The organism is Anabaena sp. FACHB-1391 (genome assembly GCF_014696755.1).
In the GTDB taxonomy this organism is placed as follows: domain Bacteria; phylum Cyanobacteriota; class Cyanobacteriia; order Cyanobacteriales; family Nostocaceae; genus Dolichospermum; species Dolichospermum planctonicum.
On sequence record NZ_JACJQS010000036.1, the window covers coordinates 1 to 49779 of the forward strand.

The following is a 49779-nucleotide window of genomic DNA, read 5'->3' on the forward strand; positions in this document are numbered from 1 at the left end:
TAATATCTAATTGCCATTCTGGAAGTTCTTGAAGGCGATAATCTAAATAATGTTGAGAAAATAAGGGTTTATTTGTGTTTTTTGTATTTGTCATGATTGGAAATCGAAAAAATCTATAGATTCACGGGAAACCCATCTAATTTGTTGTGACAAAATATCACTTATATGAATTATGAATAAGGAAATATCAAGAGTTTAATATCAGCCTAATAGGTGGATATCAAGAATATTTGATGGTAAATATATATTTTTATTATATATTTTTATTCATCATCAAACTTAATCAGACCTTTTTGTACACCCTCATCCATTAAATTCATTGTTTAACCTGATCAAATATTGTTATGAGATTAATATTATCACATTACAGTTACATAAAATTAGCTGATTAAATATTAAGATTTATTAATAAACATGATCAGAATCAGGATGTCCAGGATGAAAGGATAAACAGGATAAAAAAGATATTTTATCACCAATTACCTATTATTCATCACCAAATTACCAGCCTCAACCAGATGAATGACAACTTGAGTTATTATAAATTAGAGATTTTTTGAAAATCCTGAATTTCTACATTTAAGAACCATTACTTTTATGAATTTTCGTGATGAGTTTAAATTGTTACTTCGCGCTCGGTATCCATTGATTTATATTCCCACCTATGAAGAAGAACGGGTAGAAGCTACGATTCGAGAAGAAGCCATCAATCAAGGTAATCGTCCGGTGTATACTTGGGATTTTGTAGACGGTTATCAGGGAAGTCCTAATGATGTGGGATTTGGCAAACGTAACCCGTTACAGGCCTTAGAGTTTGTAGAAAAATTGACTCCTGCTGCCCCTGCGGTGTTGATTTTGCGAGATTATCATCGTTTTTTAGATGATGTGGCCATTTCTCGTAAACTCCGTAATTTAGCCCGACTATTGAAGTCGCAACCGAAAAATATTGTTTTATTATCCCCCCGCGTCGTTATTCCTGATGATTTAACAGAAGTGCTAACGGTGGTGGAATTTCCCCTACCTAACGCAGGGGAGATCAAAACAGAGGTAGAAAGGTTATTACAAACCACGGACAACCCTCCTGGTGGTAAGTTTTTGGATGATTTAGTGCGTTCTTGTCAAGGGTTGTCTATGGAAAGAATCCGTCGGGTGTTAGTACGGGCGATCGCATCCCATGGACAATTACAACCAGAAGATGTAGATTTAGTCTTAGCAGAAAAGCGCCAAACTATCCGCCAAACTCAAATTCTCGATTTTTATCCCGCAACTGAGGAAATTACTGATATTGGGGGACTAGATAATTTGAAAGATTGGTTAATTCGTCGCGGTGGTTCTTTTAGTGAAAAAGCTCGACAATATGGTTTACCCCACCCCCGTGGGTTAATGTTAGTAGGAATTCAGGGAACTGGTAAATCCTTGACCGCTAAAGCGATCGCCCACCATTGGCACTTACCACTGTTACGCTTAGATGTAGGGCGGTTATTTGGCGGTTTGGTGGGTGAGTCCGAATCTCGCACCCGGCAAATGATTCAAGTGGCAGAAGCGCTCGCCCCCTGTATACTATGGATTGATGAAGTTGATAAGGCTTTTTCTGGCTTGGGTAGCAAAGGTGATGCAGGTACTACTAGCCGGGTATTTGGGACTTTTATCAATTGGTTAGCCGAAAAAACCTCCCCTGTGTTTGTTGTGGCTACCGCTAACGATATTCAAGCCTTACCACCAGAAATGTTAAGAAAAGGGCGATTTGATGAAATTTTCTTTGTTGGTTTACCTAGTCAGGAGGAACGAAAAGCAATTTTTTATGTCCATTTATCCCGATTACGTCCCTATAATTTGAACAGCTATGAGATTGATAGGTTGGCCTACGAAACTCCCGATTTTTCCGGTGCAGAAATTGAGCAAACGCTAATCGAAGCCATGCACATTGGCTTTAGTCAAAACCGTGATTTCACAACTGATGATATTTTAGAAGCTGCTAGTCAAATTATCCCCTTAGCGCGAACCGCTGTCGAGCAAATTCAAAAACTCCAAGAATGGGCCGCAGCTGGTAGGGCCCGTCTAGCTTCAAAATATACCCCTTTAAATCAACGTATTCAACGTCAAGAAAAGAATTAAAAATTAAAAATCTTGTACCTATTGCCTATTCCCCACTATATGTTTAAAAACTTACTTAAATTTATACTCGGTCAACTTTTAGCGATCGCGGTTCTATTAGGTACTGGCTTGATAGTTGCCCTCTATTTTGTCAACCGTACTGCCGTAAATCCACCCAAGCCGATGTTTGCTAACGATAATCCTACAAACCAAATCACAAAGCCTAAAGCCATTGCCAAACCTAAACCTGAGAAAAAAGTTACTTCTAGCCCAGTACCTACACCTACTCCCACAAAGTCACCCAATTCATTACCACCAGGTGCTTATCCAGGAATTGTTACTTGGCCAGAAGGGTTAAGTATGAGAGCAGAACCAGATATAAATTCTCCCAGTACAGGAGGAGTTGGCGGTAATAAAAAAGTTATTATGTTAGAGGAAAGTACGGATAAAAAATGGCAAAAAATTCGCATTGCTGATACTAATCAAGAAGGTTGGGTAAAAGCAGGTAATATTCAACGTTCTCAGTAAATGAATTTTAGATTTTAGATTTTAGATTTTAGATTTTGAATACTCAATTAAAAATGTATTAATTGCTAACAAAACCGCGTTTAATTTGTTCGCGTTCAATGGCTTGAAATAAAGCCATAAAGTTACCTTCTCCAAAACCTTGGGCTAAAAGACGACGTTCAATAAATTCAAAGAAAAAAGTTGGTTGTGAGAAAATTGGTTGGCTGAAAATTTGCAATAATAGTTGCCCTTCCCTCGCATCTTCATGCCAGTCTACCAAAATTTCCTGCTGGGCGATCGCTTTTAATTCTTGAGGTGATAGGGAAAATTTATCTCGTTTTTGTAACTGGGAATAGTAATTTTGAGAAACGGAAAGAAAGGATAAACCAGCAGCGCGAAAACAAGCAATTGCATTAACAAGATTTGGTATCAGTAAAGCAATATGTTGAATACCTGCCCCTTTATTCACCTCTATAAATTCCTGAATTTGCGAACTAGGTGACGCTGGTTCATTAATTGGTAATTGGATATTTCCATGGGGAGAAATCATGACCCGACTATGCAAACCAGAACGATCAGTTTTAATTTTAAAACTTTGTTGAGGGTGGAAATCAAAAATGTTTTGATACCAATTAACAGCGGTTTCTAACTCACCAACTCCCACATTCAAAACTAGATGATCAATTGCGGTAATAGCATCATGTACTTGCTCCCTCTTACCTGTTACCTCTTGCCTGATTTCGTCCTTATTTCTGGTAATTAATGTATGATTCAAACTACCCCACGCAGCAATTTTAGCATACTTACAAAATCCAGTATGAACAACCGGTTGGAGAACTTTTGCACCATTGCTGATGGCCTTTGCTGTCAATGCTTCCACATCATCAACAACAAAGGCTATATCAGCCACACCAGGAGGATGTTGACGCAAAAATTCAGCCACAGGGCTAGTAGGTAAAATCGGGGAAGAAAGTAAAAAGCATACAGAGCCACTTTTTACTACTTTTGTACAAGTATGCAAGGATTTTTGATGGTGAGAAAGACCTGGAAAAATGCCCTCATTTACTGCTTGAAAACCAAGACAATATACAAACCAATCTCTCCACCTTACTGCATCTTCAACATAGAAGTGAACATGATCAACCAGCATAACTTATTCAAAATCAAGTATTCAAAATCAAGTCTTCAAAATCAAGTATTTATGATCAGCTTTCATCTGTTAGATACTAGAAAAATAAATGGCTCTCAGGTTGAATATTAATTTCCATTGGTATAGCCTGGGGTTCAACCGATAAGGCATAGAAAATGGCATTGGCAGCAGTTTCACAACTGAGCATTTTATTCCGATCTACTTTTAAATTTACCTGATCCCAAAAAGGAGAATCTATTCCCCCAAAGTAAAACAGCGTTATCTTCACTCCAAAGCGTTTCAGTTCTTCTGCTATGGATTTACTAAAACCCACTACACCAAATTTAGAAGCAGAATAAGCCGCAGCCATGGGCATAGAATGTTTACCCAGAATACCGACAACGTTACAAATATGACCAGATTTACGTTTTTGCATCTCTTTCGCTGCCGCCTGAGTGGTGTAAAAACAGCCTTTTAAATTCAAATTTAGCATTTTCTCTAAATCTGCTGGTTCAATGGTGTTGTAGGCTTTAAGAATGCCCGCTCCGGCTGCATTTACTAAGACATCAATTTGTCCAAACTGGCTTATTGTCCTTTGGATTAATGTATCTACTTGTTGAGGTTGAGTAATATCAGTGGGAACTATAAGTACATTTCCAGGTGATCCCGGTAACTCAGTTGCTAATGTTGCTAAATTTTCCGCGTTTCTAGCTGCGAGTACCAACCTCACCCCTGTGGGTGCTAGTTGACGAGTCAGGGTTGCACCAATACCACCAGTAGCACCGACAATGACAATAACTTTATCTTGTAGCATCACACTATTTACATTTCTTTACAGACTATATTTATCATATACAGGACTTAGGCAAAATAGAACGAAAGTAGGGGTTTTCTTCAGAAAAAAAACGCCAAAACTAGTTAATGTCCGGTTTGTCCACATTTATCCGATTTGCGGATGATTTTGATAGTCCCTTACCTAAAGATATTTTCAATGAAAAAATTAGATGCTCCCCAATTAGTGCTGAAGGTTTTATCAACATGGACAGAAAATCATTTCCCAGTCGTGAAGAAAGTAGACATTAAAGATAGAAAAATTTTGATTCAGAGAGGTAAGTATTCAGCTATAGCAATTGTTCATGTCCAAATCCCCGACTTCAACAGACAAATTTATCATTTATGGATATAATAAATCAAATGAGTCGGGGATATTATCGCCTCACATGAATTATTATCCAGACAGATTTAATAGGAGCAATCATAGCTCATGAGTTAGTAGAATTGCAACTACAGAAAACCAATCTAGTTTTAAGTTATAGAGTATTTTATATCTGTTTAAATTTTCGGTTTGTTCCTTTACTTCTTTGCGTCTTTGCGGAATATAAAAATATTCATCTTAGACTGGTGATTTGTGTTTGTATTTTACAGCTAAAAGTGCTACAACCTAGTTAATCATCTGCTCATTTAAGATTCAAAAACCCTATGTTAGCAGGCACAATTTTACAGAATGGAAAATATACCATCCTCCAGGAAATAGGGCGGGGCGGATTTGGTGTTACCTTTAAAGCTATGCACCACTATTTAGGTCAAGAAGTGGTAATGAAGACTATCCATGAACACTTGCGACAACATCCCGATTTTCCCAAATTCCAGCGCCAATTTCAAGAGGAAGCCAAAAGATTAGCTACTTGTGTTCATCCTCACATTGTCCGGGTAAGTGACTTTTTTCAGGAAGACAGTCTACCTTATATGGTAATGGAATACATTCCCGGAGAGACTTTAGGTACAGCATTTGTATTACCAGGAATACCCCTACCAGAAGCCACAGCTATTCATTATATCCGCCAAATAGGCGCGGCTTTACAGGTAGTACATCATAACGGTTTATTACATAGAGATGTTAAACCAGATAATATTATTTTGCGTCAAGGAACTCAGGAAGTAGTATTAATTGATTTTGGTATTGCTAGAGAATTTAATGACGGGGCAAAACAGACACACACAAGTTTGGTCAGCGAGGGTTATGCACCTATTGAACAATATTTAACTCAAGCACCACGCACAGCGGCCACAGATGTTTATGGGTTAGCGGCGACCTTATATGCACTATTAACAGCACAAGTTCCCATACCTGCATTATTGCGCGATCGCCAGAAAATGCCATCTCCCAATGAGCTACAGCCCAATCTCAGCGCGGCTGTGAATGAAGCAGTGATGCGGGGAATGGCTATAGAACCCCAATTTCGGCCTACTACAGTCGCAGAATGGCTACAAATGCTGCCAGTAAATGGGTTAAATGTCATATCACCAATTTTACCTACTCAAGCAGTACCTACTATTAATTTATCGGGTTTAAAATCAAAAGATTTACATAAAAAAGTTACTCCTCTTCCCATTTCTACACCATCAATCATCAAGAAAGTCCCTGCTATTAAACAAAAAGCCAGTGTACCCAAGGGAGTTATTGGTATTAGTATCGCTTTACTTGCAGCTACAGCGGGATTTAGCATGATTCGGACATCATCAAAATCTGATTTAGAATCATCACCTAAACCGCTTGTTGAACAAACTACTTACGAATCTAACACACCCAAACCCCTTGTCGAAATATCACCATCACCTGAAAGTAAAAATGAAAGTCAAAATGACAGTCAAAATGAAAGTCAAAAGACTCAAACCTCATATTCTAGGGAATCTATACCAGTGCGTAGTTTGAGAAGAAGAAGGAAAAATGTGATTGTTTCTCCAGAACCAACTCCTACTAGTAATAGTAGTAATAGCAGTTATGAAGAAAAAGCACCTCAAGATAACTCTCAACCCACTCCAACTCCTGATACAACAATAGAGAAATCAACACCAGTTGTTACTTCTTCACCATCTTTAGTGGACACTTTGCGTGAGGCTAAAGAATCGCAGAAAACCCCTCCTCCAGTCCCAAAAAATACCGTACCAGAATCCAATCAAAATCAGGTATTACCCTCATCTTCACCAGAATCTCGTCCCGTAGTTATCCCCCAGAAGGAATCTCAACCAGCAAATTCTTCTTCTGTGGAAGTCCCAACCCAAGAAACAAACCAAAATCAAGCACCGGAAAATCAACCGCAAAAGGTAGAAAAATTGCCACAAAAGGTAGAAAATCAACCGCAAAAGGCAGAAAAACCACCACAAAAGGTAGAAAAACCACCACAAGATGCAGAAAAACCACCACAAGATGCAGAAAAACCACCACAAGATGCAGAAAAACCGCCGCAATAAGCGGTAAATTCAACGGAGAGGGGGGGATTCGAACCCCCGTTGAGTTTCCCCAAAACGCATTTCGAGTGCGTCACCATCAACCACTCGGACACCTCTCCAAGAAATTATGATTAATTGCGATTATAGCACAACAAGAAAGAAAATTTCTGTGTGTGTTTTAGGTCAATCTGCCATAACGTGCTGTCATTGCACTTTCAGGATGAGATTGATTATATAACCAAGCCCACATTTGATCACCAAAGGAAAAATGCCACCATTCTCTAGGATTACGTTGAAATCCAGCTTTTAACATGACATTATGTAATAATTGACGGCGAGTATGGTAGGTTTGATGACTATTAATATAATAATCGGGATGCGATCGCTCGGACATTTCATCAATGGGTGAACCCATATCCACAATTTCCCCGGTATCATTGACTAAGGTAATATCCACCGCAGCACCCGTACTATGGGGAGGAGGGGTATTCATATCCAAACTCGGTACAGCCCAAATTTCATAAACTGCTTCCCAGAGTTCTTCGAGTTGCTGGGGTGACAATTCTGCTGCTGTTAAACCCCGATTTCGCAACGCTTCCCTAAAACTATAATCTACCATAAATTGTTGGATAGCTACGGGACGATAAGCATCGAATATTTGAATGTACCAATGGGGATTTGTAAATTGTAAATAATTTTGCGCCTGAATCAAATTGGAAATTACACTTTCGCGTAAATAATAAGGTGAATGTTCCCCATAATTAGCACCTAACTTTTGATAAGGGTGAGGAGATTCTACCGCAAATAATTCTAGAGGAATTTTAACTAAAGGTTCACCACATTCAATAATGGGGATTTGGTGGTATGGACGCATTTTAATTGCTAATTTGATCTAAGATTTCGGAGTTTGTAACAGTTTGTATAATGCCAGTATAAATATGTTTCGCGCAAAGTTTGAGATTTTGAATTTTTCGTTACAAGTGTTCATGTTCACAACAAGATTTTTCCTTCACATCTGGAACAGGATCATAACCTCCTGGATGAAAAGGATGACAGCGTAAAATCCGCATAATAGCCATCCAACTACCCCGAAACACCCCAAACCGTTCAATTGCTTGAATCGCATACATAGAACAAGTCGGTTGAAAGCGACAAGTGGGGGGAAACAGAGGAGAAATAAATAAACGATAACCCTGAATGAGCCAAATCAATAACATTTTCATACCCAAACCTTATAAAGTAGGATTAAAGTGAAAAATACCCCTATTTGACATTGTTTAACACATTTCTCGGCTTGGAAACCATTTCTCCATTATCGCTGCAAATTGCCCCCGCTGCGGTTTGGGTGGGATTAATTATCTGCATTGCTTGGGTAGTATATCGTTTTACTGATAGTGAAACGGAAATCATTCGTAAAATCGTGCATATTGGCATGGGTAACGTGATTTTAATTGCTTGGTGGTTAGATATTCCTGCTTATGTAGGAATTACAGCTTCAGTTTTGGCGAGTATTATCACCTTGCTATCCTATAAATTCCCCATTCTTCCTGGTATTAATAGCGTCGGTCGTCATAGTTTGGGAACATTTTTCTATGCTGTGAGTATTGGGGTTTTAGTGGGTATTTTTTGGCATTTACACCAACCTGAATACGCTGTTTTAGGGATTATGATTATGGCTTGGGGAGATGGATTAGCTGCTTTAATTGGTAAAGGTTTTGGTAAACATAAATACATATTTTTTGGTTCTCAAAAAAGCTGGGAAGGTTCTTTAACTGTGACTTTAATTAGTTATTTGATTTGTGTAACTATTTTACTTGTTACTCAAGGTAATATTTGGCAAACTTGGATAGTTTCTTTAATAGTTGCCTTAGTAGCCACGATTTTAGAAGCATTTTCTTTTTGGGGAATAGATAATTTAACCGTTCCTGTCGGTAGTGCTACTTGTGCTTATCTGTTATCTACAATACTCTTTAATTGTTGAATAATTGCTGGTATAGCCAAATTATGTTTCTGAAATTGGAGATATCTAAAAATATAGATATTAAATTTTGTGTTGAGTAAAAAAACTGAATAAATTCATATAATCATGATTCTCAGTAAAAATGAACAATAAACATTATCAACATTAAACATTATGGACTACAGAGATTTTATAAAATTAAGAATTATCTCTTATTTAAAACTATTTTAGTGACAAAAAACTATTTTGTCTCTACTTTTAGAAGTTATTTTGTCTCTACTTATAGAGGTAAATTTGCAAACATTACTTTCTACCCTTAGATTTATGAAATATTAGCCAACAATGCTTATAGTTGAGTTGTTAGGTAATGAAACACCTAATTACGCAAGTGAGGCTAATAATCGTGTCAAATCAAATGTTAACCGTCTTATCAGATCAAGAACAAGAGTTACTAACTGGTGGTGCTGACTTTGAACTAGCTGCTAGTAATTACGCTAACAAAGGATCACTGTTAATGGGAACCAGTGCCTCTGGTCCTCAAGGTAGCACTGCTACCTCGGCTGGTAAGGCTAATACTATACTGACTGCGGGACAAGATTTCTTAGGTTTAGGTACAGAACCTCCCGCTGGTGTCGGAGCTTTGGGTTCTGCGGTACTACCAACCGCAGGAAACGTACGTGCAATTACACCCCCAGTTGCAACACCTGGAACTCGGATCCAGCCCTAGCTAAAGCAGTCTTTTCGTAAATCTAGGCTACTAAGTCTATAAATTGCCTGCTGTCAAATTAAGCAGGACTTAGGAAAAAGAGAATGAAAATGGGGGTAATTCATAAATTACCCCTAGACAGGAATAATGTCAATACAAAAATCTACCTGTTTTTATTAAGGTGTAATCTGGTGAACTCTTTACAGCGTCAAGAGAACAATTCTTATAACTTCAATAACCCGACTACAGAAGATTTGCATATACTAGAAGCTAATGAGTTTCTTCCCCATATCGGTAAATGGATTCATATCGGTGGGGGAGTGATGATTACTATGTTTGTAGTTGCTGCAAGTCTTACCTCCATTCTTTATTATAACGTCACGGTTAAAGTTCCTGCAACTATCCGACCATTGGGAGAATTACGGTTAGTTGAATCGGCAATGACGGGAACTATTAAAAGAATTGCCGTCAAAGAAAATCAGGTAGTAAATAAAGGACAAATAATTGCTTATATTGATGACTCCCAACTGCAATCTCAAAAAAGACAACTGCAAAATACTTTTGAGAAAAGTCAATTACAACTTATTCAAGTTGATGCTCAAATTAATCAAATCAATACTCAAATAACTGCTCAAACTAACTTAAATAACCGGACTATTATAGCTACCCAAGCTGAATTAACTGGAACTCAACGTAACTATAAAGATCAACAAATTAAAGCCATTGCAGAAATGACACAAGCTAAAATAACTATAAATTTAGCAAAGGAACAATTAGAAAGATTAAAAAAAGAAAAGGTATTAATAGCCACGGTACAAGAAGCAGAAGCAGCATTAAAACTGGCTATCTTACAGAGAAATCGCTTGCAGAATATAGCTGAATCGGGAGCAATATCTCAGAATCTAGTCGAGGAAAAAGAACAAGCTGTTAAATCGGCTCAATCAAAATTAGAACAAGCTAAATTTAGTGCTAAAAATCTCCAAGAAGAAAAAGAACAAGCTGTTAAATTAGCACAAATAAACCTACAAAAAGCAAAAAGTGCCGTCAATCCCAGTAATGCAATAGTAACAGTAGCATCGGAAAGAATTAAACAAGAAAAGTCCAAAGGTGAAGCTAATTTAGCAGCTTTAAAAAAAGAAAGAGAAACATTACTTCAACAACGTTTAGAACTACAAAAACAACAAATCCGCACCAGTCAAGAACTACAACAATTAGACAATGAGTTGAATAAAAGTGTGATTCGCTCCCCAACTAATGGTACACTTATGCAACTTAAACTCCGCAACCCTGGACAGGTTGTACAACTCAGTGAAGCTATCGCTCAAATTTCTCCTGTAGATGCTCCTTTAATTATCAAAGCTCACGTTCCTGCTAAAGATATTGACAAAGTAAAAACCAGTCAAGCAGTGCAAATGCAGGTTTCCGCTTGTCCCTATCCTGACTATGGAACTCTCAAAGGAACTGTAAAAACTGTTGGTGCAGATGTTTTAGCAACCACACAAAATAATCCGAATAATTCAATTATTAGTACACCCCAATTAGCTACTTATGAAATTAATATTGAACCAGAAAGTCTATTTTTAGGAAAAGGAAATCATTTATGTTATCTCAAATCTGGCATGGAAGGACGCGCTGATATTATTTCTCGTCGGGAAACTGTACTCCAATTTATCCTGAGAAAAAGCAAGTTAATCACTAATTCATAGGTGAAAATATAGGTTGGGTTAAGGGATAGCGCAACCCAACATAAGCTTTTTTTAATTAGTTTCCTACGTCAACCCAAGGTACTAGAATACTCTTAATAATTATGTTCAATATGTTCAATATGCTCAATATTTTTAAAAATCATCAAAATTATCAGTGTACTTTACAGTTAAGTGAAGAAGACTGTGGAGCAGCTTGTTTAGTTTCTATTAGTAAGTATTATGGACATTTTTTAAGTATGATTAAAAGTCGGGAAGCTGTTGGTACTGGACAATTAGGAACAACATTATTAGGTTTAAAAAGAGGCTCAGAAAATCTCGGTTTTAATGCTAGAGCAGTTAAAGCTTCTCCAGAAATTATAGACAGAATTACAGAAATTACATTACCCGCAATTATCCATTGGCAAGGCTATCATTGGGTTGTTTTATATGGTAAAAAAGCAAAAAAATACGTTATTGCCGATCCTGCGGTGGGAATCCGTTATTTGAGCAAAGAAGAACTAACCGCTGCCTGGAATGGGGTAATGCTCTTATTAGAGCCAGATCCAGATCGTTTTTCTGACCAACCCCAAGAACAATCAAAAGGTGGAATAACGCGCTTTTTTCGCCGCATTTTACCCTATCGTGGGTTACTAACTCAGGTTTTAATGATTAATATTGTCCTGGGTTTACTAGCTTTAGGAACTCCGGTTTTGATTCAATTATTAACAGATGATGTTCTCGTTCGTGGAGATGTACAATTACTTACTGTTGTGGTTTCTGCTGTTGTCATTATGAGTTTATTTAGTGGAGGTTTACAAGTATTCCAAGCTTTAATGATTTCTCATTTTGGACAAAGATTACAATTAGGTTTAGTCTTAGAATTTGGCCGTAAACTTCTGCAATTGCCTTTAAATTATTATGAATCCCGTCGCAGTGGTGAAATTACTAGCAGACTCCGAGATATTGGCGAAATTAACCAATTAGTATCACAAATTGTGATTGTTTTACCTAGTCAATTTTTTATCGCTATAATTTCTCTTGGCTTAATGTTGTTTTATAGCTGGCAATTAACAATAGCAGCTTTATTAGTTGCTGGTTTAATGACTTTATCTACTTTACCTTTCTTGCCTATTTTGCAACAAAAAACCCGCAGTCTCTTAGTTTTAGGAGCAGAAAATCAAGGTGTTTTAGTAGAAACATTTAAAGGCGCACAAGTAATTAAAACTACCAATGCTGCTCCTCAATTTTGGGATGAATTTCAAAGTCGTTTTGGTCGTCTAGCTAATCTTGCTTTTAGTACAGTACAAATAGCAATTATCAATGGTACTCTTGCCAGAATTATATCTACAATTGGTGGCGTTCTCTTACTAGGATTTGGCAGTATTTTGGTGATTAGAGGCAATTTAAGCATCGGTCAAATGTTAGCTTTTAATGCTTTAGAAGTCAATGTTTTAGCTTTAATTAACTCATTAGTTGGCTTTGTGGATGAATATTTTCGCTCTCAAACGGCAGTTTCTAGATTATTAGAAGTTATTGATGCCACACCAGAAGTAGTAGGAGGAAGTCAAAAACCAATTGTACAAATTTCCAGCACTGCTGATATTAGTTGTGCAAATCTTAAATTTCATCACCCCGGAAGAGTTGATTTATTAGATGATTTTTCTATTCAGCTTCCGGGAGGAAAAACAATTGCTTTAATTGGTAAATCAGGTTGTGGTAAAAGCACTTTGGCTAAATTATTATCTGGTTTATATGTCCCAGATTCTGGTAATATTCGGATCGGATTTTTAAATATCCAAGATATTGCTTTAGATTGTTACCGACAACAAGTAGTTTATGTTCCCCAAGAGCCTCATTTTTGGAGTCGTTCCATTTTAGAAAACTTCCGTTTAGGCACACCTAATATTTCTTTTGAAGAGGTAGTTCAAGCTTGTGATATTGCTGATGCCGATGGTTTTATTAGTCAATTACCTAATAAATATCAAACCGTTTTAGGAGAATTTGGTGCAAATCTTTCTGGTGGACAAAGACAAAGATTAGCGATCGCTCGCGGCATTCTCACAAATCCACCTATACTAATTTTAGATGAAGCTACCGCTGGATTAGACCCTATGAGCGAAGCTAATGTTCTAGATCGTCTTTTGGGATATCGCGCAGGTAAAACCACAATTTTAATTACCCATCGTCCTAGTGTCATTCATCGCGCTCATTGGATTGTTCTCATCGAAAAAGGTCAATTACAAATTCAAGGAACTCCTGATACTTTCTTATCAAAACCTGGCGAACATTTGCAGTTTTTAACTGCATAAATTAAGGCGTAAATTAATATTTTTTAAATATTTTTTAAGCTTTTATCTTGCTACAAATTAACCAAAATTACTTACTTATGTAAGGACAAATAATATGTCTAAAAATACTCAATTTAGTCATCCTCAATTATTCAGATATCTTTCTAATGCAGAACAAGAATCTCTAATTGGTGGGCAAATATCTCCCCAATTAGATGTATTAGTTGAAGGTAATTCATTCTTCCAAAAAACTGATATTGAAACTGAGGGTAAAAATGATTTAAAACTTGCTTCAGGTGATTCTAGTTCACAAACCACTAAATATAAATTATCCCAAGTCACTATGGCACTTTCATTAACATTTGGGTTACTAACAATTAGTTCTATTGGTGATAAATTGAGTAATTTATTACCCGGTTTTCTAAATAATTTGTTTTCCTAAAATAGCCAGATTTAATTAAATTAAAACATTTTCTTGTAGAGACAGCTTTATTTTATATTCTGCTCTACATTTTCTGCTGTTTGAGTTAATAAGTAACTTTTTTGAAAAAAATAGAGTAGATAATTATGTAGTTTTGATTAGATAAATAAAATAAACAAACATGAGTTAAAAGAGAGAGATTTATCTAAATAAATATATAACCTAAGAGTAATTTAAAATGTCAAAACTTTATAACTACAGGATAATTTATTTCCCATAATAAATAGTTATAAAAGAAGTATAGGTGAATAACACCTGTTCATAGATTGAGGCTAACAATCATGTCATATCAAAACATTAAATCTGATTTACTCGTGGAGTTATCCACAGAGGAACAACAACTTCTGTCTGGGGGAAAAGGCAGACGCAGAGCAATAATCTGCTATGAGTGGAAAAAATACCGTGATCATGATCAAGATATCAGAAAGCGTGATGATCGTGATGATGATGATGATGATTGATTTTCACAAATAGCAGAGATATTAAGTGGACAAAATCCATAAATTGGGTAACCACTTAATTTTACCCTGGCATTTGAGGAAAGAGAAAGCTGATATAACCAACTCAAAATAATTAATTTTTGGAAGGTTTTGGGTAGTCTTGGATGTTCTCTTTAACCTACTACTAATTAAACTCCTAGAGATAACCATTGTTTTTCTCTTTCCTCCCTCCTCCTTCCTCATTCCTCCTTCCTCCTAATTCCTCCTAATTCCAAGCGAAGCAATTCCACTAATTGAAGCACATAATTATGTCAAACCAAAACATCACAACTGATTTACTTGTAGAGTTATCCCCAGCAGAACAACAACTTTTATCTGGGGGATGTGATAACTACAGCCCCCTACGTCGTCGACGCGTTGGAATAAAGCAGAAAGTAGAGAATAATCTAGTGTTCAATCCAGTAATCAATATATATCCTTCTGAAACACAACCTGCGGATGATTCTGATAGTAGTCAAAGTTCTTCAGACACTTAGGACAAGACCTAATGTTACTAATAAGTTAGTCCTTTAGTTTAAACTCTGGAATCATTCAAAATAGGAGAAAACTTAGGTAATTCATTCAAGATAAATCAAGTTTTGAGAATATTTAGGCATTCTCATTTGTTCTTTTCAGAGATTTAATTAAAAGTGCTGAAGATGGAAAAGTAACTGCTATTTATAGTAGTTACTTTTCTCTTTTCTTTATTCTTACTTTTTTTGGAGTAACTTATTCCCCAATATTTTCTTTTATTTTTAATCATTAAAAAAGTCTAACTCCTCAACGAGAATTAGACTTTAAATTGATTAACTAGGAAGTGATGGTTCTAATTTATATGAGATAATTACCATCAGAGACAATTGGTTTCAGTCTTGAAAAATCGGTATTTTAAGTAGGTTCGTCAGCAGGTAAATTCTGAGTTATTTCAGGTAGATTCTTAACTTTTACTGTAATAGTAGCTGGAAATTTTTGACGACCATAGACAAAATCACCTTTAGCCTCCAGAACTCCCTTCTCACTCGCACCTCCAGATAAAAGCTGTTGTTCCTGTTTAGATAACTCAACAATTAACTCAGATTCAATCTTATTAACTGACATGATTCTACCTCATCATTAACACTAATTTAATTGGCATTAGCTGGTTTACTAGCTAACAATTCAAATATAACTATCATTTATAAGAAAATCATAATTCTCAAGTTAGATCATATATCTATTTTTGCACTGTCATCAGAGATATTTTTTTCTGAGAATTTGGTTAAGACCTAAATACTTGATTATAGGAATAATATTCACAAAAACCGCATCTATTATTGAATTAACTACTGAATTAACTATAATCTATTTCACCATAAAGTATGAGATTATAATTCATACTTTTAGTTTTTTGATTTATAACTTCAGGAGAAGTGAATTTTCTCAAAATACATTTACAAATAGAAGATAGGATTACACACAGCTAATATTTTGTTTATTTAAGTGTGTAAACACTAACCTATTAATTGAGGTAAAAATCATGTTCAGTTCTAATTTACTTGTTGAATTATCCCCAGAAGAACAACAACTTTCATCTGGGGGATGTTACCACTTCCAGCCTTGTTGTAGACCTAAAAAACGTTGCTGTGACTACCAAAAAAATGATAGACATATACCCTCTGACATTTATGATATCTATCCTGATAGTGGCGATATGGAGAGGAATTAATACTCTTTTTTAGTAAGTAAACTCTATAGACTTGGCTATTCTTAATAGTCCTAGTTTTCCAGCTTTTTAGAGTTGTAAGGTGAGGAGAAATTTTTACATAAATTATCAGCACAATCTTAGTCCCTGCATCTGTAAATCTTTACATCTATTGTTGACAAATAAAACAGAAAAATACTAGATTTGTGCCTAACTTTCTCCTCTCTAATTTTTTAATATAAAAAATATTAAATAAATATATAAGTCAAAAGATAGAAATTTTAATTATTAGTTTCTAACTATAGAATCATTAATTTGATCGAAAATACCTTTATAACCTAAGAATAGGTATATGATTCATAGCTTAATTGAGGTTAACAATTATCATGTCAAATCAAAATATCTCATCTGATTTAGTGGTAGATTTATCCGTAGAGGAACAGCAACTTCTATCTGGAGGATACTATAGAGGTGGACATCATGGTGGTGGACATCATAGACATGGACATCATAGACATGGACATCATAGACATGGACATCATAGATATGGACATCATGGTGGTGGATATGATGGGGATAGATACTATCGAGGTGGATATGATGGAGATGGATATTGATAACAATCAAAGATGAAATTTACACCAAAAAAACTCTTTGATGAAGTTCATCTTTTCTTCTATTTATTACCTACTACCTTTTGCTTAGTTCCTCACCAATCCAATGTTGTAGAATCGGATTTACTAACTCAGGAGATTCATCTTGAGGACAATGGCCTACACCTTCTAAAGGAATAAACTTTTGGACTTGGGGAAAATTGGCTAACTCTCTACCTAAATTAATAGGTTCCCAAGGGTCAGCCGTTCCCCATAAAATAATTACTGGACAAGATATTATAGCTAATAAATCCTCCGGTAAAGGACCACTGGAATAAGCAGTAAAAGCTAAAAATACAGCCGCAGCCCCAGGATCTTTTGCCGGTGTCATTAAAATATCTACTAACTCATCTGTTACTGTTTCCCTCTGAGCATAAGCTTGTAAAAGAATATTTTTAACTGTCCTTGGTTGAGCTAACTGACTAAAAAAGAAATTACCTACAGATTCAATCGCCAAAAAGTTTTGTAAAATTGGCGTACCAAAACGTTTTATCCAAGGTAAACTTAGACGTTTACGATCATGCAATAACCGCAAAGAACAGTTAAGCAAAGCGGTTCCCAAAGCCATATCTGGGTCAATTACCGCCGCTTGCATAGCGACAATACAACCGATAGAATTACCGATGAAAAAAGCTGGTTCACCAATGACCTCCCGGCAAAAATCAGCTACCTGTTGTCCCCAGGTTTCTAATGTGTAGGTAATTTTTTCCCCCGGTTTAGGTTTAGCCGAACCACCAAAGCCAATTAAATCAATGGCATAAACCCGACAGGTTACAGCTAAAGCGGGAATATTTTTGCGCCAATGTAACCAGGATGCGCCAAAACCATGAATCAGGATAATAGCAGGTCCGGTAGTTCCTTGGGTTTGGTAACAAATGGGGAAACCTTGCCAAAGCCAGGTTTTTGGGGAAGTAAGTCCGTTTGTAGAAATTGTCATAGAAAATGTAGATTTAAATAAGGGACAAGGTAACTAGACACAGATAGCCACTGTACTGCTATCTTAAATTGGAGGCAATTGCAACTTTTTTGATAAAGCGGAACTTCATGGGAACGAATTACCGACGGGTTTTACTTAAACTGAGCGGTGAAGCCTTAATGGGCAACCTGGGCTATGGCATTGACCCGGAAGTGGTCGAGGAAATAGCCAAGGAAATAGGAGAGGTGATAGCCACCGGTGTTCAGATCGCCATCGTTGTTGGTGGTGGTAATATTTTTAGAGGTGTTAAAGCTGCCTCAGCTGGTATGGATCGGGCTACTGCTGATTATATCGGCATGATTGCCACGGTCATGAACGCCATGACCCTGCAAGATTCCCTCGAACGAATGGGAATACAGACAAGGGTTCAAACCGCCATTGCTATGCAAGAACTAGCGGAACCATATATTCGACGACGTGCTATCCGTCATTTAGAAAAAGGTCGGGTGGTAATTTTTGGGGCTGGTTCAGGTAATCCCTTCTTTACTACAGATACCACTGCGGCCTTAAGAGCGGCAGAAATCGAAGCAGAAGTGATTTTCAAAGCCACCAAAGTGGACGGAATTTACGATGCTGACCCTAAATTGTATCCTGATGCCAAGCGTTTTACTACTCTTACCTACGCCCACGTTTTGGCTAAAGATTTGCGAGTCATGGATAGTACCGCAATTGCCCTATGTAAAGAAAATAATCTCCCCATTTTAGTATTTGACTTAACGGTGCGAGGTAATATCCACCGGGCAGTTATGGGAGAATCTATTGGCACCCTTGTGGGAGGTTCTTGTGAAATTAGCTGAAGCTGAAAGTACAATGCAGAAAACCGTTGAATCTACTCAACGGGCTTTTAATACAATTCGCACTGGTCGCGCCAATGCGAGTTTGTTAGATAAAGTACAAGTCGAGTATTACGGTACACCAACATCCTTAAAATCACTGGCAAACATTAGCACACCAGATGCTTCAACTATCCTGATTCAGCCCTACGATAAGAGCAGCTTGAATATTGTTGAAAAAGCCATTTCTCTGTCAGATGTGGGCTTGACTCCCAGTAATGACGGTATTGTGATCCGCTTGAATATTCCCCCGTTAACAACTGACCGCCGTAAAGAATTTGTCAAACTTGCGGCTAAATACGCGGAAGAAGGTCGTGTAGCAATTCGTAATATCCGCCGGGATGCTATTGAGTCCATTCGCAAACAGGAAAAAAACGCTGAAATCCCTGAAGATGAAGCACGGGATCAACAGGACAAACTCCAAAAACTAACAAATAAGTATACCGCCAAAATAGACGAACTGCTGGCAGAAAAGGAAAAGGACATCTCAACCGTCTAAGAGGATATTTTAAAAGTTAATAGTGAATATAATTCGCTACTACATAACTAAAGTCCTACTTGAGTGTAACTAACGAAAAATAAAGGTTCGTAAACCCACCCTATGTGGGTTTTTCCGTATAAGAGCGGTTTATAACCCAATTGCTCAGTCTTAATTTAAGACTTTTATTTTCATCCCCTCAGCTGGTAAGAGGTGAGAAGTTAAAAGCTGTTACCCATTTAAAATTTATCTAAAGTTGTGGTGTGGGCATCTTGCCCGCTAGAATCATACAAATTAAATACAGTGCAGCTTATATTCACTAAAAATTTATAAAAAATCATAATCCCTTAGATATACTGGAAAATAAACTAATTAAAATCAGATTAAAAAATTAGCCATCATGTACGACTGCATAATTGTCGGGGCTGGACCTGCCGGTGGCACAGCCGCTTACCATCTAGCCAAAAAAGGTCGCTCAGTCTTAGTCTTAGAAAAGGAATCCTTGCCTAGATATAAGCCTTGTGGTGGTGGTGTCTCACCAGTAATTGCTCAATGGTTCGACTTTGACTTTAACCCCGCAATTTCCGCCAAAGTGGACTCTTTGCGCTTTACCTGGAAATTAGGTGATCCCGTAGAAGCAAAAATAGATATTAAAGAACCCGTATGGATGGTACGCAGGGAAATTTTTGACCACTTCTTAATCCAACAAGCTCAAAAGCAAGGTGCTGAACTACAGGATAATACGGAAGTAAAAGGTATTGAATTTAAAAATGATTCTTGGCAAGTCACCACAGCTACAGGAATAGTCACCGGTCGTTATCTGATCGCCGCCGACGGTGCAAAAGGTCCAATGGCTAAATGGTTAGGTTTTAAAGACCGTAAACGCCGTCTAGCTGGCGCATTAGAAGCTGAAGTCACAGCCAATGTCCCCAATAAAAACATGGCTCACTTTGAGTTTGGTTTGATCAAAAATGGTTACATCTGGAATTTCCCCAAAGATGACGGTTATTCCATTGGTGTTGGTACATTTATCGGTAGCGAACCCCAAGACTTTAAGAAAATTTTGGATGAATACGCTCAATCTTTTGATATAGATGTCAAAAATAGTAAACAATACGGTCATGCCATCTGTCTTTGGGATGGTGATCAAAAGCTACATACCCAAAATGCAGTTTTAGCAGGAGAAGCAGCTTGTGTAGTTGACCCTTTTACTGCCGAAGGTATTCGTCCCTCTATTTTTAGCGGTGTCTTAGCAGCACGATTTATTCACGATGCTTTAAGTGGTGATGCCAACGCTTTAGCAAATTATACCGATGCCATTAACGAACAATGGGGAACTGATATGGCTTGGGCGCAAAAATTAGCAGGAGCATTTTATCGCTTCCCCGGTATTGGTTATAAAGTCGGTGTTAAACGCCCCTCCGGCGCTCAGATTATGGGTAAAATCCTCTGCGGTGAATTGCGCTATGGTGATGTCGCTGGTCGTGCCTTGAAGCGGTTAATTCCTGGCTTCGGTTGATGTAGTAGGGGCAGGGGAGCAGGGGTTTGAAACGGAAACTATATAATTCTTCCCCTGCTGTTTCTGAAGTTTCTTTATCTATGATTAAATAAACTTGATCTGGATAACTCTGTAATAATCTTACCTGTAAACATCCTTTTAAATCTCTTGCACTTTGGGATAAAGGACTATCATCTCCAAATAATTCTACAGCCGCTTTCCAACTATGATTTAAAGCAACAATTTCATTATATTGTAGGTTAAATTTCATTAAACAAATCAACTTGTAAAATGTCAAATTACCCAAATATTGATAAATATATCACGTATTGAAATCCAAGAAAACAGAAGTGTTAAATCCTGCAATAAAACTTTACAGTGTTTGGTTTTTACCCAAGTAAAATCCCTTGCCAACAGTAATTATGCTAGTATTTTTTACAGTCAACCGTCAACCGTCATCATCATTTCCATCAGCAGATTCATCAATTACTGATAATTCTTGATGATGTTTCTGATCATGACCCCATTTATCTAAGACATCTTTAATTAAAACTTCTTGAACCCAAATTTTTGCCACAACGGTAAGAGGAAGTGCCAAAAATAATCCTAGAAATCCCAAAAATGTCACAAAGAATAATTGAGAAATTAGGGTGACAGCAGGGAGTAAAGATACTTGATGTGCCATGACCACAGGTGTGATAAAATTGCTCTCAACTTGTTGAATCACAAAGTAGAGAATCAAGACAGCCAGGGCTTTCCAGGGATTATCTAATAGAGCGATCGCCATAGCTGGTAATACACTCATAGTTGGACCAAGATTAGGAATTAAATTCATAAATCCGGCTAATACTGCCAATGCCAATGCTGCTTTTACACCTAAAATTGATAATCCTAATAGACTCATTAATCCCACAACTGCGACAGCAATAATAGCCCCTGTGATCCATCCCTCTAACGATATTTCACACTGATTTAAAATCCCATTTACCCGGGGGCGATAAAATGAGGGAAATAGGCGGACAAATACTTTTCGGTAATCGTGAGGATTAGCTAAAAACATTCCCGTTAAAACTAATACTAATAAAATTTTCAGAACAACTTCTAAAGATCCAGAGACAAAAGCAAAAGAGTTACCTAATAAGCGATTAAATAGCGGTTGTGCTTGTTCAATTAAACTATTCAAATCGGGTATGTAAGGTAATAATTGTGGAGGGATATAAGTTCTGCGTTCATCAACCCAAGCATTAAAACGTTCAAAACCTTGAGGAACTCTATAGGTGAGTTCATGAAATTGCTGGACAAACGGTGGTACAATCAACCAGAAAAAACAAACCACACCAACCCAAAAAATCACCACAGCCAATAAAACAGCTAATCCTCGTTTGATTCCCAAGGCTTGGAAACGTCGAGCTAGACGATTTAAAGTCGTTGCTAACACCACAGCGGCAAATATTAGTAGCAAAACCTCACGAAGTTGCCACAATATATATAAGGATATAACTAAGGCAATTATACCTATCCATTGACCAATGTTCACAAACGAGACTCCCAGCTTAGTAAAATGCTTTTTTGTGTCAATGCCGTTAGGTTAGCTGATTTTAACAACACCACCTATATTTTTTTTGTTAATTTTACTTTTGTCTTGGTACTCGCCACAATAGAACAGTTGCCATAACCATAGTTGGTGATAAAACCATAATTAGCACACTTGTCGCCGTTGCTGGAATCCATAGAAACGGAGCAGCATATTTAATTAATACCGAGAGCAAAGCCGAAAATAATAGCAGTTTCAACAAAAATCCGATCGCTTGCGGGGCGTAGCCGTGTTGATTTTCCATAACAGTGCGGCAAAATACATGATTTTATAGGGTATATACTAATTTAAACCTTACCCTCCAGTTTCTACAATAGTTATTAAATATAAAAATTTATAAAAGGTAAACAGTTGAGTAATTGTTAGCATTTTTGTATCGGCTGGATTTGAGGCTTTGATTGCCAAATTCATTCTATTTTCCCATTTCCATGATATATTTACCAGTTTCAATACTATTATTTATTGGTTTATTGCTATTGCTACCATTTATCTGGTTTGCGGTGGCAATAGACGTAGTGGAAATTGCAGTAGCTAAGTTGGGTTTTTCTCCTAACACTGCTTTTTTATTATTAGTGCTAGTTATTGTTACCAGCACAATCAATATTCCCATTTACCGCTTAGAAGCTCCAGTCCAATTAGCAGATGAATTTGCAGCACTGTGGTTAAAAGAATTTTGGGGGATTCCGTTAAGACAAGTGCAACGTTCTACCGTGGTAGCTCTAAATGTGGGCGGTGGGTTAATACCTGTGGTGTTAGCATTATACCAATTTTCCCAGGGAAACGCCCTGGCAATTCTGCTAGTTACAGCAATTGTGACCGTTGTTAGCTACTTGGCAGCCCAAGTAGTACCAGGAATTGGTATTCAAATCAATCCCTTACTTGCCCCTTTGAGTGCGGCCGTCTCGGCAATGCTAATAGCTTCACCCCATGCTGCACCTGTAGCCTTTGCTGGTGGTGTTTTGGGGACTCTGATTGGTGCTGATTTGCTGCATCTCAAAGACATTCAAGCGATGAGTTCGGGTGTGTTGAGTCTTGGGGGTGCTGGTGTGTTTGATGGGATTGCTTTATGTGGACTATTTGCCTTGTTATTAAGTTGATATGCGTTATTTGTCCTTTGCCAGTTGTCAGTTGTTAAAAATCAAGTGACTACTGACTATTGACTATTGACTATTGACTATTGACTATTGACTATTGACTATTGACTACTGAGGTGACATTATGCCCGTAGAAACTGACAATAATAATCAGACAAAACAACCAAAAATAAGACAACTCGGTGGTAGTCTTCTGATTTTATTGACTTTTTTGTTATTGCTAAACTTGATAGTTCCTAGTTTATTAGGACAACGTTTACAGCAAGTTCCCTATAGTGACTTTATTGCTCAGGTACAAGCAGGTAAAGTAGATAAAGCCATTGTGGGAAGCGATCGCATTGAATATACCATCAAAACCCAAACCAACGCAGGTAAAATCGTCGAACAGGTATTTCAGACAACACCAGTTGCTATTGACTTAGATTTACCCAAAATCCTCCGCGAGAACAACGTCGAATTTACCGCCCCACCACCAAACGAAACCGCTTGGATTGGCACTTTATTAAGTTGGGTTGCTCCCCCCTTAATTTTCTTCAGCATTTGGGCATTTTTAATGAATCGTCAGGGTGGAGGACCTGCGGCACTCACAGTTGGCAAAAGCAAAGCCCGCATTTATTCTGAAGGCGGCACAGGTGTAAAATTCTTGGATGTAGCCGGTGTAGATGAAGCCAAAGCTGAACTTGAAGAAATCGTTGATTTTCTGAAAAATGCCACCAAATACACCACTTTAGGGGCAAAAATTCCCAAAGGTGTCTTATTGGTTGGACCTCCAGGTACAGGTAAAACATTACTAGCAAAAGCGATCGCTGGTGAAGCCAGTGTTCCCTTCTTCAGCATCTCCGGTTCAGAATTTATCGAATTATTCGTTGGTGTTGGTGCTGCAAGAGTTCGGGATTTATTTGAACAAGCCAAACAACAAGCACCCTGTATCGTCTTTATTGACGAACTAGACGCACTGGGTAAATCTCGCAGTAGTCCTGGTGGTTTTGTTGGTGGTAACGATGAACGGGAACAAACCCTCAACCAACTACTTAGCGAAATGGATGGTTTTGACGCTAATACTGGTGTCATTATCATCGCCGCCACCAACCGTCCTGAAATCCTTGATCCGGCCTTACGTCGTCCCGGTCGTTTTGACCGTCAAGTTGTCGTCGATAGACCTGATAAAATCGGTCGGGAAGCCATTCTCAACGTCCACGCCAGAAACGTCAAATTAGCAGCAGATGTTGATTTAGGAATTATAGCCACCCGCACTCCAGGCTTTGCCGGTGCAGATTTAGCCAACCTAGTTAATGAAGCCGCATTATTAGCAGCGAGAAACAATCGTCCAGCCGTAATCATGGCAGATTTCAACGAAGCCATTGAACGTTTAGTAGCAGGTTTAGAAAAACGTTCTCGCGTCCTCAATGAAATTGAGAAAAAAACCGTTGCTTATCACGAAGTTGGACACGCTATCATTGGCGCATTAATGCCTGGTGCTGGTAAAGTTGAAAAAATTTCCGTTGTCCCCCGTGGTGTCGGCGCATTAGGTTATACAATTCAAATGCCAGAAGAAGACCGCTTCTTAATGATAGAAGATGAAATCCGGGGACGGATTGCCATTTTACTGGGGGGACGTTCTGCTGAAGAAATCGTCTTTGGTAAAGTATCTACCGGTGCTACTGATGATATTCAAAAAGCCACGGATTTAGCAGAACGCGCTGTGACAATATATGGCATGAGTCATAAACTAGGTCCTGTGGCTTTCGAGAAAATTCAACAGCAGTTTATGGAAGGTTATGGAAATCCTCGCCGGGCTATCAGTCCCCAAGTAGCAGAAGAAATTGATCACGAAGTTAAGCGGATAGTGGATCATGCTCACCACATCGCCTTAACTATTCTCCAATTTAATCGCAACTTACTAGAAGAAATTGCCCAGGAATTGTTGCAAAAGGAAATTCTCGAAGGTGGGTATCTCCGAGAACGCATTACCCAAGCCCAAGCCCCAGAGGAACTGACAGAATGGCTACGCAGTGGTAAGTTAGAAAATGGTAAACCATTGATGCAAACTCTGTTAGTTTAGGGTGGCGTTGATTATCCGTAAAAAGAGCAATGGCCATCCTAAGTAGGTGGACGCGAGATCACCTACTTAGCATTTCACTGGTTATTTACAGCACTTTGTGTAACGGTTTGGTAGCAAATAAAATCCTATAACCCTTGTCCCATAAACCTTTTAGATATTTAGGTCTGGTACTTGAAAAAGAAAAGTGCCGTATCGAGTAAATATCACAACCCGTAGATTTTGTCCTGATTGTATTAATTAAGAACAGAAAATTGTATTTAGTCCCATTAGCAATAAGTTACACTAATTCAAGCTTTTAAGTCTACTAGGTCTTTGATGTGCATTTAAAAATTATGTCGTAAATAACTGCTCTTACACCTTTGATTGATTTTCTAAGATAGTTTAGGATATGACAGAAATTACAGCAACATAGATTCAGTGACTTTAATTGCAAATTTACCAAATTCTTTGTAAGCGGACTTCGCAAAACTTATATTAACCATCATCTTTTTCCGTCATGGTGCTGATTTTTAAAGAAAATTCCCATCGAAATAGACATACCAATAGGGCCTTAAATCAGCTACTGTTGACTGGTAAATCTTTAGGGTTTATGGCTTGCATATTAGCCTTATTCATCTGGTGGGGGTGTAAAGCTGTACAAAACCAGTTTATACAACCACAAGCAATATTAGTTTTAGGCGGTTCTACTCGCCTGTTAGAAAGGGAAAAGTTTACAGCTAAATTAGCCCATCAATATCCAAATATACCGATTTGGATTTCTGGGGGTAGTCCACCTCAGCATACCAAAAAAATATTTGCTAGTGCAGGAGTTGATCCCCGTCGTTTAAATTTAGATTATGAAGCTGTAGACACAGTTACTAATTTCACTACTTTAGTAGATGAATTGCGCTCTCGTGGTATAAAAAGTGTTTATTTAATTACATCTGACTTTCATATGCGTCGTGCTTGCGTAGTTGGTGAAATTGTTTTAGGTAGTCGAGGCATGAATTTTAAACCCGTATCAGTTCCTTCAAAAAATTCACCAGAACCCATTCAAAAATCTATTCGAGATGGTGCTAGGGCAGTTATTTGGGTAGCTACAGGTTATACAGGTGCTAATCATGGTAAAAATAAACCCTAATACTGACCCCAAGTCAACAGTCAAAAGTAATAAGTCGCTGTTCCCGTAAGATTGCTAGCGATTGAGAATGGTTGGTTTATTTACGCCAACCCGAACTAGTAGATCAGAACAGAATTAGAATTAAAAATCCCAAATTTTCAATTATCCCCAATTCCCAATATCACCACAATTTGATACCCTAGCTTAAACAGTTTTGAGAAAAGTGAAAGCGTGGAAATTCAACTTGGGCGGGGAAAAGTGGCTCGTCGAGCCTATGGAATTGATGAAATTGCTTTAGTCCCTGGTAACAGAACACTCGATCCGAGTTTAGCTGATACTAAATGGAAAATCGGCAAGATTGAGCGAGAAATCCCCATTATTGCCAGTGCAATGGATGGTGTAGTTGATGTAAAAATGGCTGTTCGTTTGTCCCAGTTGGGGGCATTGGGAGTAATTAATTTAGAGGGTATCCAAACTCGTTATGCTGATCCTGAACCGATTTTAGATCGGATTGCCTCCGTGGGCAAAGACGAATTTGTGAGCCTGATGCAAGAACTATATGCCGAACCAATAAAGCCGGAATTAATTGAAAAACGTATTCAGGAAATTAAACAACAAGGCGGTATTGCGGCGGTTAGTGCGACTCCAGCAGGTGCAAGCAAATATGGTGAGGTAGCAGCATCTTCAGGGGCAGATTTATTTTTTATCCAAGCTACAGTAGTTTCTACTGATCATCTATCGCCAGAATCTGTTACTCCCCTTAATTTAGAGGAATTTTGCCGCTCTATGCCCATTCCTGTGGCCTTGGGGAATTGCGTCACTTATGAAGTCACACTGGAATTAATGAAAGCTGGTGCAGCAGCAGTATTAGTGGGTATTGGACCTGGTGCAGCTTGTACCTCTCGCGGAGTCCTGGGCGTGGGCGTACCTCAAGCTACTGCGATCGCTGATTGTACAGCCGCTAGAGACGATTATTACCAAGAAACCGGAAAATATATTCCTATCATCGCTGATGGTGGTTTAATCACCGGTGGAGACATCTGTAAATGTATTGCCTGTGGTGCAGACGGTGTGATGATTGGTTCTCCCTTTGCTAGAGCCGCAGAAGCCCCTGGCCGGGGTTATCATTGGGGCATGGCAACTCCTAGCCCCGTATTGCCTCGTGGAACTCGGATTCGCGTTGGTACTACCGGAACGCTAGAACAAATACTCACAGGTCCTGCTGGCTTAGATGACGGTACTCATAACCTTTTAGGAGCTTTAAAAACCAGCATGGGAACTTTAGGCGCTAAAAACATTAAAGAAATGCAGCAAGTTGAAGTCGTCATTGCTCCTTCTCTGTTAACCGAAGGCAAGGTTTACCAAAAAGCCCAACAGTTGGGTATGGGTAAATAACTCATTCATGTCATTGGTCATGGGTAAGGGCTTTATCCTGACTTCTGACTTCTGACTCCTAACGCTGTAACAACTCCAAAAACTTTTCTAGTAGTCTAAAGAATGACTGGAAAAATCACATATCTAGCCTACAATAGAGATGGCGGAGACAAATGTTTCCGTTCACTCCTCACACCACACTCCGCCCGGACTATTGTTCGGGCGGTTCCTTATGTTGGACATGAATTTTCTAATTTCTTTGCAAATACTCATCCTTAAACTCAAAGAGGAGGTTTTTGCTGTGGTAGAATTTTCACCAACCTCGGAAATATCTTATGTAAAGGTTTTTAGGTATGTCAGCAGCAGCACAAGTTACAGATTCTACGTTTAAGCAAGAAGTAATCGACAGCGAAGTACCCGTATTAGTTGACTTCTGGGCTCCTTGGTGCGGTCCATGCCGCATGGTAGCTCCTGTTGTCGAAGAAATTGCCGCTCAGTACGAAGGAAAATTAAAAGTTGTGAAAATGAATACTGATGAAAATCCCAAAATTGCTAGTGAGTACGGTATTCGCAGTATTCCTACATTAATGATTTTCAAAGGCGGAGTAAAAGTAGATATGGTGGTCGGTGCTGTACCTAAAACCACTTTATCTAACACTTTGGAAAAGTATCTTTGAAGCTCAATAGACAACAAACTTCTTTTGAGTTATTCATTGACAAATGAATTACGGGACAAACTTGGTGCGTCCCCTCTCTTTTTTCAACTACAAAAAAGTCTAGGGACAGTACCATTTTTATGTATCTGGTCAAGATATTAACAATTACTCTTTTCCCCCTTGAATTAGATAACTACCAACTTGGATTATATTACAATGTGATGCCATTATTGCGGCTTTAACCATGACCTCTGAAGCGTCTTTTTCTCCATTAGATTCTCTGCAAGCGGATATTGCTGAGTTAATAGATCGTTTACCGACACTAAAACATCGGCAATTTATTCAGCAGTCCCTATCTACAATTTTGCGTCTTGCGGATAGTGACATTGAACGTCTTGATTGGAAAATACTATCTGCTGCTTTAGTAGATATGGAACGTGGTTTTCAGTTATTTTATCACTACCGTCATATACGTAAAATTACTATTTTTGGTTCTGCCCGTCTAGCACCAGAAACACCAGCATACCAAATGGCCGTTGCATTTAGTCGCGCTGTTTCCCAGCTAGGATTTATGATTATGACTGGTGGTGGTGGTGGAATTATGCAAGCTGGTCAGGAAGGCGCTGGAAGAGACAATTCCTTTGGTTTAAATATTCAGTTACCTTTTGAACAACAAGCTAACCCCGTCATTCACGGTGATACTAAACTAATTAACTTTAAATATTTCTTTACCCGGAAATTATTTCTTTTAAAAGAAAGTGATGCTGTAGCTTTGTTTCCCGGTGGTTTTGGGACTCAAGACGAGGCTTTCGAATGTATGACATTAAGCCAAACAGGTAAATTTGGTCCAGTTCCTTTAGTATTAATTGATCAACCGGGAGGTGATTATTGGCGCTCCTGGAGTCAGTATATTGATGAGAAATTGGTAAAGACAGGGCTTGTTAGTCCTGATGATCCTAGTTTATACACAATTACAGATAATCTAGAAGTTGCCTGTAATGCTATTACTAGTTTTTACCAAATTTATCATTCTAGTCGTTATGTTGGTGATCAGTTGGTGATCCGGTTGCGAGAAGATCTATCAGATGATCAAGTAGAAGCACTTAATACTAACTTTAGTGATATCCTGGTAACGGGCAAAATTGTCAAAAGTCAAGCATTACCCCAAGAAGGACAAGATGAAACATCTAATTTACCCCGCTTAGTTTTATATTTTAATCAACGAGATTTAGGGCGTTTATATCAAATGATTGGAGTAATTAATCAAGTGGTAATTCCTACTCCAGAGGAAGCAGCACATCCAGAAAGAAAATAGACTACGGGAATCTATTAATTAGTCAAAATATGGCAGCAAATAGGGAATAAACAAAAAAGGTGAACTCATATCATGTAATGTGATTGACTTAAAAATATGTAATAATACTAATTATTATGACTTAATACTGATAAATATAATCAGGCTTGTATATTAGTAGATGTGATTAGGAAAAGAGGAAACAAGGAATAGGAAATAGAGACTAATTACGTAGATATAGCGCACAGAGTAGTCTTGATTGGGAATTAGGAACTACTGCGATTTTTACATCTCACGCAAAGGCGCAAAGGCTCGAAGGAAGACAGGAATAGGAAAATAACCGTATGGTTAAAATACAGCAGATTTCATCTGATACCTGGCGTGGCGTATTACGTTAGTAGATTACTTGAATGATTCACAAAAAAAATAAAATAGAGGAATTTAACTATGCTGGAATTATTAGGATCAGGTTTGTTTTCTCTGTGGCTAGAAATGGCTAAGGTACAAATTCAACCTCTAGAAGCCTTGAGTGTACTGGCTTGGCAAGGTAGCCCTAGCTTCATTATTGTCCCTGATCCTAGCCCGGCCGGAGCTATAACCGTACAAGAATATCTCAAGGGTTTAATTACATCAAAATTAATTGACCAAAATCTCATGTCCTCTCAGGGGATTTGGTTACAGTCGGGACCGATGTTAATGGCTAACCATCAAGGTACTATACCTTTACCCGCTGCTTCTTTAACTAAAATTGCTACTTCCTTAGCGGCTTTTAAAACTTGGGGACCAAATCACCAGTTTCAGACCTTAGTTAGTAGCACTGGACCGGTGGTAAATGGGGTGGTACAGGGCGATTTAGTGATTACTGGTACTGGTGATCCTATGTTTGTTGGGGAAGAGGCCATCGCGCTGGGAAATACTCTGAATAAAATGGGTATTAAGCAGGTAAAGGGAAATTTAATCATTACTGGTGCTTTTGCGATGAATTTCCAACGCAATCCAATACTCGCGGGTCAATTACTCAAACAAGCACTAAATCACCGTACTTGGTCTCGTTCTGTGGTTTTCCAATATTCTGTTATGCCCAAGGGAACACCTAAACCCCAAGTTATTATTGCTGGTAATATCAAGGTAGACCCTCAACCGAAAGTAGGACAAACTTTGCTGGTACGTCATCTTTCCTTACCTTTGCAAAAAATAATTAAGGAAATGAATGTTTTTAGTAATAACGATATTGCGGAAATGTTGGCTGAATCTGTGGGAGGTGCTGATGTAGTTAGTTATACAGCAGCCCAACTTGCTGGAGTCTCGAAGTCAGAAATTCTCCTCATTAATGGTTCTGGTTTGGGTAAGGAAAATCGGATTTCTCCCAGAGCCGTTTGTGCTATATTTATGGCATTGCAACGTGAAGCTAGTTCTTATCAGTTGACTTTAGCTGATTTATTTCCGACCTCGGGACTGGATAACCGAGGTACAATACACTCTCGACATATGCCCAAGGCAACCGTGATGAAAACTGGTACTCTTAATGATGTTAGTGCTTTAGCAGGAGTTGTACCTACACGCGATCGCGGTTTGGTTTGGTTTACAATTATTAACCGTGGTGGAAATATATCCGCTTTTCGGGCTGAACAAGATAAACTTCTCCAACATTTAGAAAAAGAATTAGAAGTATCTACGGATATTCCCCCTACCCTTGTCCCTCATTTAGATAATTCTTTACCAAATTTTGGTGCAGCTAATCGCAATGAGATTTTGTATAGAGGTTAGCTGTCCGTTGTCTGTTTTTAGGTAGAAGTTAATACGATTTTTAGCGTTTATAAACTGCGTCTACATAGAAAAAACCTAATTTTTTCATGATTTCACCCAGGTGGACTTAGCTTGTGTAGTAGCGTATCCCTTAGTGAAGCCATAAGCTCTTTTATATTCGCCCATAGGGTGCCATATACTGTTAAAACATCCTCTCAGGAGAAGGAAGCCAGAGAAGATGATTTCTGCTCAACTTCCTTATTACCTATTTTCCTGGGGGATAATTTCTGTGATTACTTTCTGTCCAGAATTACCACCTTTAACGACAATATTTTCTGTTTCTAAATTACCGACCGCTGTTGCTCCTTGAAAAGTTAATTTTGGTGCAACTTGATGATAAATTACATTTCCTTGGGCTTCTAACAATTTTTTATTTAAATACCAAGTCAATTGATTTGATTTTAAAGACTGACTACGTTGTCCAACTGCATTGACATTACCAGTGAGATAGACAGTGTTTTCTGGTATGTTCATTTTTCCTTGATTAGCAGTGACAGTTAGATTCTCAGCAGCTTTGAAGACACGAATGGGAGAATTGGTGGTGATATTTTCCTTCTGAATATTCCAGGTTATAGAGTTACTAGTAATTTGCATTAGCGGATCTATTAACTCTAATTTGGCCTGTGGTTGGAGAATTGCAATTTGAGTTTTTAAGTTAATTTCGGCGGCATTAGCTTGACTGCGGCCAGAGATTTTGTTATCTTTATATCCTTCTATTTGGATAGGGCGATCGCTAAATAATTTATCCTCTTTAATCTGCCATATTAAATGCTCAGTTCGCATTTGTAACTGTGGATCTGTAGATTTTGCTACTACTCCTCCTGAAAATTCTACCCGTTGTTCACGAGTTTTTACCTTAGCTTCTTGGGCTGTTGCTTGTAATTGTTTATGGCTACCATTTAACTGATTACGGACAATTAATAAATCTTCTTGAGGTCGCCATTCTAACTCATTACCCTGAAAAACAATACCATTACGGGGGTCACTAGCCACAATTTTACCTTGAAGAAAAAGTTGCTTACCATCTTGCTTAATGTCAGCTTTTTCTGCTTTAATTTGATAGACAACTTTTCCGTCTTGGTAGAGTTCCCCTTGAGGACTTTCCGCTTCACCCATTTGTTTATCTGTAGTGTATTTTGCCTTTTTGGCTTTCACTTTCCAAATCGGCCTCCCTACCTGATCAAATTGTTCTAAATCCACACCAAAAAAAGTTAACTTAGTTTCGTCTTCTCTTGGAGATGAAGTATTAGTTTTTGATTGGTTAGGTGTAGATGGATTACTACAAGCAGATAACCATAACCCTAAGAACAATGATAAAGACAGGTAAACCCAATTTGTTCGTAATCTAAACTGTGAAAATGAATAGAAGTGGGGGGAACGATGTTTACTTCCCCGCTGACGTTTTGAGTTTTGTCTTCCATTCTCCCTGTCTTGTGAATATTGCATTACTCTGGAAATTCTAGATGTCTATCACTACCTCTAGGATCGTCTAAAAAGCCCATACTAGACAATGGCCGATATGGGTAACTTTGACGGGGAGTTTTTTGAATATCTTCTTTGATAGCTTCTAAATCAATATAGCGATCGCTAACATTAATTAAACTATCACTAGTCATAGATCGCAAACTCACCACCTCTACCCTAACACCACGATAGCTGACAGAATTGACAGCATAAGCTAAATCGCCATCACCGCTGACTAAAACTGCGGTATCATAGGAATCAACTAAAGCCATCATATCAACAGCTATTTCCACATCTAGGTTAGCTTTTTTAGAACCATCTGGTAATTGTACCAAATCCTTAGCAATGACTCTATAACCATTGCGACGCATCCACAATAAAAAGCCCTGTTGCTTCTCATTTGTCCGGTCTACCCCTGTGTAGAAAAAAGCCCGTAATAGCCTTGATCCACCAGTTAAACGGCACAATAACTTAGTATAATCAATTTCGATTCCTAGTTGTAGTGCTGCATAAAATAAGTTTGAGCCGTCAATAAAGATAGCTACCCGTCCCCGATTTTCCAAAACTTGTTCTGGCGTAAATATCGAGTCGTTTTCCAAATTATTCAACATTGTTGTCATACCTTGTGTTGTTATTCCTGTTATGATAGAAATTTCTAACTACATAATTTGTTAGAATGGCTTATGATAAGTCTCCGGGGCTGATAGATCAGGATTCATAAAATCAGCAGCGAAAAAGCCCTGATTATTGACTCATGTTCCCAACTGTCATTGGTGACAGTACAGCCCCGAATTGTTTTGTGAAGGAATTAGCAGTTCCCAAAATTAATCTTTTATTTTGATGTTTCTATCCGCTTAAAAACTGGTTTGGGTGTCCCCAATTGTTGTTTATCGGATAATATTCCCCATGTTGAGTGGGTACAAAAAGGGGCTAAAATTGCACTTTCTTTTTGTTCATTAAAGTTGATTCCCCAGCCTAATTGCTGATAAATATCACTGCTGATATTAGGAATAATTGGGGAGAGGAGATAAGCTGCTAGTCTCACAGATTCCAGAACCGCATATAGCACCAGTTCCACATCTTCCTGTTTACCTTGTTTATATAACGACCAAGGGGCTTGATCATCAATAAACTTGTTACTGGTTTGTACCAGAGATAAAACATAGTGACAGGCTTCATTAAAAGCTAAAGCTGTATATGCTTGTTTCACCTTGTCTCCCAACTCTAACCCGATAATTTTTAAAGGATTTTCCGCCGGAATAGTTGCTTGGGTTATGGACGGTACTTGACTAGAGCAGTATTTCTTCACCATATTTAAAGTGCGATTTAACAAATTACCTAAATCATTCGCCAAATCTGCATTCAAAACATTAATGAACCTTATTTCATTAAAATCGCCATCTTTCCCAAATTCGATTTCCTTAAGGAAGTAATAACGAATGGCATCACTACCATAATTTTCCACTAAAGTGATAGGATCAAGGGTATTACCCAGAGTTTTACCCATTTTTTGACCGTCTTTAGTTAAAAAACCATGTCCAAATACCCTATCTGGTAAAGGTAAACCTGCTGACATCAGCATTGCTGGCCAGTAAACAGCATGAAAGCGTAAAATATCTTTACCAATCAAGTGGAGATTAATTGGCCACCATGTCTGTAAAGCATTAGCTAAAGTTGGTTCTGCGTCTGGTTCTAACAATGCTGTTACATAACCCAGTAGAGCATCAAACCACACATACAATGTATGTTTAGAGTCTACAGGTACAGGAAAACCCCAGTCAAGATTTACCCGGGAAATGGAAAAATCTTGTAAACCTTGAGCGACAAAATTGAAAACTTCATTTCGTCTGCTCACAGGTTGAATAAAATCAGGGTGAGATTGGTAAAATTCCTCTAACTGAGTTTGATATTTAGACAAACGGAAGAAATAGTTCTGCTCATCCCGCCACTCCACTTCTTTGGTAGTATGGATGGGACAGCGTTTATTTTCTAGTAAATCCCGTTCTTCCTTAAATTCTTCACAGGAAACGCAGTACCAACCTTGTTGTTCTCCTTGATAGATGTCACCATTTTCCCAAACTCGCTGAAAAAACTCTTTAACTATGGCCTCGTGACGGGGTGCAGTAGTCCGACTAAAGCGATCATATTGAATATCGAGTAAATCCCACAATCTTGTAAAACTGGGAACAATTTGATCACAAAAATCTTGCGGTGCTTTTCCTAAACTGGCTGCTGAACGCTGGATTTTTTGTCCGTGTTCATCTGTACCCGTAATTAGTAAAACTTGATTTCCCTGTAAGCGTTGAAACCGGGCTATGACATCTGCCGCTATAGTTGTATAAGCACTGCCAATATGGGGGACATCGTTGACATAATATAGCGGTGTTGTCAGTGCAAAAGTCTTTTCTGTTTTATTCACTAAATTCATGGACAATAAAAGCAAATTATTAATCAGTTTTCTCTCTTAATCATCTAGATTATCTAGATAAAACTAGGCAATTATATAACATTGCTACGGTTTTTTATTAAATTACTCCTTAATCGTAACAAATTTATGGAATTGAGAATTGTTTCATCACTTCTATAAAACTCCTAAATGATTTCTTGTCAAATTTGGGAAAGCAGTTACTAATAATCATGGTAAAACCTGTTTATTTCATTGGTAGTCACAGAGAATACACTAATGCAAATTCCAGCAATATAGATGATGATGTGCATAAAATTGAGCATATAAAATTCTCCAATTCATGACAAGAGTATTAGTTTCAATATTCAGGATTTTCTGCAATGATTTTGTTTGAGATTAATGATTTAGGGCATCACAAAAAATAAACTATCCCGTCTTCTGGGATCAGCAAGATACCTGTAGTTGATGATTAGCTGGTTTTTTGTCCCCGACTACAAGAAATTTCTAGATATTTTTTGGAGTTTCCTGAACAAGGTTTCTGGGTGACTCCTAACCCAGCTTTCCTGTCTGATATTTTTGACGAAATTTATCTGAAAATATTTATAAGTTTATAGTCAGTAAATTTTCAAAATACATCAAGATAAACTGCAATTTTTTGAGCATTGTCAGTAGATTAACCACTAGCAATATAGAGATTTATCACTACTTTAGATATGGTAATCCAATGTCATTTAAGTGCATAATCGTTGCGGAATGCTATAGTATTATGTGTAATGCCAAGGTGACATTATTGCCAGTTAGGGGGATTTGACGCTTTCACATATTTATATATGATGAATACAAATTGCTAGAAATTCTGTAATCATGGTTTCAGAGTGGGTTGTTTTTTGTCTGGAAAGGTTGATTTTAGCAGGAGACAAAAAGAAAATATGCCATAATCCCCATTTGCATCAGAGAAACGGTAAAGTTAAAGATAGAATAGATTAAAAAAAAGCCGCAAAATGCCAGCCGTTGACCTGAAACCTTGTTTTTTGACTCCAAAACCAGTACAGTCAGATGCTCCTTTATTTATCTATTTACCAGGAATGGATGGCACTGGTCAATTGTTACAAGCCCAAATCCCTGAATTATCAATAGGTTTAGATATTCGTTGCTTGGCTATATCCAAAAACCATCTTGGTACTTGGGATGTTTTAGCCAGAAATGTTTTAGATTTGATTCATGGTGAACTGGAAAAAAGCCGTCAACGGCCAATATACCTCTGTGGTGAATCCTTCGGTGGTTGTTTAGCGATGAAAGTAGCAACCCAGTCACCACATTTATTTAAGCGCATTATCTTAATTAATCCCGCTTCTTCTTTTTTGCATCAGCCTTGGTTTAGTTGGATATCCCAGCTTACTCAGTTTGTCCCATCATTATTATTTAATGTTGGTTCATTAGCTTTGTTACCATTTCTGGCCTCATTAGAGCGCGTTTCTGAAAGCCAGCGCCAAATACTTCTCGCGTCCATGGGTTCGATTCCACCAGAGACTGTAAACTGGCGGTTGTCCCTATTGCGAGATTTTCAAATTGACAAAAAAGATTTGCAAAAGTTAACACAACCAGTTTTACTTATTGGTAGTGGAAATGATCGCTTATTACCTTCCGTTACCGAAATCGCCAGATTGGCTAGTATTTTACCAAATAGCAAAACATTTATCCTTCCAAATAGCGGTCATGCTTGTTTGTTAGAGGAAAATGTGAATTTGTATCAAATTCTCAAAGATAATGATTTTCTAGAAGTTAATATAAATATGCTATACCAAAAACTGTCACATCAACAGTAAAGCATAATGAATGATCAGCATCTTTAACATTTTCAGAACTGGTCTATGGGTAAGGTCACGCCGCGCTATCAGATATAATGCCCGTAGCCTTCAATGTGATAAGAATTTGATTGCTGGCTGATAAATATAAATTATAAATTATAATTTATAATTTATGACTTATAGCCAGTAGACAGATTGGTTTGTCATTCTCGAACCTAGTGGGAAATAACAACTTTCAACCCAAACATAGTTTCAAGTTGTTATGGTTGGGTTTTCACCCTTCCTGAACTTTTCTGTAAAATGCGTTTACCTGTCGGAGATGAATACTCAGTATCTCTAGACTTTTGTATAGACTGTTTGACGAGGGTAGCTAGTTCTTCTAACTGGTTAATCGCTTCTGCACCTTCTAATTTCATTAATTCACGATCATCACGCATTTCTGTCCAAGTAATCCCATAATCTGAGACTAAAAAGCGAATTAAATGATTGTCTCCTAAGCTGACCATAAAGGATGCGCTGTTCATCTGATCGCCACAAGTATAGCAGGAAGCAGGATAACCGTGCCGTTCTAGTACAACCGCCAAGGCTTTCAAGTTCATTACCAAATCTTGTACAAATTGTCTATGTTCGTTTGCTAGTCTCAAAAACACTTTTGCCCTCCAGACACCACAGTCATTTGAGTTTATTTTATATTTTCTTTAGATTCTCTCACTAATTGGCATTGTAAACTACTTATTACAATTTTCGGTTGCTTATGAATTCGTTCATGAGTTATCTCCTCCAGGTTAGTGGATAACGATGATTTAAGAAGTATCAAACTATTCAATTTAAATTTTCCTGGTACTTATATTACCCACTATTCTGGACACAGTTACTAAAATTCACATTTTTGCCTCCTCTATCCGTCTGAATTGTACTTGATCAAATTAAGACGCTTTCAGTTTAACTTAAATCCACTGATAGTCAAGTTCGTTAAAGCTATATATTTCCAGTATTAGAGACCATGTATAGCCGAATTGAGCTAATTCACCATATCTAACGCCTGTTTTCGTTATTTTGATTTTGATGTCCACTGCCAATAAATACCATACAGTATAGCACGGATTAAATTAATGGAACTGTTGAATATACATACTCAATATCTTATTTAAAGAATACTATTTAGGGACGAACGGCCGTTCGCCCGTACACAGAAATTACTAAATAAGCTGTTGAGCATTTAAAGTCTATTCTTGTCAGACTTGCATTTGTGAGACAATTTTATTGTTGAATTGAAAATAATTGTTAAATCTATGAGCAATCAAGCTTCTATCCCAGTTATTGTCAATGGTGCGGCTGGTAAAATGGGACGTGAGGTCATTAAAGCAGTAGCCCAAGCATCTGATTTGACTCTACTGGGTGCAATTGATACTACTCCGCAACATCAAGGTAAAGACGCTGGAGAACTAGCGGGTTTAAGTGAACCCTTAGAAGTACCAATTAGCAATCAGTTAGAACCTATGTTGGCCTATGTGGCTGGGGAAAGACAGATGCAGCCAGGTGTACTAGTTGATTTTACCCATCCTGATGTGGTATATAACAGTATTCGCAGTGCGATCGCCTATGGAATTCGTCCAGTTGTAGGAACTACAGGTTTAAGTCCCGCACAAATTCAAGAATTAAGTGATTTTGCTGAAAAAGCCAGTACCGGTTGTTTGATTATTCCCAACTTTTCTATTGGTATGGTATTACTACAAGAAGCGGCTGTTAGAGCTTCTCAGTATTTTGATCATGTAGAAATTATCGAACTCCATCATAACCAAAAAGCCGATGCTCCCAGCGGTACAGCCATTCAAACTGCTCAACTATTGGGAGAACTGGGCAAAACTTTTAACACTGCTATGGTGGAAGAAACGGAGAAAATAGCAGGAGCTAGAGGCAGTTTAGCAGATGAAGGGATTAGAATTCATAGTGTGCGCTTACCAGGACTAATTGCCCACCAAGAGGTGATTTTTGGTGCCGCTGGGCAGATTTATACCTTACGTCATGATACCAGCGATCGCGCCTGTTATATGCCAGGAGTATTATTAGCCATACGCAAAGTTAACCAGCTAAAGTCGTTAGTATATGGACTAGAAAAAATACTGTAAAACACTCAGCAATCATCTGTGAGAAATTTTCGATTGGCGATTTTTCCAATCCAAAATCTAAAATTCAAAATCCAAAATCTAAAATATGCTTGTTCCCCTAACTCGGCAAAAATTTGAACAAATTATTCCCCTAATTGCCTCTGGACCACAATATAAATACTATTGGGGGAAGTTTAGTAATTTTTTGCAGCGGCTATTAATTTCCGTAGTTACCATGGCTGTGCTACTGCTGATACAATTTTTGTTTAGATTGGAATTTGGGTTCATATTCTTTTTTGGGGTATTTGGTGCTTTCTTTTGGCTATGGTATCCCATATTACAGGCAAGTATCCGCAATGGAAAATGCCGCCGTTACAAATACAGTGGATTTTTCCGGGGACGAGTGCTAGATTGGTGGATTACAGATCGGTTAATGGGCAAACAGGAAACCGTCAACAGTAAAGGTGAGTTAGTAATTATTGAAAACCGCGAAAAGCGGATTAACCTAGAAATAGGTGACGACACAGGATTTAGTGTTGAATTTGAAGCCCCACTACGTCCTGCCCACAAAGCCATTACTCGTGGTCAAATAGCCGAAATGGTGGTCATGTCAAATCGTGCTGATTTAAGCACAATTGAAGAATTTAGTGATATATATATTCCTAGTCGTGACCTATGGGTAAGTGATTATCCATATCTCCGACGAGACTTCTTTAATGAAGTTAGTATGCGTTTACGTGCGAACCAAGAAAGAAGACCTCGCCGTCGTTCAGGAAGAAAAGGGGGGTAGAGAATACCCTATTCCCCAGTCCCCTAAACTTCTCAGGATTCAGCCCCCGAAGGAGGCCGACTAAAAACAGGGGATAAATAAGCCACTAAAGCACCAATAGCAAAGGCGGAAATATTGCGAACTAGAGGCAACCAGTCACTTGTACGGGTAATAACTGGAGCAATACCGAAGGCAATAAATAACATTCCCCATAAGGGTGAAAAAATTAACGCCCATTGCCAAGCAACTATTTGTTTATCGTTGCGGGGTTGAGCGGCAAAACCGCAAATAATTCCACCGACAGCGGAGGTGACAAGGGTGAGTATCCATTGTTCTCTAGGGAGTCCAGGAACTACATTACAACCGCCTTTAAGTAAGCAACCTTTGACTGAATCTAAGGACTGGAGAATGGCTTGATCTTCTCCTTGTTCACGGACAAAGTATAAGTTACCAAAGCGGGTTTGTAGTTCAATCCAGAAGGTGCGGGGTAAGAATTGATAAACTGCATCACCTACGCTAAAACTAAGAATGTTACCACCACGGGCATCCGCGACTAGGAGAATACTTTTATCATCTAATCCCCAATATTTAATTACTGCTCTACCTGGGGTGCGGTCATACTGCGTTAAAACGCGCAATTTCCAACCAGTATCAGCTTCAAACTGGTCTAATTCTTTAACTAATTTTTCTTCTTGGGGGTCAGGGAGAGTTTTTGCTAAATCTACTACTGGTGTAACAAAGCCCGGTAATAAATCGGGATTTTCATAAGCTAGGGCTGATGGAGAATTAATTGCCCAGATTGACCCAGCAAAGCAAAATAAGGCAATTGATACTAAAATTCGTCGCCAAGAACACAGGTGCATGAACGTTTTTATACTATTATTAACAGGATAATGTAACAAGTGCTTTGCAAAGAGTCACGTAAAAGAGATACTTCTTTACACTTCTTTACTTTACTCTAATATTAGTTAGATAGATCAACAAAACCTGATTGAGAAATTAGGGACTGGAGATAACTGTGATGTTATTGGTAATTTATCATTGATTAGTTAAGGTTCTGGCATTTCTTTTAGCAGGTTTTTTCCGATTGAAACTTGTCCACGCAGCTTTAATACCAATTAAAACACTACGAGTGCTGATTTGAAGATTTTCTGCTTGTTTTTTGGCAGTATTTAGGCTTTGATCAAATTGTTTGACAACTTGACCGGCACTTTTGACACCTTCACTAACATCATCAGTTAAATCTGTTATTTCTAAGCTGGTGTTGCGGATAGCATTAAGAGTAGGTGGTAACTCCCGCGAAAGAGTATCAAAAAATTTTTCAGCACTGCGAGCGGCACGGGCTAATTCCTGTAAAGCAGGTATAGATGCCACTAAAACGGCTGTGAGACTAGCAGCAACCAAGAGGATAGATAGTCCCAACCAAAATAAAGGATCAATCACTGTTATCTCATTTATGAACGTTCTAGTTTTTGAGTCAAATTATCGGTTTTGTCTGGGATGCTGCTAACATCAACAGTATTTTTCTGAATTAAGCCTTGGCTTTCGCGCTGAGTAGCATCTATGCCAACTGCGATCGCTTCCCGCAGTCTATCTACAGTTTCATCCCAGTTTTGCAGGGTGCTAGTAGAAATACGATCTGCCTGAATTTGTACGCTGGTAGAGATATCTTCAGCTAATTCAGGGATAGCATGAGCGGATTTTTTGAGAAGTTTACGCGTTTCGCGGCCTGTGCGGGGAGCAACTAGCAAACCGGCTAAAGTGCCGATAGCTGCCCCTATCATCAAACCGCCAATAAAGATTCCAGAACGCTTGTTAGTCATTTTTTTAATTTTCCACTCTATAAAACTTATCTTATATCTTGCACGCTGGCGATGAAAATTTGGGGTGACAAAGCACCCGGATTTTGTCTAAGTTGTATAGAGAATTAAGTTCTATTGGGAATAATGATATAGTTGTTACCATCGGTTCTGATGGGGAGCAGCCAATGGCTAACACCTCGCTGCACTATTGGACGTAAGGGGGAAAGTCTGGTGCAAGTCCGGCACTGTCCCGCAACTGTGAGCCAAAATATGGTAAGTCAGAATGCCCACCGATAGAATTACGTTTATATAAATCTGCGAGGTACAGATTATGTCCAGAAAAAAACAGGCATTAGTTAGTCTCACCCTAATGGCTGTTATTAGTTTTTACTTGGTAGTTGGTTTCCCCAAACCTGCCTACGCAATGCACATTATGGAAGGTTTTTTACCAGTGCAATGGGCAATTTTTTGGTGGGTTGTAACATTACCATTTTTCATTTTAGGATTGCGTAGTCTAACTCGCATTACCCAAGCTAACCCAGAATTGAAACTCTTATTAGGTTTAGCTGGTGCTTTTACCTTTGTCCTGTCAGCGTTGAAAATTCCTTCTGTCACCGGTAGCTGTTCTCACCCCACAGGAACGGGATTAGGTGCGGTGCTGTTTGGACCTCTGACTATGACAGTCTTGGGTAGCTTGGTATTGTTATTTCAAGCTTTGTTACTGGCCCATGGTGGTTTGACCACACTTGGTGCAAATGCTTTTTCCATGGCGATCGCTGGACCCTATGCAGCGTACTGGATATATAATACCACAATGCGGCTGAGTAGTAAACAAAAAATCGCCATCTTTTTAGCAGCAACCTTGGCAGATTTACTCACCTATATTATCACTTCTATCCAACTTGCCTTGGCTTTTCCTGCACCAGTCGGTGGATTTATCGCTTCATTTGCCAAATTCGCGGGAATTTTTGCCCTTACTCAAGTACCCTTAGCAATTAGTGAAGGATTACTAACTGTCTTAGTTTGGAACTGGTTACAATCTTATAATCCTCAAGAATTGGAACTTTTGCAATTAATCAAGGGAAGAAATCACGGTAATGAATCAATCTAATAAAAGTTTAAATAACTGGTTTTTAATATTAGCAGTTTTAGCCTTAGGAGTTGCACCATTAATATTTGTGCCTCATGGAAAGTTCGGCGGTTCTGATGACAAAGCTAAAGCCGCTATTACAGAAATACAACCTGAATATAAACCTTGGTTTCAATCACCATTTACACCAGCTAGTGGGGAAATAGCCAGTTTATTATTTGCTTCTCAAGCAGCTTTAGGTGCGGGAGTAGTTGGTTACGCAATTGGTGTATATAAAGGACGTTCAAAACGAGAAAGAAGTTAAGAATGACTTTAAAATTAGATACCCTAGCTTACACTAATCAACTGCGAAGATTACCACCAGAACATAAACTCATTTTTGCATTTACCACTCTGATTATTTCTCTTTGTAGTCATCCTCTAGTGCAAATTTTGATAGTAATTTGGATGAGTATTTGGACAGTAATTTATGCAAAAATTCCGGCTGGAGTTTATTGGCGCTTGTTAATATTCACTATAGTTTTTTGTTTGACAAGTTTACCAGCATTAATGGTAAATGGAGTTGAAATTTCTCATCTAGAAATTGTGAAATTAGATTCATTTTATGGGTTAAATTTTGGAGACTTCTATATTTATATCAGTCGGAGTGGCTGCATTCAAGCATGGAGGATTTTAACTAGAGCATTAGCTTCTGTTTCTTGTTTATATTTTCTCATGTTAACTGTCCCGTTTACAGAAATTTTGCAAACTCTACGTTGGTTAAGATTTCCAGTGCTTTTAACTGATTTATTATTACTAATGTATCGGTTTATTTTCATTTTATTAAAAACAGCCAATGAATTGTGGACAGCAGAAAATTCTCGTAATGGCTATCGTAATTGGCATACTAGCATGAAAAGTTTAGCATTATTAATCGGACAATTATTGCAGCGAACTCTACAACAATATAGTCAATTTTCTCTGGGATTGCAAGCACGAGGTTTCGCTGGTGAATTGCGATTTTGGCATCCCCGACGTTATCGTTTATCTCCACGATATACCATTGAAGCAATTTGTGGCTGTGTAATATTAATAGGATTAGAAATTTGCCGAAATGCAGGAATATTTACTCGAATTTGATCAGGTCTATTACACCTATCCAGGTTCACAAAAATCAGCTTTAAATGGTTTAACCATGAGGATTCCTTCTGGTAAAAAATGTGCCTTAATTGGTCAAAATGGTTGTGGTAAAACCACACTTTTCTTACTGGCTAATGGACTATATAAACCAAGTTCTGGAATTGTCAAATGGTGTGGTGAAGCATTAATTTATAATCGCCATTATCTCAGTAAAATCCGGCAAAAAGTCGGTTTAGTATTTCAAGACCCTGAACAACAATTAGTAGCTTCTACAGTTGAAGAAGATATTTCTTATGGTTTATGTAATTTAGGTTTACCCACAGGAGAAATTAAACAGCGAGTAGAACATATATTACGTGAATTTGAATTAACTAATTTAGCAGAAACACCAGTACATCATCTCAGTTTAGGACAGAAAAAACGAGTTTCCATTGCTGATATTATGGTACTAAAACCGCAGCTTTTAATATTAGATGAACCAACGGCATATTTAGATATTAAACATACTCGTAATTTGATGATAACCCTCAAAAAAATTCATCAACATGGTCATACTTTATTAATGGCCACCCACGATTTAGATTTAGTATATCGCTGGGCAGATTGGGTTTTTGTTATGGATAAAGGACAATTGATGCTAGAAGGAAAACCAGAAGATGTATTTAGCCAACGGACACTTTTAGAAGAATTAGAATTGGGTGTACCATTAATATATGAAATGTTGTTTAATGGGCTATCACCTGAAGAGAGAATAATTATAGAACGAGTCCGACAACGGATATTAAAAGATATTTGAAAATGTAGTTAACCGTAATATATTTTTGTGAATACATTGTAGGTTGGGTTAAGCGACAGCGCAACCCAACAAAGTTCCGAAAATGTTGAGTTTCCTTGGGTCAACCTAACCTACTTAGAAGTGGAATGTCAAAAGACAGTCTGTCAAACATTTTTTAATTCTGTTAATAAAATAAAAAGGAGATTATTTATAGTAAATTAGTTAATTAAAATCTCTGTGGAAATTGGATATGCAGCTTCAAGAAGTCCCTAATATTGCAGTCATTGTTGGTGAAAATGCCGTTACCCTTTCTCAATTACCTTCTGTGTGGCAAGATATTGCTAAAGGTAGGGCAAATGTTAAACTCAGTGATGCAAAAATCTATGTGGAAATGGCGCAGTTATTTCAATATAAACTGCAATATGGTGATGTTGACTTGTTTAATGAACGTCCCCAATTATTTCATTTAAAACGCTCATTTTCAGAGCTATTTGGGCAAATGGCACGAGAAACCCTAGAATTTTATGGTCATGATTTTATAGTTCATAATTATCCTAACTTTGAAGAAGTTTTGCGTAATTTGGAATCAAAAGGTTGTAAATACAGTGACGAAATCAAAGTAGCGCGTATTGGACTAGAACTTTTCCAGGAATTTGGTTATGATCTACCAGCAAGTTTTTATCATGTCCATTTAGCGCCAATTTATCGAGATCATGTATTTGAAGAAAGAGCTTTAAGATTTGATCAACGAGATATAGAACATAAACGTAGTTGGGATGCTATACTACACGCAGGTAAGGTATTTGCCATGCAAATGAAGGTACAAAGTATCGCCTCCAAATACGGTTTTACCTATCAACATGGCTGCGGTTGCAACTCTCATCTATCTTCCATTGATCAATCTTCTGGTACATTTGAGTATGAATTAAGTTTGGAAAAACGTCAACGCTGGATTCGGAGTTTTATCTGGACAGCTTGGTATGAATATGCAATATTTCCCATTGTGCCGAATACTATTTATCTGGTTTAATAAGACGACAAAATAATTTCATGGGTAATGGGAGATTTACACCTCCCATTAATGATTCATTTGAACTGAAATTTTTACCAGATATAATTTTTACCAGATATAAATGTGAAGAGAGAGAATAAATTCGGGATTTACTGAATAGATATCTTATAAAAAAAATTATAGGGACGATTCATAAATTGTCTCTACAAGGGTTTGGTGGTTACGCGCATTTAATTTTCACCAGATTTCTTGATAACTTATCTGCGGTTATCTGCGGTTATCTACGGTTATCTGCGGTTATCTGCGGTTAATTATCCTCTAGATCCTAACTCTATATTTTGCCCATTTGTGAAAAAATATCAAGCTTGTCATTTAAATCAACATTCTCCAGCCAATTAGTGAGACAATAAAGGCGTGAGGGCAAGAACGGACATAACTCCATTATAAAGGGGGAAATTTTATGAAACTCCAACTATTAGCCGCTATGGCCTTGATAACTCCCCTGTTTCTAGCTAATTCAGTTCAAGCTGGAAGCAAACAAGATTTGCAGAAACTTTTGTCAACCAGAGAATGTATTCAGTGTAATCTATCAGGGTCCAACCTCAGCGGTGCTCATTTGATTGGTGCTGACTTACGGGGCGCAAACCTTCAAGGTGCTAACCTGACAAATGCTAACTTAGAAGGTGCTGACTTGACGGGAGCAAATTTAGCAGGTGCTAATTTAACATCAGCTTTTGTTACCAATGTTAACCTAAAACAAGCCAATCTCAACAACGCCAACCTGACTCGGGCAACCATTCACGATTCTAACGTCTATCAAGCATCAATGGATAATATTAATATTACCGATGCTGGTATATATAACACAGGAATCGGTATTGGTGGAGAATATGGAACTACTCTTCCCGATTGGGACTAAGCTGTTACGCATCTAAATTTGATAATCCTAATCTAGCTAGATGTTGTGGTGCGGGCATACTTCGACCAATCTCAGTACAAGTCTTGCCCGCTAGAATCATACAAATTAAATGCAGTACAACTTAGGCAGTTAAATTTACACATTTTAAGTTTGTTTCACAAAAGGAAATATATTTTGTTTGTACTACCGGATTTATCCCTGATTCTCTTCCCTTACTGTCTCTGAGATAGGAATAAGTCCCAACTACAGTCTAGGAATTATGATACTTGTGTGAGTTACAACTCAATTAAAAAAGAGGTTATAGATAATTAAATTATCCATAACCTCAGTATAATTTTTTGTTGTCAAACTAACTACTTAAGCAATTAAACCCGAATTATGTTAATTAATTGCTTGCTTTAACACATCTACCTTATCCGTACGTTCCCAAGGTAAATCCAAATCCGTTCTTCCCAAATGACCATAAGCCGCAACGTCCTGATAAAAACGTCCGCCTCTTTCACTTGGTAAGTTACGTAAATTGAACACATGGATAATTCCCGCTGGTCGGAGTTCAAAATTCTCTTTAACTAAGTTTAATAGAATTTCATCATCTACTTTACCCGTACCAAAGGTATCAACAAAAATGCTAACAGGCCGAGCCACACCAATGGCATAACTTAGCTGTACTTCACACTTTTGTGCTAAACCAGCCGCGACAATATTTTTAGCAGCATAGCGAGCAGCATAAGCAGCAGAACGGTCTACTTTCGTGGGGTCTTTACCGGAAAAAGCACCGCCACCATGTCGAGAATAACCACCGTAGGTATCAACGATTATTTTCCGTCCTGTTAAACCAGAATCTCCCTGAGGTCCACCAATAACAAACTTACCAGTGGGGTTAACCAAAAACCTGGTTTCTTGACTTGGCTTAATAGTAATATCACCAAATATAGGTTCTACTACTTCCGTCCACAGGTCAGCTTTAATCTTTGCCTGTACCTCAGCATCATCGCTAATATCGCCAATAGTAGCTGTATGTTGAGTAGAAACCAAGATAGTATCAATACCTACAGGTTTACCATCTTCATAGACTACCGTGACCTGGGTTTTACCGTCGGGACGCAGGTAAGGGAGAATACCAGCTTTGCGAACTCCTGCCAATCTCCGGGCAATGCGGTGCGCTAAACTGATAGGTAAAGGCATAAGTTCTGGAGTTTCGTTGCAAGCAAAACCGAACATGATACCTTGATCACCAGCGCCGATTTTATCAAATAGTTCTTCACTATCCTCAGTCCGGCTTTCTTTGGCTACATTGACACCTTGAGCAATATCAGGTGATTGTTCGTCCAATGCTATTAAAACACTGGCACTATTTGCAGAAAAGCCGTTATCTGCGTCAGTATAGCCAATTTCCGCGATTTTTTTTCTGGCAAGATGGACATAATTAACATGAGCTTTGGTGGTAATTTCTCCAGTAATTAGCACCAAACCAGTATTAACTACAACTTCTGCCGCCACACGGCTATGAGGGTCTTCTGCGAGTAGCGCATCAATAATCGTATCAGAAATTTGATCACAGATTTTATCTGGATGACCCTCTGTAACTGACTCGGAAGTAAATAAATAACGACGAGACAAAGGAAATTCCTCCTGTGAAAATTTTTTGACTTAATTTCTGAAATCATAACAACATTTGCAGTTTTCGTAGTTAAGTATCTTCTATTTCAGTATCAAATAATTTATATGTAAATAAAAGTTATCAAAGTTACGGATAAATAGTTATAAATAAGTTATAAATAATTAGTTATAATTAGTATTATCTGGTATTTATGCTAAAATTAGCATTCAATTATACTATTAAATCTATCTTACAGTATATTTCCAACCAGTAACACCAATTCTCAAAAACTCCATTAATATTAAATTAAAAGCCCAAAATCAAAGCTACCTAGCTTCCATCCCCAAATAAAATATATTTACTTTGACGACCATATTGCCACTAAATAAATACGCTTTAGCATTGCACACCACCACACCAGAACTAGGTTTGACAATTAGCAACTTTGCAGATCATACCCAATCTCAAGTTTGGAATTTAGGGCGTGACTTATCTAGTCATATCCATCAATACCTGATGGATATGATTAAACCACGAACCTGGGCAGACCTGGAATTTATCGCCGTCAGCCAAGGACCTGGTGGTTTTACGGGAACTCGCATTGGTATTGTCACCGCTCGTACACTAGCACAACAGCTAAAAATTCCAGTATTTACCATTTCCACTCTAGCTGCAGTAGCTTGGCAAGAACATAGCTCACACAACCATTGTAGTTTTGCGGCTAAAATTAAAAATACTACTCCCCTAACGCGAAATTACCAATATCCAATAATTGCAGTAGAAATGCCAGGACAAAGGGGACAGATTTTTGGTGCTATTTATCAACCAACCCCTGATAATTCCAGCCTTACTGCTTTGTTGCCAGATACAGTATTCACCCCAGCCGCATGGCAAGAAACCCTTGCTAATTGGCATACCAGTTATCAGTTAATTTCGGCTACATCTCAGTTAGCCGCCACTGTTAACAGTATTTTGGAATTAGCTTATTTAAAGTGGCGGCAAGGCAAACACCCACATTGGTCCGAGGCTCTACCCTATTATGGACAGCATCCCATAGATTGATTATTTTGAAATTTGTCTAACCCTTACCATATAAAGCTTATAGCCAAAATCAGAAATTAAATTCACCCGATTAAAAAAAAGTTTTGAAAAACCCTTGACAATAACCGGCAGGATTGATATATTGAATAAGTGCCGGGGAGAGAAACAACTCACGGCAACTGAACCGAGAAAAAATAATACTTTGAA

Annotated in this window: 49 protein-coding genes, 1 tRNA gene and 1 riboswitch; of the genes, 33 read left to right on the forward strand and 17 right to left on the reverse strand. The window is 38.0% G+C overall.

What is annotated here, in order from left to right:
* Positions 1-597 precede the first annotated feature (597 nt).
* Positions 598-2115, forward strand: a complete 1518-nt coding sequence (locus H6F62_RS15890; protein ID WP_137907548.1) for an AAA family ATPase — start codon at positions 598-600, stop codon at positions 2113-2115.
* A gap of 39 nt (positions 2116-2154) precedes the next feature.
* The gene (locus H6F62_RS15895) at positions 2155-2622 is read left to right on the forward strand and encodes an SH3 domain-containing protein (protein WP_137907596.1); all 468 of its coding nucleotides are present in this window, start codon (positions 2155-2157) and stop codon (positions 2620-2622) included.
* 58 nt (positions 2623-2680) lie between these two features.
* Here the strand turns inward: H6F62_RS15895 and hppD are convergent, their stop codons facing one another.
* Positions 2681-3751 carry a 4-hydroxyphenylpyruvate dioxygenase gene (gene hppD / locus H6F62_RS15900; RefSeq protein WP_190372470.1) on the reverse strand — a complete coding sequence of 357 codons (1071 nt, stop codon included), beginning with the start codon at positions 3749-3751 and terminating at the stop codon, positions 2681-2683.
* Positions 3752-3827: 76 nt separating this feature from the next.
* The gene (locus H6F62_RS15905) at positions 3828-4544 is read right to left on the reverse strand and encodes an SDR family NAD(P)-dependent oxidoreductase (protein ID WP_137907597.1); all 717 of its coding nucleotides are present in this window, start codon (positions 4542-4544) and stop codon (positions 3828-3830) included.
* Between the two features lie 177 nt (positions 4545-4721).
* Between H6F62_RS15905 and H6F62_RS15910 the strand changes: the two genes are divergently transcribed.
* Together H6F62_RS15910 and H6F62_RS15915 are read left to right on the forward strand one after the other, a co-directional pair.
* Entirely contained in the window at positions 4722-4916 is a 195-nt protein-coding gene (locus tag H6F62_RS15910; protein ID WP_137907550.1) for a hypothetical protein, read from the forward strand.
* A 293-nt stretch (positions 4917-5209) separates the two neighbouring features.
* Positions 5210-6982, forward strand: a complete 1773-nt coding sequence (locus H6F62_RS15915; RefSeq protein WP_190372471.1) for a protein kinase — start codon at positions 5210-5212, stop codon at positions 6980-6982.
* Between the two features lie 13 nt (positions 6983-6995).
* Here the strand turns inward: H6F62_RS15915 and H6F62_RS15920 are convergent.
* From H6F62_RS15920 to yidD, 3 genes are all read right to left on the reverse strand, one after another.
* Positions 6996-7080: transfer RNA gene (locus tag H6F62_RS15920), tRNA-Ser, on the reverse strand.
* A gap of 59 nt (positions 7081-7139) precedes the next feature.
* Positions 7140-7835: a M15 family metallopeptidase gene (locus tag H6F62_RS15925; protein ID WP_190372472.1), complete on the reverse strand. Its 696-nt coding sequence runs from the start codon at positions 7833-7835 to the stop codon at positions 7140-7142.
* A gap of 100 nt (positions 7836-7935) precedes the next feature.
* Positions 7936-8184 carry a membrane protein insertion efficiency factor YidD gene (yidD, locus tag H6F62_RS15930; RefSeq protein WP_168360218.1) on the reverse strand — a complete coding sequence of 83 codons (249 nt, stop codon included), beginning with the start codon at positions 8182-8184 and terminating at the stop codon, positions 7936-7938.
* A 50-nt stretch (positions 8185-8234) separates the two neighbouring features.
* Between yidD and H6F62_RS15935 the strand changes: the two genes are divergently transcribed.
* From H6F62_RS15935 to H6F62_RS15965, 7 genes are all read left to right on the forward strand, one after another.
* Complete coding sequence (locus H6F62_RS15935; RefSeq protein ID WP_137907598.1) at positions 8235-8942, forward strand: diacylglycerol/polyprenol kinase family protein; 708 nt, start codon at positions 8235-8237, stop codon at positions 8940-8942.
* Positions 8943-9324: 382 nt separating this feature from the next.
* Positions 9325-9648, forward strand: a complete 324-nt coding sequence (locus H6F62_RS15940) for a CTB family bacteriocin (protein ID WP_236097097.1) — start codon at positions 9325-9327, stop codon at positions 9646-9648.
* 170 nt (positions 9649-9818) lie between these two features.
* A complete protein-coding gene (locus H6F62_RS15945; RefSeq protein WP_137907554.1) occupies positions 9819-11333 on the forward strand; it encodes an HlyD family efflux transporter periplasmic adaptor subunit in 1515 nt (504 codons plus the stop codon).
* A gap of 119 nt (positions 11334-11452) precedes the next feature.
* Positions 11453-13621 (forward strand): peptidase domain-containing ABC transporter, encoded by a 2169-nt coding sequence (locus H6F62_RS15950; RefSeq protein WP_137907555.1) that lies wholly within the window; start codon positions 11453-11455, stop codon positions 13619-13621.
* A gap of 94 nt (positions 13622-13715) precedes the next feature.
* Positions 13716-14042 (forward strand): hypothetical protein, encoded by a 327-nt coding sequence (locus H6F62_RS15955; protein ID WP_190372473.1) that lies wholly within the window; start codon positions 13716-13718, stop codon positions 14040-14042.
* A gap of 320 nt (positions 14043-14362) precedes the next feature.
* Positions 14363-14542, forward strand: a complete 180-nt coding sequence (locus tag H6F62_RS15960) for a hypothetical protein (RefSeq protein ID WP_137907557.1) — start codon at positions 14363-14365, stop codon at positions 14540-14542.
* A gap of 287 nt (positions 14543-14829) precedes the next feature.
* A complete protein-coding gene (locus H6F62_RS15965; protein WP_190372474.1) occupies positions 14830-15057 on the forward strand; it encodes a hypothetical protein in 228 nt (75 codons plus the stop codon).
* 391 nt (positions 15058-15448) lie between these two features.
* Here H6F62_RS15965 and H6F62_RS15970 read toward each other — a convergent pair whose 3' ends face one another.
* Positions 15449-15658 carry a hypothetical protein gene (locus H6F62_RS15970; protein WP_137907559.1) on the reverse strand — a complete coding sequence of 70 codons (210 nt, stop codon included), beginning with the start codon at positions 15656-15658 and terminating at the stop codon, positions 15449-15451.
* Positions 15659-16076: 418 nt separating this feature from the next.
* Between H6F62_RS15970 and H6F62_RS15975 the strand changes: the two genes are divergently transcribed.
* Positions 16077-16265 (forward strand): hypothetical protein, encoded by a 189-nt coding sequence (locus H6F62_RS15975; RefSeq protein ID WP_137907560.1) that lies wholly within the window; start codon positions 16077-16079, stop codon positions 16263-16265.
* A gap of 362 nt (positions 16266-16627) precedes the next feature.
* Positions 16628-16858 (forward strand): hypothetical protein, encoded by a 231-nt coding sequence (locus H6F62_RS15980; RefSeq protein ID WP_137907561.1) that lies wholly within the window; start codon positions 16628-16630, stop codon positions 16856-16858.
* A 73-nt stretch (positions 16859-16931) separates the two neighbouring features.
* On the opposite strand, the gene H6F62_RS15985 is transcribed toward H6F62_RS15980, so the two are convergent.
* Positions 16932-17831 carry an alpha/beta fold hydrolase gene (locus tag H6F62_RS15985; protein ID WP_137907562.1) on the reverse strand — a complete coding sequence of 300 codons (900 nt, stop codon included), beginning with the start codon at positions 17829-17831 and terminating at the stop codon, positions 16932-16934.
* Positions 17832-17938: 107 nt separating this feature from the next.
* Between H6F62_RS15985 and pyrH the strand changes: the two genes are divergently transcribed.
* The 3 genes from pyrH (at position 17939) to H6F62_RS16000 (ending at position 20700) form a co-directional block, all read left to right on the forward strand.
* Complete coding sequence (gene pyrH / locus H6F62_RS15990) at positions 17939-18667, forward strand: UMP kinase (protein ID WP_028084177.1); 729 nt, start codon at positions 17939-17941, stop codon at positions 18665-18667.
* Positions 18654-19202, forward strand: coding sequence for a ribosome recycling factor (gene frr, locus H6F62_RS15995; protein ID WP_028084178.1), 549 nt, complete (start codon positions 18654-18656; stop codon positions 19200-19202). Before pyrH ends, frr begins: the two co-directional genes overlap by 14 nt.
* Before the next feature lie 379 nt (positions 19203-19581).
* Complete coding sequence (locus H6F62_RS16000) at positions 19582-20700, forward strand: geranylgeranyl reductase family protein (protein WP_190372475.1); 1119 nt, start codon at positions 19582-19584, stop codon at positions 20698-20700.
* A gap of 427 nt (positions 20701-21127) precedes the next feature.
* On the opposite strand, the gene H6F62_RS16005 is transcribed toward H6F62_RS16000, so the two are convergent.
* The gene (locus H6F62_RS16005; protein ID WP_137907564.1) at positions 21128-22216 is read right to left on the reverse strand and encodes an AI-2E family transporter; all 1089 of its coding nucleotides are present in this window, start codon (positions 22214-22216) and stop codon (positions 21128-21130) included.
* Between the two features lie 485 nt (positions 22217-22701).
* Between H6F62_RS16005 and H6F62_RS16010 the strand changes: the two genes are divergently transcribed.
* The 7 genes from H6F62_RS16010 to H6F62_RS16040 all read left to right on the forward strand — a co-directional run bounded on the left by H6F62_RS16010 (position 22702) and on the right by H6F62_RS16040 (position 31619).
* Positions 22702-23370 (forward strand): DUF1614 domain-containing protein, encoded by a 669-nt coding sequence (locus H6F62_RS16010; RefSeq protein ID WP_190372476.1) that lies wholly within the window; start codon positions 22702-22704, stop codon positions 23368-23370.
* A 121-nt stretch (positions 23371-23491) separates the two neighbouring features.
* Positions 23492-25429 (forward strand): ATP-dependent zinc metalloprotease FtsH, encoded by a 1938-nt coding sequence (gene ftsH, locus H6F62_RS16015; protein ID WP_137907567.1) that lies wholly within the window; start codon positions 23492-23494, stop codon positions 25427-25429.
* A 589-nt stretch (positions 25430-26018) separates the two neighbouring features.
* Positions 26019-26549, forward strand: coding sequence for a YdcF family protein (locus H6F62_RS16020; protein ID WP_137907568.1), 531 nt, complete (start codon positions 26019-26021; stop codon positions 26547-26549).
* A gap of 210 nt (positions 26550-26759) precedes the next feature.
* A complete protein-coding gene (locus tag H6F62_RS16025) occupies positions 26760-27923 on the forward strand; it encodes a GuaB3 family IMP dehydrogenase-related protein (RefSeq protein ID WP_137907569.1) in 1164 nt (387 codons plus the stop codon).
* 332 nt (positions 27924-28255) lie between these two features.
* Positions 28256-28579: a thioredoxin gene (trxA, locus tag H6F62_RS16030; protein WP_137907570.1), complete on the forward strand. Its 324-nt coding sequence runs from the start codon at positions 28256-28258 to the stop codon at positions 28577-28579.
* Positions 28580-28802: 223 nt separating this feature from the next.
* Entirely contained in the window at positions 28803-29873 is a 1071-nt protein-coding gene (locus tag H6F62_RS16035; protein WP_137907571.1) for an LOG family protein, read from the forward strand.
* 426 nt (positions 29874-30299) lie between these two features.
* On the forward strand, positions 30300-31619 hold the full coding sequence (locus tag H6F62_RS16040; protein WP_190372477.1) for a D-alanyl-D-alanine carboxypeptidase: 1320 nt from the start codon (positions 30300-30302) through the stop codon (positions 31617-31619).
* 240 nt (positions 31620-31859) lie between these two features.
* Here H6F62_RS16040 and lptC read toward each other — a convergent pair whose 3' ends face one another.
* The 3 genes from lptC to metG form a co-directional block, all read right to left on the reverse strand.
* Positions 31860-33104 (reverse strand): LPS export ABC transporter periplasmic protein LptC, encoded by a 1245-nt coding sequence (gene lptC / locus H6F62_RS16045; RefSeq protein ID WP_137907573.1) that lies wholly within the window; start codon positions 33102-33104, stop codon positions 31860-31862.
* The gene (locus H6F62_RS16050; RefSeq protein WP_137907574.1) at positions 33104-33733 is read right to left on the reverse strand and encodes an NYN domain-containing protein; all 630 of its coding nucleotides are present in this window, start codon (positions 33731-33733) and stop codon (positions 33104-33106) included. The genes lptC and H6F62_RS16050 overlap by 1 nt, the downstream gene beginning before the upstream one ends.
* A 221-nt stretch (positions 33734-33954) precedes the next feature.
* On the reverse strand, positions 33955-35550 hold the full coding sequence (gene metG / locus H6F62_RS16055) for a methionine--tRNA ligase (protein WP_137907575.1): 1596 nt from the start codon (positions 35548-35550) through the stop codon (positions 33955-33957).
* 980 nt (positions 35551-36530) lie between these two features.
* Here metG and H6F62_RS16060 point away from each other — a divergent pair.
* Entirely contained in the window at positions 36531-37355 is an 825-nt protein-coding gene (locus H6F62_RS16060; protein ID WP_137907576.1) for an alpha/beta hydrolase, read from the forward strand.
* Positions 37356-37597: 242 nt separating this feature from the next.
* Here H6F62_RS16060 and H6F62_RS16065 read toward each other — a convergent pair whose 3' ends face one another.
* Positions 37598-37987 (reverse strand): DUF1815 family protein, encoded by a 390-nt coding sequence (locus H6F62_RS16065; RefSeq protein ID WP_137907577.1) that lies wholly within the window; start codon positions 37985-37987, stop codon positions 37598-37600.
* A 642-nt stretch (positions 37988-38629) separates the two neighbouring features.
* Here H6F62_RS16065 and dapB point away from each other — a divergent pair.
* Both dapB and H6F62_RS16075 read left to right on the forward strand, forming a co-directional pair.
* A complete protein-coding gene (gene dapB, locus H6F62_RS16070) occupies positions 38630-39466 on the forward strand; it encodes a 4-hydroxy-tetrahydrodipicolinate reductase (RefSeq protein ID WP_137907578.1) in 837 nt (278 codons plus the stop codon).
* 85 nt (positions 39467-39551) lie between these two features.
* On the forward strand, positions 39552-40235 hold the full coding sequence (locus tag H6F62_RS16075) for a phosphate ABC transporter permease (RefSeq protein WP_137907579.1): 684 nt from the start codon (positions 39552-39554) through the stop codon (positions 40233-40235).
* Between the two features lie 32 nt (positions 40236-40267).
* Here the strand turns inward: H6F62_RS16075 and H6F62_RS16080 are convergent, their stop codons facing one another.
* The 3 genes from H6F62_RS16080 to H6F62_RS16090 form a co-directional block, all read right to left on the reverse strand.
* Positions 40268-41077 carry a TPM domain-containing protein gene (locus H6F62_RS16080; RefSeq protein ID WP_137907580.1) on the reverse strand — a complete coding sequence of 270 codons (810 nt, stop codon included), beginning with the start codon at positions 41075-41077 and terminating at the stop codon, positions 40268-40270.
* 175 nt (positions 41078-41252) lie between these two features.
* Positions 41253-41657, reverse strand: a complete 405-nt coding sequence (locus H6F62_RS16085; RefSeq protein ID WP_190372478.1) for a hypothetical protein — start codon at positions 41655-41657, stop codon at positions 41253-41255.
* An 11-nt stretch (positions 41658-41668) separates the two neighbouring features.
* Positions 41669-42037: a YtxH domain-containing protein gene (locus H6F62_RS16090; protein ID WP_137907582.1), complete on the reverse strand. Its 369-nt coding sequence runs from the start codon at positions 42035-42037 to the stop codon at positions 41669-41671.
* Positions 42038-42162: 125 nt separating this feature from the next.
* Positions 42163-42326: riboswitch (cobalamin riboswitch) on the forward strand.
* Between the two features lie 21 nt (positions 42327-42347).
* On the opposite strand from H6F62_RS16090, the gene H6F62_RS16095 reads away from it, so the two are divergent.
* From H6F62_RS16095 to H6F62_RS16120, 6 genes are all read left to right on the forward strand, one after another.
* Entirely contained in the window at positions 42348-43127 is a 780-nt protein-coding gene (locus H6F62_RS16095; protein ID WP_190372479.1) for an energy-coupling factor ABC transporter permease, read from the forward strand.
* Complete coding sequence (locus tag H6F62_RS16100) at positions 43114-43410, forward strand: energy-coupling factor ABC transporter substrate-binding protein (RefSeq protein ID WP_137907583.1); 297 nt, start codon at positions 43114-43116, stop codon at positions 43408-43410. The genes H6F62_RS16095 and H6F62_RS16100 overlap by 14 nt, the downstream gene beginning before the upstream one ends.
* Positions 43411-43412: 2 nt before the next feature.
* Positions 43413-44225 (forward strand): cobalt ECF transporter T component CbiQ, encoded by an 813-nt coding sequence (cbiQ, locus tag H6F62_RS16105; protein ID WP_190372480.1) that lies wholly within the window; start codon positions 43413-43415, stop codon positions 44223-44225.
* Positions 44200-45021, forward strand: a complete 822-nt coding sequence (locus tag H6F62_RS16110; protein WP_137907585.1) for an ABC transporter ATP-binding protein — start codon at positions 44200-44202, stop codon at positions 45019-45021. The genes cbiQ and H6F62_RS16110 overlap by 26 nt, the downstream gene beginning before the upstream one ends.
* Before the next feature lie 229 nt (positions 45022-45250).
* On the forward strand, positions 45251-46030 hold the full coding sequence (locus tag H6F62_RS16115) for a hypothetical protein (protein WP_190372481.1): 780 nt from the start codon (positions 45251-45253) through the stop codon (positions 46028-46030).
* A 442-nt stretch (positions 46031-46472) separates the two neighbouring features.
* Positions 46473-46931: a pentapeptide repeat-containing protein gene (locus tag H6F62_RS16120; RefSeq protein ID WP_137907589.1), complete on the forward strand. Its 459-nt coding sequence runs from the start codon at positions 46473-46475 to the stop codon at positions 46929-46931.
* Positions 46932-47312: 381 nt separating this feature from the next.
* Here H6F62_RS16120 and metK read toward each other — a convergent pair whose 3' ends face one another.
* Positions 47313-48551: a methionine adenosyltransferase gene (gene metK / locus H6F62_RS16125; protein ID WP_137907590.1), complete on the reverse strand. Its 1239-nt coding sequence runs from the start codon at positions 48549-48551 to the stop codon at positions 47313-47315.
* 343 nt (positions 48552-48894) lie between these two features.
* On the opposite strand from metK, the gene tsaB reads away from it, so the two are divergent.
* Positions 48895-49593 (forward strand): tRNA (adenosine(37)-N6)-threonylcarbamoyltransferase complex dimerization subunit type 1 TsaB, encoded by a 699-nt coding sequence (gene tsaB / locus H6F62_RS16130; RefSeq protein ID WP_199306450.1) that lies wholly within the window; start codon positions 48895-48897, stop codon positions 49591-49593.
* Here tsaB and H6F62_RS20735 read toward each other — a convergent pair.
* Positions 49594-49779 (reverse strand): hypothetical protein (locus tag H6F62_RS20735; protein WP_206755832.1); only part of this gene is annotated, 186 nt, incomplete at its 5' end.

Bases quoted from the DNA above. Each gene is read 5' to 3' on its own strand.
- H6F62_RS15890 (WP_137907548.1), top strand. From the start codon at position 598: ATGAATTTTCGTGATGAGTTTAAATTGTTACTTCGCGCTCGGTATCCA.
- H6F62_RS15895 (WP_137907596.1), top strand. From the start codon at position 2,155: ATGTTTAAAAACTTACTTAAATTTATACTCGGTCAACTTTTAGCGATC.
- hppD (WP_190372470.1), bottom strand. From the start codon at position 3,751: ATGCTGGTTGATCATGTTCACTTCTATGTTGAAGATGCAGTAAGGTGG.
- H6F62_RS15905 (WP_137907597.1), bottom strand. From the start codon at position 4,544: ATGCTACAAGATAAAGTTATTGTCATTGTCGGTGCTACTGGTGGTATT.
- H6F62_RS15910 (WP_137907550.1), top strand. From the start codon at position 4,722: ATGAAAAAATTAGATGCTCCCCAATTAGTGCTGAAGGTTTTATCAACA.
- H6F62_RS15915 (WP_190372471.1), top strand. From the start codon at position 5,210: ATGTTAGCAGGCACAATTTTACAGAATGGAAAATATACCATCCTCCAG.
- H6F62_RS15925 (WP_190372472.1), bottom strand. From the start codon at position 7,835: ATGCGTCCATACCACCAAATCCCCATTATTGAATGTGGTGAACCTTTA.
- yidD (WP_168360218.1), bottom strand. From the start codon at position 8,184: ATGAAAATGTTATTGATTTGGCTCATTCAGGGTTATCGTTTATTTATT.
- H6F62_RS15950 (WP_137907555.1), top strand. From the start codon at position 11,453: ATGCTCAATATTTTTAAAAATCATCAAAATTATCAGTGTACTTTACAG.
- H6F62_RS15955 (WP_190372473.1), top strand. From the start codon at position 13,716: ATGTCTAAAAATACTCAATTTAGTCATCCTCAATTATTCAGATATCTT.
- H6F62_RS15960 (WP_137907557.1), top strand. From the start codon at position 14,363: ATGTCATATCAAAACATTAAATCTGATTTACTCGTGGAGTTATCCACA.
- H6F62_RS15965 (WP_190372474.1), top strand. From the start codon at position 14,830: ATGTCAAACCAAAACATCACAACTGATTTACTTGTAGAGTTATCCCCA.
- H6F62_RS15970 (WP_137907559.1), bottom strand. From the start codon at position 15,658: ATGTCAGTTAATAAGATTGAATCTGAGTTAATTGTTGAGTTATCTAAA.
- H6F62_RS15975 (WP_137907560.1), top strand. From the start codon at position 16,077: ATGTTCAGTTCTAATTTACTTGTTGAATTATCCCCAGAAGAACAACAA.
- H6F62_RS15980 (WP_137907561.1), top strand. From the start codon at position 16,628: ATGTCAAATCAAAATATCTCATCTGATTTAGTGGTAGATTTATCCGTA.
- H6F62_RS15985 (WP_137907562.1), bottom strand. From the start codon at position 17,831: ATGACAATTTCTACAAACGGACTTACTTCCCCAAAAACCTGGCTTTGG.
- pyrH (WP_028084177.1), top strand. From the start codon at position 17,939: ATGGGAACGAATTACCGACGGGTTTTACTTAAACTGAGCGGTGAAGCC.
- H6F62_RS16000 (WP_190372475.1), top strand. From the start codon at position 19,582: ATGTACGACTGCATAATTGTCGGGGCTGGACCTGCCGGTGGCACAGCC.
- H6F62_RS16010 (WP_190372476.1), top strand. From the start codon at position 22,702: ATGATATATTTACCAGTTTCAATACTATTATTTATTGGTTTATTGCTA.
- ftsH (WP_137907567.1), top strand. From the start codon at position 23,492: ATGCCCGTAGAAACTGACAATAATAATCAGACAAAACAACCAAAAATA.
- H6F62_RS16020 (WP_137907568.1), top strand. From the start codon at position 26,019: ATGGCTTGCATATTAGCCTTATTCATCTGGTGGGGGTGTAAAGCTGTA.
- trxA (WP_137907570.1), top strand. From the start codon at position 28,256: ATGTCAGCAGCAGCACAAGTTACAGATTCTACGTTTAAGCAAGAAGTA.
- H6F62_RS16035 (WP_137907571.1), top strand. From the start codon at position 28,803: ATGACCTCTGAAGCGTCTTTTTCTCCATTAGATTCTCTGCAAGCGGAT.
- H6F62_RS16040 (WP_190372477.1), top strand. From the start codon at position 30,300: ATGCTGGAATTATTAGGATCAGGTTTGTTTTCTCTGTGGCTAGAAATG.
- lptC (WP_137907573.1), bottom strand. From the start codon at position 33,104: ATGCAATATTCACAAGACAGGGAGAATGGAAGACAAAACTCAAAACGT.
- H6F62_RS16050 (WP_137907574.1), bottom strand. From the start codon at position 33,733: ATGTTGAATAATTTGGAAAACGACTCGATATTTACGCCAGAACAAGTT.
- metG (WP_137907575.1), bottom strand. From the start codon at position 35,550: ATGAATTTAGTGAATAAAACAGAAAAGACTTTTGCACTGACAACACCG.
- H6F62_RS16060 (WP_137907576.1), top strand. From the start codon at position 36,531: ATGCCAGCCGTTGACCTGAAACCTTGTTTTTTGACTCCAAAACCAGTA.
- dapB (WP_137907578.1), top strand. From the start codon at position 38,630: ATGAGCAATCAAGCTTCTATCCCAGTTATTGTCAATGGTGCGGCTGGT.
- H6F62_RS16075 (WP_137907579.1), top strand. From the start codon at position 39,552: ATGCTTGTTCCCCTAACTCGGCAAAAATTTGAACAAATTATTCCCCTA.
- H6F62_RS16080 (WP_137907580.1), bottom strand. From the start codon at position 41,077: ATGCACCTGTGTTCTTGGCGACGAATTTTAGTATCAATTGCCTTATTT.
- H6F62_RS16090 (WP_137907582.1), bottom strand. From the start codon at position 42,037: ATGACTAACAAGCGTTCTGGAATCTTTATTGGCGGTTTGATGATAGGG.
- H6F62_RS16095 (WP_190372479.1), top strand. From the start codon at position 42,348: ATGTCCAGAAAAAAACAGGCATTAGTTAGTCTCACCCTAATGGCTGTT.
- H6F62_RS16100 (WP_137907583.1), top strand. From the start codon at position 43,114: ATGAATCAATCTAATAAAAGTTTAAATAACTGGTTTTTAATATTAGCA.
- cbiQ (WP_190372480.1), top strand. From the start codon at position 43,413: ATGACTTTAAAATTAGATACCCTAGCTTACACTAATCAACTGCGAAGA.
- H6F62_RS16110 (WP_137907585.1), top strand. From the start codon at position 44,200: ATGCAGGAATATTTACTCGAATTTGATCAGGTCTATTACACCTATCCA.
- H6F62_RS16115 (WP_190372481.1), top strand. From the start codon at position 45,251: ATGCAGCTTCAAGAAGTCCCTAATATTGCAGTCATTGTTGGTGAAAAT.
- H6F62_RS16120 (WP_137907589.1), top strand. From the start codon at position 46,473: ATGAAACTCCAACTATTAGCCGCTATGGCCTTGATAACTCCCCTGTTT.